Consider the following 57,671-nt stretch of genomic DNA (forward strand, 5'->3'; position numbering starts at 1 on the left):
ATAACCATAGTAGAAATCATAAACGGCTGTGAAGGTCACCTTGAAGGTCTTCTCACCAGTCTGAACGACTTCTGTTACGTCAATGTCTGAGAAGGTAATACTATCGGCAGCTCGGTTTTTAGCACCTGTAGTATTTTTATCAATATCAGCCGTTACATCCTTATACATGGTATCATCAGTACCATTAAGGAAAATGTCGGATACACCATCTGGTGTCGTGTTGTGATTAGATGCGGAGCTACCAAATTTACCGTAGGCAGCGGTCAAAAGACGATCTGCCGTATCACGGTCAAGAACACCATCAGCATCAAGAGTAACCGTTTGGCCTTCAGAGATTTTCTTAATAGACAATGTCTCTGTTTTAATAGAGCTACCATCTTCGAAATTCTTCTTAACATAAACAGCTGATGAACCTGCTACTGCTACCTTGTTAACATCTAGTTTCCCTGAGTTAAGGGTTCCAACTTTGGTACCACCAACGTAGAGGTCTCCGTCCTTAAGATTAGACTTAACGGTAAAGCTAAGATACTCTACAGAAAGGTTGACTTCCGTTTTAGAGGTCACATTTTCCTCAGATGAGACCGTGATTTCTTGGTCATTGACCTTACCAGAAGCCACAAAATTGTAAGTTCCTGGATAGAGATGGTTCAATTTAGCAGTGTAGTTATTGCTATCTGTAGTTGCGTAAGCAATATCATTAATAGTCACATTCAAATCAGCTGTATTAACGGTCAAATCAACCGTTCCAGGATCTACCACAACTCGCCACTTAGGAAAAATAAGGAACTGACGTCCAACCTTTTGCATACGTTCGCCAGACAGGAGTTGGCTCTTGCTATAGGCTTGTGTACTTGGCTTCGGATGTTTTAATTTCCTTTTTAGTATCAGACCATACTTGGTATTCTAGGCTATCCCTAAAGCTCTTCTTAGCTGCTGCTTCATAACGTTCTGCTACTTGACCACGTGAGTAGTAATAAGAAGCAAAGCAATAACCAGAAAGCGCTAAGACTGCTACAACAACACCAGCAATAATCAGGATTTTCTTTCCCTTAGCCATGGCTGGCTTGGCTGGTTTCGCTGCCTTACCATCTGAGATAAACTGATGGATGGTTGACACATCATAACCTGAAGACTTACCAAGTAGGAATTCCTCAGGAAGAGGCTGATGTCCAACATAGGTTTTAAAAGCCTTTATCCAGATTACTTGTGCTTCTTTAGAAATAGTTTCTGAATATTCTTCGGTGTGATTCTGGTCTTCGCGAGACACCAGCCTTAGCTCCTCAATTTCTAAAAGAGTCGTTTCCTCTTCATCACCAAGCGGGACATCTTCAAACACTTCCTCGGCAACGTCATACTCATCAACTTCTTCTGTTGGTTCAGAAGGAGTGGCCTCTTGGTCCAAGCCCATTGCCGCAATGCCTTTAATAGCCTTTAAATCAAGGTCTTCTTTTTAGCCTTCTTCAATTTCCAAGACACGGGGCGGACGACCAACTGCCTTTTCAAATAAATCAATCGACTTTTCTTCTGTTGCCATAAAGACTCCTATACACTTGCTTTTTCAAAAAATGCTAGAGCTTTACTTAGAATAGAAGACCTATTGTAAATGATGACATGATAGTAAATACGATTGCAAATAAGATAGACAAAATGACACCATTCAAAAGTGCTGCCAAGATCATTTGATAGAACTTATCAGCCTTCCACGCTGTTGTTACAGGAACAATTGTAAAGAGGTTTGCAAGTGCAAATAAGAAGTAAACAACATAGAACAAGAAAAGTGGGAAGCCAACAAGTCCAATAGCTCCGAACAAGATTGTTACGAGCAAGATTGGCAAGGTCAATGATGTCAAACGACCAAAACGGTCAAAACTATTCAAGAAAGTAGTCTCTGGGTCACGGAAGATGGCCTTACGTGTCACAAATCCTGCCAAGATGAAGGCAAAGATAAAGAGAAAGGCTGCTAGGATACTTGCGAAGAAAGCCCCAAAACCAATACTAGATGTATGACTTGAAAATGAAGATGAGTAACTATCTGTTCCATAAGAACCAAACATACTAGACAATGCATTTGTTGTTGATACAACTGGGCTAATAAATTTACGTGCCACAGCGCTCAAGATTGCAAAGAAGGCAAGTCCAGTGAAGAGTGACAAGAAGATATAGTTAAGCCAACCATTGTGTTTGCCATAATCTGTCATGTCAGCTGGACGACGCCATGCATTAAGCAACCATGTCCAGTAGTTTTTGAAAGTTGCCGCAAATGCTGATGGTTGTGCTGGAACAACTACAGCTTGGCCATTGATAAATTGGACATTTTGACCTGGTCGAAGAGGTTGACCGTTAGCAAAAGCTGCTTGTTGACCAGCTTGAGCATTCGCAAAAACAGCTTGTGGTTGCGCCGCTTGATTTGGCACTCCTTGTACTGGAGCAGCTTGCACCCCCGCAAAGGTTGGTTGAGCTTGAGCAGCCTGAGCAGTTGCAAAAGGAGCTTGTGGTTGTGCGTCTTGTGCACTCGCAAAAGTCGGTTGTTGTTGCGCTTCTTGTGCACCAGCGAAAGTTGGCTGTGGGTGCGACTCTTGGGCTGGTGTTTCTTGAACATTAGCGAAAGCTGGTTGCGCTGGCGCTTCTTGTACTGGAGCAGTTTCTACTTCTGGGGCGTCATCTTGGAACTCACCAGCTGCAAGTGCTACTGCAATTTCTTCTTCAGTCGCTGAACGACCATTGATGGCTTCAAAAAAATCTAACCAATCTGCTTTAGTCATAATAATCTCCTTAAAAATACATAGAATGACATTATTTTACCACAAATAGATCTATCAATAAATGTCATTTTTATTAGAAAAAGGTTTGGAGCAGACTGTCCAAACCTTTTTCTCTTCTTATTTACTTCTTTGTAGGGATTTTTGAATCTGACGATCTAGCTCACGTTTAATGTGTGGTTCTGGTGCAAATCGCTCTTCCCAGTCACTTGGTTTAAGAATTTTGTGGGTCACAGGATCAAAATGAGCCTTGCCATCTGGGAAAATTTTCCCCATATTAGCCTCATGAACGGTATCAAAGAAAGGCTTAGGATCCACCCCCATAAGGACAAATGAACCATAGGTCAAATAAAGCAAGTCAGTCAAAGCATCCACCTGACCAACCATAGTTGATTCTGAATGCTCTTTAGAACTAACTTTGAGGGCTGCCTTGTCAAGAGCAGCATGCAAATCCAGGACAGCCTGACCAAAGACACGCTTGTCCCCACCTGATGAAGCGTAAAGGAATTCGACAATTTCTTCCAACTTGAAGTCCGAACGGTGACTAGCTTCCTCAATACCGTAAACACGAGGCATATCAGTAGTTGAGCCATCCATCAAATGGTGGAAATCCTTAACCTTGTTGAAGTTGTCATCATCGCTGGTAAATGAATTTTCTGTCTCAAAGTGAATCAAACCATAGTGTGACAAGGCTTTAGCAATCCCATTCTGGTTATTAGTATCAGTGACATGGGTAGCCTGGTCTTTCAGTTCGTCTTCACCATTACCCATGGCAACACCAACGCCGACTCCAGACAGCATTTCTAGGTCATTTTCCGAATCCCCAAAGGCCATAACCTCACTGAGTTCAAAACCAAAAAACTCACCTAAATGAGCGATACCTTTTAACTTAGATTGGTCCGCTGAAATAATATCGGCTGAATAAGGGCTTGAACGGGTAATCTTCACATGAGGAAACTTTTCTTCAATATCTTGTGTTTCCCCTACCGTCGCTACCATAACCACCTGATAAATAGGCTCACGCATGATAGTCTTAAGAGTCTCAATACTTTGTGGCTTGAAACGACGAATCAAAGACTTGAAACTACGTTCCACCATCTTAGCCCAGGACTTAGGGACAATATGGCTAACGATTTGTCCAAACTTACTCGTTCCCATACTAATAATATTGGAACCAACAAGACCTGTGCTAGTCCCTAGAGAAATCTCTCTACGGTGCTTGGTAGCATAGCGAATCAAGTTGTAGACTGTTGATTTAGGGAGCTGATTTTGATACAGGACCTTGTCATGAGTCAAAATATATTGACCATTATAAGTGACTGCAAAATCCAGACCCAGATTGTCCATGAAAGGCTGAACAAATCCTGGACCACGACCTGTTGCCAAACCAACCAAGATACCATCTTCCTTCATTTGAGTGATAGCTTTTTTGGTTGAACTTGACACACGTTTTCGGTCATTTAGAAAAGTCCCATCAATATCAAAAAAGACTGCTTTAATGGCCACAGAGCTCCCCTCCTTCTAACATTTTATGATAAAATAAATTATAACACATAATATAATGGTGAGTAATATAAATGACAAAAAAAATCCTAGTCCTTCATACTGGAGGAACCATTTCCATGTCCGCAGATGACGATGGCAAGGTCAGTCAAAATGCTGATAATCCCATGAACCATGTTGGACTTGATCTAGATAATCTGGACTTAACTGTCCTAGACTTCCTTAACATCCCTAGCCCACACATTACGCCTTACCATATGCTTGATATTTATAAAAAAATCAAGGAAACAGCTGGACAATATGACGGGGTGGTTATCACCCACGGAACAGATACCCTGGAAGAAACAGCCTACTTCCTAGATACCATGAACATCCCTGAAATTCCAATCGTCATAACTGGTGCCATGCGTTCGTCAAACGAGCTAGGAAGCGATGGTGTCTACAACTATCTCTCAGCCCTTCGTGTCGCAAGCAATGACAAGGCTGCCGATAAGGGTGTCCTAGTCGTTATGAACGATGAAATCCATGCGGCCAAGTATGTAACCAAGACTCATACTACAAATGTGGCAACCTTCCACACACCAACCCATGGTCCACTAGGCATCATCATGAAGCATGATATCCTCTGGTTCAAAACTGCTGAGCCTCGTGTTCGCTTTGACTTGGAACAAATTACAGGAACAGTACCAATCATAAAAGCCTATGCTGGAATGGGGATTGGAGATGGTATCATCAGTCTCCTAGACCCTGAAAAGATTGACGGCGTGGTTATCGAGGCCCTAGGTGCTGGAAACCTCCCACCACTAGCTGCAAGAGAAATTAAGTCACTTATGGACAAGGGAGTTCCCGTTGTACTCGTTTCCCGTTGCTTTAACGGTATCGCCGAACCAGTCTACGCCTACGAAGGGGGAGGCGTTAAACTCCAAGAAGATGGCGTTATGTTTGTCAAAGAACTCAATGCACCAAAAGCCCGCCTCAAACTCCTCATCGCACTTAGTGCAGGACTGGAAGATCAAGAATTGAAAGATTATATCGAGGGGTAAAACATGAAACTTAGCATTGAAGCAACTGATAAATTGGAAAACAAAGATTTCCACTATGAACTAATCGTCTCACAGACACATGTCGCCATGGTCTGTGGTACTGTGCTAGCCAGTCTAGCCTTGATCGCATGGTTGAAGAAAAAATAAAAAAGCTTGAAGCATGGTCACTATAGAAGTGACTGAACTGCTTCAGGCTTTTAGTTTTCTTCGTCTGGTCTATATTCAAGAATATCTCCTGGTTGGCAATCTAACTCCTTACAAATAGCGTCCAGTGTTGTAAAACGGATTGCCTTGGCCTTGCCTGTCTTAAGAACCGAGAGATTGGCTGGGGTAATACCAATCCGTTCTGCAAGCTCACCCGAGCGCATCTTCTTCTTAGCAAGTTCAACGTCCAAATTGACAATAATCATAAGCCCTCCTAAATCGTATACTCATTTTCCTCAGCAATGGCATTAGCCTTAGTCAAAATCATAGAAACAGCATATAGAACAAAACTAACTAGCAAATAACTGATGTTAAAGAAACTATAACTCTGGTTGCCTGTTCCAAATGTAAAGATACCATTATTGATAAAGGCCCCAAGAACTAGCAAATGCGCTGACCAGCGAACCAACTTAGCATTTTTAGCGATGAAAATATCAGAACGATACAGATTAATCAGAAAGGCACGTAGACACAACAAGAATCCTAGGTTGACTGACATACGAAGGAAATCAATGATTGCTGCAAAAAGTGTCAGACTAGTGCTACTACTTTTCACGGTAACTCCTGAACCAAGAAGCATACGCAAACCTTGTTGTAAGAGTCCTTCATGACCAGTCAGGATAAAGGCATCATTAAGAATGGTAATAACAAGACTTAAAAAGCCCGCAAAAAGGAGGACATTAACGAACAAGAGAACACTACGCAAACGTTTTTGTTCTTGCGTTTCCTGGTGACTTTTGGCACTTTTGGCAGACCGCCAACCATAATAACTAGAGCCAGCTAAGGCTAGGACGATTAAAACATAAAATAAGATAGTTTTCATGTGTTACCTCGATTTGTAAATACATTGTGATTTTTTGAAGAATAGACTTGAAAAAGCCAAGGTGCATATAGGAGACCTTGACCTCGTTCTAAATCATTAGCTAACTATTAACAGTATTATTATATCGAATATCAATATAAGATACTAGTTTATAGATAAGATTTTACTACTTTTCAAATAAGATTTGTTCAATGATTCAAAAAACAGAAAAACCAGCCAAGAAAATCTCAACTGGTTAGCTTACTTATGTTAATCGCCTAGACTGGTCATTCTTCCGTCTAGACTTTTTATGAGTTTAAGAAGAGGGATTCTACGTTATGAAAAAAGGAAAAAGGGATTTTGGAAAATGAGGAATGAAAGTTGTAGAATATGGGTAAATTTGGCCTCTTCCTAGCATCAATACTAGTTTTGATAAACCTTAAAGTCTTGAGGATGCTTCTGGAAATTTCGGTTGTAGGTTACTTTAATTTTTACTGTCATTGTTATGTCCTCCTTTTTAGGAATGGTTTGGCCTAGCCAAAACGTTTTATTATCAAAACCTATCTCGTTTTGATGGTTTTATTATAGATTGCCTAACTTAAAGAAAGCTTGTAATAAGCTTGAAGGAAACTTAAAACTCTCAGTGAGTTTACTGAGAGTTTTTGTTATCATGGATAAAATAAGGTAAAACCTGCAAAATAAAATATAAGACCTATCATCGTAAGAAAGAAGGCATGGAAGATAGCAAAAAATCGAGATTTAACCGCTTCTTTTCATTGGTTTCCTCCTCAGTCAAACTCACTTTGACTTCTCAAATGAACTTCTATCACCTGCCAACCAGGATTCTCACGCCAGTTAGGGTCAGATACAATTTGACTGGCCACACGCCTTGCTTCTTCTAGGATATTATAGTCTTCCACAATATCAGCCACTTGAAATTCAGGAATTCCTGACTGACGTGTTCCAAAGATTTCTCCTGAACCACGCATTTTAAGGTCCTCTTCTGCTAGAACAAAACCATCCGTAGTCTCACACATGGCCTGCATGCGTTTTTTCCCGGTATCATTTTTAGGATTAGCCACTAAAACACAGTAGGACTGCTTATCGCCACGACCTACACGGCCGCGAAGCTGGTGAAGCTGGCTAAGTCCAAAACGATCCGCATCCATAATGACCATAACCGTAGCATTTGGCACGTTAACTCCCACTTCAATAACTGTGGTTGATACTAAAATTTGAGATTTTTTGTCCTTGAAATCTTGCATAATTTGGTCTTTTTCATCATTTTTCATGCGACCGTGCATCAGAGCCACTGTAGCTGAATCCCCAAAGAAATCTGTGAGTTCCTGATGAAGGGCCACAGCATTTTTCAAATCAAGAGCCTCAGACTCTTCAATCAAAGGTGAAATAAAATAGACCTGAGCATCTTTTTCCAACTCACCCTTAATCCAAGCCAACACGGTATCTAGTTGCTCATGTTTAACCCAACGGGTAATAATAGGCTTACGCCCTGCTGGCATCTGGTCAATGATTGACACATCCATCTCCCCAAAGGCAGTGATCGCCAAGGTCCTAGGAATAGGTGTCGCTGTCATCATAAGGACATCAGGATTATCACCTTTCTCACGGAAAATACGACGTTGATTAACCCCAAAACGGTGCTGCTCATCAGTAATTACTAGCCCAAGCCTGTGATAAGTCACTGTATCCTGAATCAGTGAGTGAGTCCCCACGATCATCTGAGCCTCCCCAGATTCGATTTTGGAAAGAGCTACTTTTTTGTCCGCCGCCTTCATCCCAGAAGTTAGGAGCACTACCTCTAGATCAGGAAAAAAACCTTGCAAACTCTGATAGTGCTGCTCTGCTAAGATTTCCGTAGGCACCATGAGGGCAGACTGCAATCCTGCCGTGTAGGCTCCATACATGGCAAGGCTAGCGATAACTGTTTTTCCTGAGCCCACATCTCCCTGCAAGAGACGGTTCATATGAGCACCAGATTTCATATCAGCTAGGATTTCCGATAAACTGAGCTGTTGGGCTTCTGTCAAAGGGAATGGTAATTCTGCAATTTTGGCTTTGATTTTGGCTTCATCGTAAGCAATTGCTAGACCATTGGTTTCGGACTTATTCTCAGCCTTCAGCACCTGTAAGTTCATCTGGAAATAAAAGAGCTCCTCAAACTTGGTTCTACGTAGAGCCTGCTTATATTCAGCCAAATCTTTCGGAAAATGCATGGCATGCACAGCCTCTTGGCGTCCCATGAGACGATACTTGTCCATAAGCACCTGTGGGAGACTCTCCTCCAATAAATTCAAGGCCCCACTATCAAAAGCTGCCTTTATAGCCTTTATCAGCTGGGCCTGACTAACACCCTGGGTCACATGGTAAACTGGCTGCATGTCGTCCTCAACTTGAGCTAATACTTTCATACCAGTCACTGCAGACTTCTTCTGGTCCCATTTTCCAAAAATAGCCACTTCTGCCCCCATCTCAATCTTGTCCACAAGATAAGGCTGATTGAAGAAACTAATGGCAATCACTGCCTCTCCTTGCTTGATTTTAAAACTCAGACGATTACGTTTAAAGCCATAATACTGCACATTGGCAGGTGTCACCACCGTTCCCGTAATAACAGCCTTTTCGCCATCCATCAGTTCAAAGATAGACTTACTCTTAAAATCTTCATATCGGAAAGGAAAATAAAGCAAGAGGTCCCCAACCGTGTGCAAATCTAATTTGGTAAATTTTTCAGCGGACTTAGGACCAAAGCCTTTCAAATCCGCAATTGGTGAATCTAGTCGAATCATATTCTCTATCATTTCTATCGTGTTCTTCTCCTCGTAAAAGAGGAAACCTTATCAGCTATTATAACACATGAAAATGGACTTCACTAAAATCAAAAAATCCAGTATCAAACTGGATTTCTATTTATTTATATCAATCATAGCTACGAGGTACACGATCACTAAGCAAACAAAGAACTTCGTAGTTGATAGTGCCACGTTTTTCAGCCACCTCTGTCGCAGTGATGCTTGCTCCCCCATTTTCACCCATAAGAGTGACAGGAGTTCCTAGGGGATAAACCTTAGGAAGGCGAACAGTGATTTGGTCCATAGACACGCGACCAACAATAGGACAAAGCTGTCCATCCACAATAACGTGGAAACCTTGTAAATCTCTGGTCCAACCATCCGCATAGCCAATCGGAATAGTTCCAATAACCTCATCAGCTGTCGTCATATAGGTTGCACCATAACCCACATCTTGACCTGCTGGCAGGGTCTTAACATGAACAAGTGCTGTCTCCAAGCTTAAAGCAGGACGAATGTTATATGGAAGGTCTAAAACACTGCCACTAGGATTGAGACCATAGATAACGACACCTAGACGTACCGCATTAAAGACTGTTTCTGCATGCCAGATACTCGTCGCAGAGTTGCTAGCATGTACCAAGCGAGGGCGGTCCACCAAGTTATTAACCAAATCCGTGAAGAAGGCCAATTGACGCTTAAATTTACTATCATCCTTCTCATCAGCTGTTGCAAAATGAGTAAAAATACCTTCGACATCAGCACCAAGATCCTTCAGACCAGCCATCAAACTATCTGCATCACCTTGACTACGCACCCCAATACGTCCCATGCCTGAATCAATCTTAATATGACAGGTCAAACCAGTCAAATCAAGCTCTTGCTTCTTAGCCATTTCCAACCACTCAAGCGAAGCTACTGTCAGAGTGATGTTTTCTTGAATAGCCAAAGGAACCCCATCTGGCAAAACTACTCCCAAAATAAGTATCGGTTGCTCTAAGCCAGCTTGACGAAGTTCGAGCGCCTCGTCTAGGTTGGAAACACAAAAACCATCCACCTGCTTAGATACATGCTTGGCCACTTCAACAGCGCCATGACCATAAGCATTGGCCTTCACAACTGCAAAAGTCTGCACCTGTTTAGGAATATGACTAACCACTTGTTCAATATTTTCTGAAATTGCTGACAGATCAACCTTTGCCAAGGTTGGTCGATGTAAACTCGAAATCATAAGCTATCCTCTTCCAACATCTATCTCTTAGTTTTTTTCTAAAATAACACTTGCCTGAACAAAATCACCACTATGGGAAATGGAGATAAAAACCTTGCCTTCAAAAGGTGATTGGGTCACCACTGGAGCTCCCTTGTCATTGGTCAATATTTCAATATCCTTAAAGCCGACTGCTCCAATACCAGTACCCCAAGCCTTTGAAAATGCTTCCTTACCGGCCCAGCGCCCTGCTAAATAAGACATCTGACGATTTCCAGAAAGGGATTCAAAACGCTCCCACTCTTTTGGTGTCAATACCTTTTTTGCAAAGCGTGGATTGCGGTCATAAGCCTTCTTTACAGCTGAAATTTCCTGCAAGTCTATACCATGTCCAAAAATCATAATTATAACGAAAGTCGATTGTGGATTTCACGAATAAGGCTATCTGTCTTATCCCAACCAAGACATGGATCTGTAATTGATTTACCATAAACTTCAGGTGTGTCTTGACGACCATCCTCAAGGTAAGACTCAATCATAAAGCCACGCACGGTATCCGCGATACGCTCATCCCACTCACGGTTAAGAAGGACTTCACGCACAATACGAACTTGCTCCATAAAGTTTTTACCTGAGTTGTCATGGTTAGTATCAACAAGAATAAATGGATTTTCCAGATTAAATGCACTATACTTGTCCAAAGCCTTAACCAAGTCCTCGTAATGGTAGTTAACAATATTCTGACCATTTTCATTGTGGGCACCACGCAAGATAGCGTGAGCGAGTGAGTTACCATCTGTTTTCACTTCAGCGCCATTGTAAAGGAAATGCTGTTGGTTCTGCGCCGCATAGATACCATTAAACATGACATTCAAATTCCCTGACGTTGGGTTCTTCAAGCCAATTGGTACATCAATACCTGAAGCTACAAAGCGGTGTTCTTGGTCCTCAACCGAACGTGCTCCAACAGCGTGGTAGCTAAGTAGGTCATCAAAGAAGGAAAGATTTGACGGATAAAGCATCTCGTCAGCGATTGGAAGGCCTGTTTCAGTAATAATACGTGACTGAAGGTGGCGAACCGCCTTAACCCCAGCAAGAAGGTCTACATCACCCTCTGCATCTGGTTGGTGGATAAGCCCCTTATAACCATCTCCATTAGTACGTGGTTTAGCCGTATAAACACGCATAACAATAAAGATTTTATCTTTCACTTCTTCCTGAAGTTTGGCCAAACGGTGGGCATAATCAAGAACGGCTTCTTCATTGTCGGATGAACATGGACCAATAACCAAGAGAACACGTTTGTCCTCACCCTTGATAATTTTTGCCAAGGTCTCATCATTAGCCTGTTTAGTTACTAGAGCGTCTCCCGTAAGAGCATGTAATTTCCTTACTTCCGCTACATCAATCAGCGGACTATTTTGGTGAATTCCCATTTATTTCCCTCTCTTTGTGAAAAGAGAGCGAACCGCTTGGTCATCCAAACGGTTCACTCCCCATATATGGTTTCTGTTACCTTATTATTTTGACAAAGTATCATGGATTTCACGAATCAATTCTTCTGTCTTATCCCAACCAAGACATGGGTCAGTGATTGATTTACCATAGACATCTGGCGCATCTTGACGGCCATCTTCAAGGTAAGATTCAATCATGAAACCACGTGCAACTTTGTTGATTTTTTCATTCCAATCACGGTTAATCAAGGTTTGACGAACGATACGGATTTGTTCCAAGTAACGTTTACCTGAGTTATCATGGTTTGTATCAATAACGATGAATGGATTTTCAAGGCCCATTTGTTCATAGTGTTCGATTGTTTCAAGCACATCATCATAGTAGAAGTTAGGCACGTTTTTACCATATTCATTCGTTGAACCACGAAGAATAACGTGTGCCAATGGGTTACCTGATGTTTCAACTTCTTCACCGTTAAAGAGGAAGTTTTGTTTGTTTTGCGCAGCGTAGATACCGTTAAACATCACGTTAAGGTTCCCTGATGTTGGGTTCTTCATACCAGTTGGAACATCAATACCTGATGCAACAAAACGGTGTTGTTGGTCTTCTACAGAACGTGCACCGATGGCAATATATGACACAAGGTCATCTACCAAAGGAAGGTTTTCTGGGTAAAGCATTTCATCAGCAGTTATGATACCAGTTTCAGTGATAACACGGTAGTGAAGATTACGTACAGCCTTGATACCATTGATTAGGTTTGGTTTACCTTCAGCATCAGGTTGGTGCACAAGCCCTTTATAACCATCACCATTTGTACGAGGTTTAGCTGTATAAACACGCATAACCATAAAGACTTTATCTTTCACTTCTTCTTGAAGTTTAGCCAAACGGTGAGCATAATCAAGAACGGCTTCTTCATTATCAGATGAACATGGACCAATAACCAAAAGCGTACGGTCATCTTCACCCTTGATGATTGCTTCAAGCTCTTTATCACGAGCTTGTTTCTTGGCAAGGGCTTCACCTGTCAATGTAGTTGATTCTTTAACTGCATCAAAATCAATTTTTTCACTTACTGCTTTAAAAACCATAATAATTACCTATTTCTTTTTATCTAAAACTGTTTACGACCGTGACAATTTTTGAATTTCTTACCAGAGCCACATGGACAGAAGTCGTTACGACCAACCTTACTAAAGTCAATTTCTTGACCATTAGCATCTGCTTGGTGGGCCTGGATATTGCCTGTTGCTGTTGTTGAAACGCGTTCATTAACATGTTCACGAGATTGTTCGTGGATTTGTGCTTTCATCATCGTACGAGTCACATCATACTCAATAGCACCAATCATATCTTGGAACATCTTGAAACCTTCAGATTGATATTCAACGATTGGGTTGTTTTGCGCATAACCACGCAAACCAACGGCGTTACGTAATTGATCAAGGGCATCAATGTGGTCTGTCCACTTATTATCAACAACCATCAAAATCAAGACTTTTTGGAACTCACGGATAGCTTCCTCTGAACGTAATTTCTTGATTTGACGATTATAAACATCGTCTGCTAACTCAGTCAGATAAACCTTGATAGCATCATAATTAACACTACGTTTCGTTACCTCTCCCACTTCTTGTAAATCTTCAAGTGAGATGGCATTCTCAGGAACCAGGGCCTGACGTGCAAAGTTCAAGATACCTTTAAGAGCTTCTTCTTGATCGTTGCGACTGTGTCCATCAACCGTACGGTTAATAGTACGCTTGATCATAGCCTTGATTTCAGGTTCAAGGTCACGCTCTGCTGTAATAACATCATAACGCTCAGCATAGATGATTTCACGCTGTTCACGCATAACGTCATCGTACTGAAGGACTTGTTTACGAGTATCGTAGTTATTCCCTTCGACACGTTTTTGAGCTGATTCCACTTGACGGGTCAACATACGTGATTTGATAACAATATCTTCGTCATCAGCGTTCAAACGTTCCAAGACATGCTTGATACGGTCAGAACCGAAACGACGCATCAATTCATCTTCAAGAGATAAGTAGAATTGAGACTCCCCTGGATCCCCTTGACGTCCCGCACGACCACGCAACTGGTTGTCGATACGACGGCTTTCGTGACGCTCTGTACCAATGACACAGAGTCCACCAAGGTCAAGAACACCTTCACCAAGTTTGATGTCAGTACCACGGCCGGCCATATTGGTCGCAATCGTAACAGCACCACGTTGACCTGCATTCATAATAATATGTGCTTCTTTTTCGTGGTTCTTGGCATTAAGCACTTCGTGAGGAATACCTGCGTCAACCAACATCTTAGAAATCAAGTCAGATGTTTCAACGGCAACCGTACCAACAAGGACTGGCTGCCCCTTCTCATAACGACGCTTAACATCTTGTACCACAGCACGGAATTTAGCATCCAAGGTTGAGTAAAGAAGGTCGTCATGGTCAATACGTTGAATTGGACGGTTTGTTGGAATTGGGATGATTCGCATGTTATAGATTTCACGGAATTCATCTTCTTCAGTCTTACCAGTACCAGTCATACCTGACAATTTCTTGTACATACGGAACATATTTTGGTAAGTGATTGAGGCAGAAGTCTTAGTTTCCTCTTGGACTGGTACACCTTCTTTAGCCTCGATAGCTTGGTGGAGCCCATCTGAGAAACGACGACCTTCCATGGTACGACCAGTAAATTGGTCAACGATAAGGATTTCTTGCTCAGGACTTACCACGTAGTCAATATCATGCAACATGATATAGTTGGCACGAAGGGCATTGTCAATATAGTGAGTCAAGGCAACATTGTCAATATCGTATAAGTTGTCCAAGTTGAAGAATTCTTCAGCCTTGTCAATACCTGAGTCATTCAAACCAATCGTTTTTGTTGGAATATCAATGGCATAATCATCTTCTGTCAAGGTCTTAACAAAGGCATCTGCACGATGATACAACTGGTTAGTTTCTGAACTTACAGGACCTGATACAATCAATGGTGTACGGGCTTCATCAATAAGAACCGAGTCAACCTCATCGACTAAGGCATAATTCAATGGACGTTGTACCATATTTTCCTTACGAACAACCATGTTATCACGAAGATAGTCGAAACCTACCTCTGAGTTGGTCGAGTAAGTGATATCACAGTTATAAGCTTCACGTTTTTCAGCTGGTGATTTAGCTGAAAGGTTAATCCCTACTGACAAACCAAGCCAACTATAAAGCTCACCCATTTCAGTCGCGTCACGCTCTGAAAGGTATTCGTTAACGGTGATAACGTGTACACCTTCACCTGAAATAGCATTCAAGTAAACAGGCATTGTCGCAGTAAGGGTTTTCCCTTCCCCTGTACGCATCTCCGGTACGTCACCATGGTGGAGCACAATACCACCCATAATTTGCACACGATATGGGAAAAGTCCAAGAACACGTTTCGCTCCCTCACGAACAACCGCAAATGCCTCTGGCAAGAGTTGATCTAGACTTTCTCCGTTTTGATATCGTTGTTTAAATTCTTCTGTTTTTGCCTGAAGTTCTTCATCTGAAAGAGCCGCCATTGCATCAGCATAGCTCTCAACTTTCTTGGCAGTTTTTTCTAGTTTTTTAATTTCGCCTTTATCATTTTCAATGATTTTGCGTAATATATTTGCCATCTTTTTTCCTTTCGACAGTCTTTATCTCCATATTTTACCACAAATGCCCCTTTTAAACAAGAAATCACTCAAGTATTGACAAAGAAAAAAGCCCCATTTTAAAGGCTTTCACAACAGATTAGCAAATAAACAAAAACTTCTTTATTAGATTCACTGAAAATATCGACAATAACACTTCAAGGCTATTTCTCAGTGATTTCTTGATTCTCTAAGAAATCCTCAAAGTCATGTAAGAGATTTTCAAAGGCCTGTTCAAAGAAAGCTCTATCACTACTACTATAAGCCTTCATAATCATAGGACTGGCCTCAAAATCCACGTAAAATTCGTATTCCAGAACACCATTTTCCCAGTAAAATTTGATGCTAGGGGAGGCCGTTTTTTCACCGCACATCCCAGGAATAGCCCGTTGTAAGCCATAAATGTGGTCTCCATAGTCTTTCAGACGATAGTAAGCTCCCTCAAAATAATAGGATTTGCCGATTTCAATACGCTCAAATAGTGCAGCTAAAACTTTTTCATTACTCATACTTAAGCCTCATTAGGGTGACTGACAATCATCTCCAATTGTCCATCAATTTCCCAATCTGTCACATCATTTGGAAGAATGAAGTGATCACCTTTTTTTAGACAATAAATGCGTGAATCGATAGTCATAGTCCCATTGCCAGAAAGTACTGAACAAAGCAAATAAGGAGCTGATTGTTTGAAGTCAACCAAGCCATTGAGTTTCCATTTATATACGGCGAAGAAGGAGTTTGATGTCAAACAAGTCGACTCTAATTGCAAGGTCTTAACAGTTGCTGGGACGCTATTTTCTGGGTCCCCTAGATCCAAGACATCAAGAGACTGTTGAATATGAAGCTCACGTTTATTGCCCTGATCATCCCTACGATCAAAATCATAGACACGGTAAGTGGTGTCGCTAGATTGTTGAGTTTCTAAGATCAGGATACCTGGACCAATAGCATGCATGGTACCACTTGGTACAAAGAAAAAGTCACCTTTCTTAACAGGAGTTTTCGACAAAAGCCCATCCCAATCACCCGCTTCAATCAAAGCTGCCAGCTCTTCCTTGGTCTGAGCATTGTGGCCATAGATAATTTCGGCGCCCTCTTCGGCGTCAATAATATACCAACACTCCGTCTTTCCTAGTTCACCTTCATGCTCCATACCATAGGCATCGTCTGGGTGTACCTGCACTGACAGCCAATCATTAGCATCCAAAATCTTGGTCAATAAAGGAAATACACTCGCCTTTGGATGTCCAAAAAGTTCTGGTTTATCCTTGTAAAGCTCTGCCAGATGAAAACCAGCATACTTTCCGTTTTTGACATAGGATACACCATTAGGATGAGCAGAGATTGCCCAGTATTCGCCAGTGTGTTCACTGGAAATATCATAACCAAATTCTGTCTTAAGGCGATTACCTCCCCAGATTTTTTCATGCATTGGCGAATCTAAAAATAAAGGTTCCATTACATCCTCCTGTATAGAGCAAAACGCCTTAAGATCATGTCTTAAAGCGATTTTACATATTTTGCTTATTTGCGTGAGTGTTTGTCAGCTACATCTTTGGCAAGTGCAAAGTTACCAAGCGTCGCAGAGCCATTACCTGAAACAGCCGGTGTCACAATATATTCAGTCACGTCTGGCACTGGAAGGTAACCATTCAAAAGAGTTGTGAATTTTTCACGGACACGACGAAGCATGTGTTCTTGTCCCATAACACCACCCCCAAAGACGATAACTTCTGGACGGTAGAGCACAGTTGCCTGGACAGCAGCTTGAGCAATGTAGTAAGCTTGAACATCCCAAACCTCAGAATTTTGCTCAATCAATTCGCCACGAATACCTGTTCGAGCTTCGAGTGATGGTCCAGCAGCCAAACCTTCCAAACATCCGCGGTGGAATGGACAAGTTCCGTTAAATTCATTGGAAACATCATTTGGGTGAAGAGGTACATATACGTGACCAGCTTCAGTGTGACCCATACCACCAATGAACTCACCATTTTGAATAGCACCGGCTCCAATACCAGTTCCGATAGTGTAGTAAACAAGACTCTTAACACCTTTACGAACAAGTGTCTCACCATAAGCAGATGAGTTAACATCAGTCGTAAAGTAGAAAGGAATATTAAACTCTTTAGCAATCAAACCAAGAAGGTCGACATTTGACCAATGTGGTTTTGGTGTTGAAGTCACAAAACCATATGTTTCAGAGTTTGGATCAACATCAATTGGTCCAAATGAACCAATTGCAATTCCAGCCAATTGATCTTCATAACGTTTGAAAAATTCAATCGTACGATCAATTGTTTCATAAGGTGTTGTTGTTGGGAATTGCGTTTTTTCAATGACTTGGAATTTCTCATCACCAACAGCACAAACAAACTTTGTACCACCAGCTTCCAAGCTTCCGTATAGTTTAGCCATATGTAAAGCTATCTCCTTTTATGATCAATAAATAACTATCTTATTACTATTATAAAGAAAAGCAAGATAAAAGACAATCTAAATAAAAGCATATTTAAGCTGCTACAAACTTGGCTTCATATCACTCTTCTTTATAAAACATTCAACTAAAAAAGCCGAAACAGCTTCGACTTTTCTAGCGTATTATTTAACTGCGATGAAGTCAGCACCCTCAGCAACTGAACCAGTTGCTACTGATGAAACATCTTCGAAGTCTGCAGTGTTTGTAACGATAACCATAGTTGTATCGTCAAGACCTGCTTCAGTGATAACTGAGCTATCGAAGGTAGCCAAGACATCACCTTTTTTAACACGTTGATTTGCTTGAACCTTAGCATCAAATCCTTTGCCATCAAGTGAGACAGTATCGATACCGATGTGGATAAGCACTTCAGCACCTTTATCAGATTTAAGTCCGTAAGCGTGACCTGTTGGGAAGGCAATTTGCACTTCACCGTCAAATGGTGCAACAACTTGGTTACCTGAAGGTTTGATAGCGGCACCTTTACCCATAGCTCCTGAAGAGAAGACTGGGTCATTTACATTTTCCAAAGCTACAACTTCACCTTTAAGTGGAGCAGCGATTGTTTCAGCTTGTAATGCAACTGGAGCTGATTCTGCAGATGCAATATCTTCAGCAACAACTTCTTTTTGAGCTTCAACTTCTTCCTCTTTATAACCAAAGAGCCAAGTAAGAACGAAACCAAGAGCAAGTGTTACAAGTACCATGATCACATACTTAAGTACTTGACCGTTTAGGTAAAGAAGAGTACCAGGAACGATTGTTACACCAAATCCTGTACCAGCAAGGTTAAGGATTGATGCCAACCAACCACCGGCAGCACCAGCGATAAGCCCCATGATAAATGGTTTACCGAAACGAAGGTTAACCCCGAAGATAGCTGGTTCAGTGATACCAAGTACCGCTGAAAGAGTTGCAGGGAAAGCAAGAGCTTTCAACTTAGAATCTTTAGTTTTAACACCCACTGCAAGTGTCGCACCAGCTTGGGCAGTCATAGCAGCTGTGATGATAGCGTTAAGTGGGTCTTTACCAGTATTAGCAATGAGGTTAGCTTCAAGCAAGTTAAAGACGTGGTGAACCCCTGTAACGACGATAACTTGGTGAACTCCACCAAGAACAAGACCAGCAAGACCAAATGGCAAGTTAAGAATCCATTCTGTAGCAGCAAGAACATAGCTTTCAACAGTATGGAAGACAGGGCCAATGATAAAGAGAGCCAAGGCTGACATTACAGCAAAGACGATAAGTGGACGCAAGAGAAGGTCAAGAACGTCTGGAACCCATTTACGAACCCATTGCTCGAACTTAGCACCAAGCAAACCTACGAAGAAGGCTGGAAGCACTGAATTTTGGTAACCTACTACTGGAATAAAATCAAAGAAGTAGATTGGTTTAGCAGCACCTGATGCAACATCCCAAGCGTTAGGAAGGGCGTTGTTAACCATCATCAAACCAAGAACCAAACCAAGAAGTGGTGAACCACCAAATACGTTAAAGGCTGACCAACAAATCAAGGCTGGGAAGAAGGCGAAGGCTGTATCTGTCAATACAACTGTGTAAGTATAGAAATCAGTAGCAGCAAAAGCTTTTGATGTTGTACCGAATAAACCAAGAACTGTATCGTTATTAATTGCTCCACGGATACCCATAAAAAGACCAGTCGCTACGATTGCTGGAAGCAATGGAACGAAAACATCACCAAACGAACGGATAGCACGTTGGAACCAATTCCCTTGTTTAGCAGCTTCTGCTTTTTGTTCGTCTTTAGATGCTGTTGGAAGACCTTGAGCAACGACTTCGTCGTAAATCTTGTTAACAGTACCTGTACCAAAAATCATTTGGTATTGACCTGAGTTAAAGAAAGCACCTTGAACTTTTTCAATGTTCTCAGCCTTTTCTTTATTGATTTTGTTTTCATCTTTGACCATCACACGTAGACGAGTCGCACAGTGAGCAACACTGTTGACGTTTTCACGTCCACCGAGGGCGTCGATGACTTCTTTTGCAATTTGTTTGTTATCCATTTGCAAAATTCTCCTTAATAAAATTTGATATGAAAGCGTTTAGCTTTTCTTTACGATAACTATTTTAGCATCTTTTTGTCATATGTCAACCGTTTAGCATATTTTTTGTTTTTTTATGATAAATCGTTGATTTTTCTAGGTAAAACGTTTACTATATTACTAACAAATAGATTAGGAGATCCCTTTATATGAATCTACCAACAGAAGTTCGTTACCGTCCATACGCAGATTGGACAAACGAAGAAAAAACAAAAATTAAAGAAAATGTCGCTAAATCACCTTGGCGTGCAAGCTACCATATCGAACCAGAAACAGGGCTTCTTAATGATCCAAACGGTTTTTCTTACTTTAATGGTAAGTTCCAACTTTTCTACCAAAGTTGGCCATTTGGAGCTGCTCATGGTTTGAAACAATGGGTGCATACTGAAACTGAAGATTTGGTTCACTTTACAGAAACTGGTGTCAAACTCTTGCCAGACCATGAAAATGATAGCCACGGTGCCTACTCAGGTTCTGCTTATCAAATTGGTGATAAACTCTTTATCTTCTACACAGGTAACGTTCGTGATGAAAATTGGGTTCGTGACCCACGCCAAATCGGTGCCTGGATGGATAAAGACGGCAAAATCGAAAAATTCGACAAGGTTCTTATCAAGCAACCTGCTGACGCTACTGAGCACTTCCGTGACCCTCAAATCTTCGATTACAAGGGACAATTCTACGCTATCGTAGGTGCTCAAAACCACTATAAACAAGGTTTTATCAAACTTTACAAGGCAGTAGACAATGATGTCGAAAACTGGGTTGAAGTTGGAGACCTAGACTTTGATGGCACTGGCTCAGAATACATGATTGAGTGTCCTAACCTTGTCTTTGTAGATGGTAAACCTGTTCTTCTTTATAGCCCACAAGGTCTTGACAAAGCTGAACTTGACTACGACAACATTTACCCTAACACTTATAAGATTTTTCAAGATTTCGACACTGAGAAACCTGCCCTTGTTGATGGCACACCAATTATCAACTTGGACTATGGATTTGAAGCATACGCGACTCAAGGCTTTAACACTCCAGATGGTCGTGCCCTTATTGTTAGCTGGATTGGTCTTCCAGATGTGGACTATCCAACTGACAAATACGACTACCAAGGTGCTATGAGCTTGGTTAAAGAATTATCTATCAAAGATGGTAAACTCTACCAATACCCAGTAGAAGCTATTACAAGCTTACGTGCTAGTCAAGAAGATTTCTCTGAAAAAACGGCAACAACTAACACTTACGAGCTTGAACTTAACTTTGAAGCTAACAGCCAAACAGAACTTGTCCTCTTTGCAAACCAAGAAGGAAACGGCTTGTCACTTACTGTTGATACTGAGAACGGAAAAGTTATCCTTGACCGTTCTAAAGCTGGTGAACAATATGCTACTGACTTTGGAACAAGTCGTGAATGTACACTTGATGCCGGTCAAGCTGCAACCGCAAACATCTTTGTAGATAACTCAATCGTTGAAATTTTCTTCAACAAAGGTGAGAAAGTCTTCACTAGTCGTGTTTTCCCAAGTGCAGAACAAACTGGTATCAAAGTAACATCAGGAAACGTTTCTGGACACTACTTCGACTTGAAATACTAGGGTGATTTATGGTCGCAAAGCTTACTGACGTTGCCGAACTAGCTGGTGTGAGCCCAACCACAGTTTCTCGCGTCATAAACAAAAAGGGCTACCTCTCACAGAAGACCATTGACAAAGTTCACGCTGCTATGCAAGAACTCAACTATAAACCTAATAATTTAGCTCGAGGTCTTCAAGGAAAGTCGGCCAAACTCGTTGGCTTGATTTTCCCAAATATTTCCAATGTATTTTATGCCGAACTTATTGAACGTCTTGAGGATGAACTCTTTAAGCAAGGCTATAAAACCATTATTTGTAATAGTGAGCACGATCCTAACAAGGAGAGGGACTATTTGGAGATGCTTGCCGCCAACCAATGTGATGGCATCATCTCGTCTTCTCACAATCTTGGTATCGAAGATTATGAAAAGGTTGAAGCTCCTATCATTGCCTTCGACCGTAATCTGGCCCCAAAGATTCCTATTATCTCATCTGATAACTTTGAAGGAGGAAAATTAGCCGCAAAAGCCTTAGTCAAGGCTGGTTGCCAGCGTATTGTCATGATTACAGGTAATGATAATTCAGATTCTCCAACTGGACTCCGTCAACTTGGGTTCAATTACGAATTGAATAAACACGGTATTGTCTGCCCTGTCCCAAACGATTTATCTCTCATGCGACGAGAATTGGAAATCAAATCTATTATTTCTCGTGAAAAACCGGATGGTATCTTTGTCTCAGATGATTTAACAGCTATCTTAGTCATGAAAGTAGCTAGACAACTAGAACTTTCCATCCCCGATGACTTAAAAATCATCGGTTACGACGGTACTGCCTTTATCCGACACTTCTATCCAGAGCTAGCAACCATCCAACAGCCTTTGGATGAAATTGCTAAACTTTGTGTCGAAATTCTTTTGAAGAAAATCAAAGGCGAAATAGTCAGTCGTGATTATGTGCTACCAGTAAATTTGATTTCTGGTGGCAGTATATAAATAAAAGTCGCAAGAAATCTCCGTTTGCGACTTTTTCTTGAGCTTAGTTATCAAAAAAAGAAGTTGAAACAGCAATCAACTTCTTTTTCTTATGCTTCGTCTGTCACAAACTGACTAAGAACACCATTAATGAACTTAGCAGATGTTTCATCAGAATATTTTTTAGCAATTTCAATAATTTCATTGATAGCCACACGTCCTGGTGTCTCTTCAAAAGACGTGATTTCATAAAGTCCCAAACGAAGGAGAGTACGATCTGTCACAATCAAACGTGAAAGACTCCAACCTTCTTTCAATTTTTCTTCAATTTGACTATCAAGTTGAGCCAACTCTTCACGGACGCCTGTTACTAGGCTAAGGAGAAAAGCTGGTACATCAACTTCAGTTTCTTCGTCAATTGGCTTGTCATAAGTGTAAGCGAAATGTGCTTGTTCCAGAGCTTCACCACCAAATTCAAGGGCAAAAAGCGTTTGAAAAGCACGCTCACGAAGGTCACGACGTGAATCTTTAAAGATATTAGTCATTCAAAAAATCCTCGTTAAACAATTCAGCCAAGTCCGGTTTTTGCGACTTTTCAGTAACAATAGATTCAACGTGAACGTTGACTTCTGAAATTGACACTTCGGCCATATCATAGACAGCTGCTTTAACAGCCTTTTGAATCTCAATTGAAACCGCAGGCACATTAACGCCATACTGAAGAGAAACGTAGATATCAGCGTTTACTGTACCATCTTCCTCAGTTTGAAGATAAACACCACGTCCCAAGCTTGTTTTGCTGAGACTATCTGTAACGTTTTTGTTTTGAAGGGCGTAAACACCGTCCACTTTAGTTGCAGCGATACCAGTAATCACTTCAAGAACACGAGGAGCAATTACGATTTCACCGATATTTTCTGTAGTCATCGCATATTTCCTTTCCGTTAGTTTGGAAAATAAAGCTTTCAAACCAGTGGTTCGAAAGACTTAGTTAGGCTTAGGCACGTGATACGTAAGTACCTTCAGCTGTGTTGATAACCAATTTTTGACCAGCTTCGATAAAGTCTGGAACGTTAACCACAAGACCAGTTTCAAGTGTTGCAGGTTTACCTGAACCTGTAACTGTTGCACCTTTGATTGATGGTTGTGTTTCAGTAACTGTCAATTCAACAGTTGTTGGCACTTGCACACCGATAACTTCTGTTCCGTAGAATTGGATTTTTACGTCTGAGTTTTCAAGGATAAATTTCAATTCTTCTTGAACGTTGGCTACTGGGATTTCATATTGGTCATATGTTTCAGTGTTCATGAAGTATGCAGTATCATCCATTTGGTACAAGTATTGTGCTGGTACTGTTTCGATGATTGCTTGTTCAAATTTTTCTTCTGGACGGTAGCTAGTGTCAAAAGTTGAACCTGAGCGAACATCACGCAATTTCATACGCATGATTGTGTTACCTTTACCAGGTTTGTGGTGGCTAGCTTCAAGAACTTTGATCAATTTGCCATCACTTGTTACGAAAGTCATACCCGCACGGAGTTTACTTGCTTCAATCATTATTAAATACCTCTTTGTAAAAATTATTATCAGTTTATTCTACCATAAATGACAGCATGGCTCAAATGTTTTATAGAATCAGACCTAAAACCTAAGATTTTCCAAGGAAAATCTAGTCATCCATCCCCAAGTGTACCTCTGGAACATCATGTTGCACATAAGAGACTCCCTTTTGTTCCATCAACTCAATCGCAAAGGCGTGGGGGCGATAATTAGCCTTATAAGTAATCTTAACAACGCCAGCCTGAAGGAGAGCTTTGGTGCAGTTAATACAGGGAAAATGCGTCACATAAATTTCTGTATTTTTAGTAGAAATCCCCTCTTTGGCACACTGGATAAGAGCGTTCATCTCCGCATGGACCGTACGAATACAGTGACCATCTTCCATGTAGTGACCAACCTCATTACAGTTATCTGTCTCAGAGACTCCACCGTTATAACCTGTAGCAATAATGCGGTTGTCCTTGACCAAAACAGCACCAACAAAGGCACGGTCACAGGTAGAACGTTTAGAAATCAGCTCTGCATTAGCCATAAAATAGTCTTGCCAAGATAGACGGTTTGGCATAAAATATTCCTCCAAATCTTAGAGTACAATCAATTCCTTAGGTGCAAGAGTAATCAATTCGCAACCATTTTTAGTAATAATGATATCATCTTCAATACGAACACCGTATTTGTCAGCCAAATAAATACCTGGTTCATCCGTCAAGACCATACCAGCTTCGATAGTCTCATCAGAATTACCGAAGTAAGGAATCTCGTGAATATCAAGACCGATACCATGTCCAATACCATGTGTAAAGTAGTCGCCGTATCCCGCTTCGACAATAACATCACGCGCAACCTTATCATAGTCACGACGTGTCATACCAGCCTTAGCTGCGTCAATCAAGGCCTGGTTAGAACGTAGAACGATATCATAAATTTCACGCTCCTCATCAGTGGTGTCACCAATATGGATAGTACGAGTCATATCACTAACATAGTGATTGTAGTAACAACCAAAGTCCATAGTCAAAGTTTCTCCTGACTGAATGACCTTGTCTGAAGCAACACCGTGAGGCATAGCTGAACGGTAACCTGAAGCAATGATAGACTCAAAGGAAATACCTGAAGCTCCATATTCACGCATACGGAAATCTAGGAAGTTAGCCACTTGTAGTTCTGTTGTTTGACCTGGTTTGATAAAATCAAGCACATCTGTAAAGGCACGGTCTGAGATAGAACAAGCCTTACGGATAGTTGCCAATTCTTTTTCGTCCTTGATCATACGCAACTCTTCCATGAAGTTACTTTGTGGTGACAAAGTGTAGCCTTCAAAAATCGCTTGAAGACCTTGATAGTAAGCAAATGATACCTGATTGTCAAAACCTATTGTCTCCAGTTTATCAGCCCCGATAATTTTAACAATATCCTTAAGTGGATCCTTACTTTCAATAATATCAAAGCCATGCACGGATTGTTTGGCAATGAGGGTATAACGTGAATCGGTTAAGAAGAGGCGACGATTCTTAGTGATGAAGACAGTCGCATTTGTCCCCCAGAAATCTGTCAAATAATAAATATTGTTTTGTCCTGTCACCAACAAGGCATCAAGGCCTGATTGGGCAAGTTTAGCATCAAATCGTTCAAGTCTACGTTGCATTTGAATGACTCCTTTGGTATTTTAGGTTAATTATACCAAATTCTCAGATTTTAAAGGACGAAATTGATACTTTATCGTGTTTTTTTGATGGCATTAAGAAAAAGCCAGATGAAATTCTGACTTTATAAGCACTACACATAGGCTCGCTTTTCGTAGATAGTTGGCGCAAAGAGGAGCAAAACCAAAGTCCAAGCAAACAAAACAAAGGCTTCGCGAAGACTGAAGAACTGTTGACCGCTAGTAAAGACTGCTCGCATAAAGCTAAATGGCACATAAGTCATCAACTTAGTTATGGTATCCCCTAAACTAGCCAAATAGAGCGTAAAGAAAGTCATTCCTGTTACACCAAAATAGGTCATTACAAAGGCTGTCAAGGTACTTTTTACAAACAATACAAGTAAGGAGGAAACCATATAAATAAAGGCTCCATAGAGTAGAAAATCAATATAGATGCCTCTGATATAATCCCACAAAGGAAAATCGACATGTTGCACAGAATACTTGTAGAAGGCCAACTCCAAAACCAAAATAGTAGCAGCAACTATAGACAACACAAGGAAACTTAAGAGTTTTCGAAGAATAACCTCGCATCCAGATAAGGAAGACACCCGAATCATATTAATTGTTCGATTCTGAAATTCTCGTCCAAGACTAGATACTGCTAAATAAACAAAGACGATATCCACGATAAAAGAATAACTGGCAACAATCGCAGATGGACCAAGGTAATCTCCCCTATAGCCATCACATAAGATTACAATTGCACCAATCAAGGCTACCAATCCGAGACAAATAAAGACACTCCTCGTCACACATTCCTGCTGTAAAAATACGGTTCTCAATTTACTTTTCATTGAATAGCACCTCACTTAATCCTTCTTTTTCATAAGTAAAAGGAATCCCCTCCCTATCCATAACCTGCTTAACAGCTGCTAATCCTTTGACTAAGATATCATGCTTTTGTCGTTCAAAAGGTAGACCATTTAATTTGAGCAGAGACATCAATGACTTCAAACTTAAATCCTCAGTATAAATCTTGTATTTAACATTATCACTATCATCTAAGTAAATCAGCTTATGATTCCTCAACAAATAGTTTTTCGTACAAACCTGCTCAAGATTAGACAAGATATGACTCGAGATAATAAAGGTTAGACCATGATTTTTCGCTAACTTTTTAATTAATGTGAGAAGACTGTTGATTCCATTAGGATCCAGACCATTTGTAGGCTCATCAAGAAGGATAAGTTCATCTGAAGCAATTAAGGCGATAAACAACCCCACACGTTGCTTCATTCCCAAAGACAATTTGGAAGCCTTGCGTTTAAGATAGGCTGCCACCTCCAACTCGTCCTTATAACGGTCAATCAATGCGTAATCTTTACTGTACAATTTACAATAGAATTTAAGATTAGCTTCAACAGTCATGTTAGGATATAGAGCCGGAGCTTCAATCAAGGCTCCTACAGTTCTTGTTTTTAAGTCAATAATATCCTTGGGTCCTGCCAAAATACCTGAAACTAGTTTCATCAGGGTCGTCTTCCCTGCACCATTATTACCAATCAAACCGGCAATATCCCCCTTCTCTAACGTAAACGAGATATTATCCAAAACGGTTTGCTTTCCAAAACTATAGGTTAAGCCTTTCACCGCTAGCACTGTCATCTTTCTACCTTTCTTTGTTTAAATATATTTCTAATATAAATCTTTAACATCCAAGTGATTAGTTCACCTGAACGATGATAACTTATAACGTTTATTCTTTTTGACTCTCATGAAAATAAGAGTTATTTAATAACCTGCTATCTTATTTTTCTCAGTTTTAAAATCTCAACTGCAATATAACTTACTTGTCCAACTCCATAACCAATGTCATATGCTACATTTCCCCCAACAATTTCAGAAAGCTTATCAAAGGTTAAAGAATCAAATTTATCCATCATCATTGTATCCATATACATTTTCCCTTAACCTCTAAATCCATCTACAAATCCACGACCAAAATCATAAACCGTGTGAGTAACTACTCCGACTCCATATCCTACAGATGAATCAATACTTCCACCAACTACAATTACTAAATCTTTAATATCAATTTTTTGAAATGCATTTTTCATGTTCTCTCCTATTCTTTATTTCATTGACTTCGACTACCTACCACGCATGATGAAAACCTTTTACAAATTCGTTAATAACGTACTTACCATATTTAACTGGATTGAAACCACCACTGATTTGCTCTAAATCATCATTGGACAACACCGTAAATAATTGTTTTTCTTCTAACATTACAAAGCTCCTTTCTAAATAAAATTCTAAGGTTAGCTCTCTCAGCAGCTCTTAGCTACTAAGTCCAATCTATGACTTCATTATAAGAGCTTAACAAGATAAAAAAGTGACATAAATGTCACCATTCCATAGCATTAAAGGCAAAAAGAAAAGGCTAAGCAAATAAACTCAACCTGAGACTATAGTAATCAACAGAGAAAATCATTTCTCCTTATCCTTACTCGCCACCCTAAGCGCAAACAAAGAAAAAGCTAGCGAAAGTGTTGACCAGACGAAACAATGGTCAATAAAGGCAACGCCTTCGTTGAAACTTAGCGTAGCATTTATCATCACAATAAATAGCCAGACGATCACGATAACAATGCTTAAACTTCTAATAAGATTATTCTTCTGTTTATCCATATTTCTCTTTCCCATATTTGGTACTCATGGTAACTTCTAATCGCCATAAGGAGGGCTTCTTTTCAACCACCATTTGTTCCAACCCAATCGTTCAGGCAAGGTTTGAGGTCTAGCTACAAAACCACCCCCTGTAACATTTTCTAAGGTTTCAGCATTGAGCTCTTCACCATATGCCTTAGTTCGCATTCTTATTTCTCCTTTCTTTTCAAAAATAAATACAGCAATAACCACCTGGACTATACAAGATTTAGTCGTCTTGGAGACCTAGTTGGTTTGGGTATAAGATCATTATAAGTTCTCTCTTTTCAAAACAATAGTGACATAAATGTCACTATCACTGAACACAAAAATCCAAGCCTCTATAAGACCTGTTCCAAAACTTGTTTATTTCTACGGTGTTTCAGAATAAGATAAAATATCACTTCAAAAAGGAGAAAACTAACATAAACTCCTGAAACGTAAAGTAAGGTTTGCGATTTATCCGTTGTTGATTGAAAACGACCATGATGATCCACTGTACGGATGCTAATCAAAAGACAAATATCTAGAAATAGGGCTAGAAGAATACCATTAAAGCCTATGAAAAAACGCTTTTTAACCATAGTCTGACTCCTGTATGTTTTTTCCTAACCATAGAATAGCAAGCTCAACTTAAACCAACCTAAAGCAAAAAAAGACTCAAAGAGTCTTTTTACTTTATGTCAATTTTTCTTTCAAATATCGTCCTGTGTAGCTTTCTGGAACGGCTGCTACCTCTTCTGGAGTCCCTGTAGCAACGATAGTACCTCCACCGACACCGCCTTCAGGACCCAAATCGATGATATGGTCTGCGGTCTTGATAACATCCAGATTGTGCTCAATCACGAGAACAGTGTTTCCATCGTCCGCAAAACGCTGAAGCACCTTCAAAAGACGTGCAATGTCATCTGTATGGAGACCAGTCGTCGGTTCATCCAGAATATAGAAAGACTTCCCAGTAGAGCGTTTGTGCAACTCACTAGCCAGCTTCATACGTTGAGCTTCACCACCTGAGAGGGTTGTTGCTGGTTGTCCCAAGGTCACATACCCAAGCCCCACATCCTTGATTGTCTGCACTTTACGGGCAATCTTAGGAATAGCCGCAAAGAAGTCAACTGCGTCATCAACTGTCATATCCAGAATCTCCGCTATATTTTTCCCCTTATAACGAACCTCTAGGGTCTCAGAATTATAGCGTGTGCCATGGCAAACCTCACAAGGCACATAAACATCCGGCAAAAAGTGCATCTCAATCTTGATAATACCATCACCAGAGCAGGCTTCACAACGGCCACCCTTGACATTGAAAGAGAAACGCCCCTTCTTATAACCTCGGATCTTGGCCTCATTAGTTTGGGCAAACAGATCACGAATATCGTCAAAGACGCCCGTATAAGTCGCTGGATTAGAACGAGGTGTACGACCAATTGGACTTTGGTCAATATCGATCAAACGCTCGATATGCTCGATTCCTGTCACTGATTTGTGTTTACCAGGTTTCTCACTATTGCGATTGAGCTCTTGGGCAATTTTTTTCTTGAGAATTCCGTTAACCAAAGTCGATTTTCCCGAACCAGAAACACCTGTGACTGCAATCAACTTTCCAAGTGGAAACTTGACAGAGACATTCTTCAAGTTATTCTCACTAGCTCCTATGACCTCGATAAAACGACCATTACCTACACGACGTTCCGTCGGTACAGGAATTGATTTAGCACCTGACAGATATTGACCAGTGATTGATTTCTTATTCTTAGCCACTTCCTCTGGGGTTCCTGAGGCCATGATTTGACCACCAAAAGCACCAGCACCAGGCCCCACATCGATAAGCCAGTCAGCCTCACGCATGGTATCTTCATCATGCTCCACCACAATTAAGGTATTGCCAAGGTCACGCATCTTTTTAAGACTTGATATCAAGCGATCATTGTCACGCTGATGAAGCCCTATAGAAGGCTCATCCAAAACATATAAGACTCCAGAAAGGTTAGAGCCAATCTGTGTTGCCAAACGGATACGCTGACTCTCACCACCTGAAAGGGTTCCAGCCATACGAGAGAGGGTCAAATAATTAAGACCTACATTATTTAGGAAAGTCAAGCGGTCCTTGATTTCCTTAACAATTGGACGAGCGATCACTCTTTCATTTTCACCCAATTCAAGACGATCTATTTCCTGAAGATGGTCTGAAATAGACAGATCAGAGATTTGACCAATATTGAGGCCATTCTCACCACCAACACGAACCGAGAGTGCCGCTTCGTTAAGACGATAGCCATGACAAGTTGGACATGACAGCTCATTCATATAACCCCGCATGACATTGCGAGTGAAATCACTATTGGTCTCGTGGTAGCGACGATTGATATTAGTCACAACCCCTTCAAAAGGAATGTCAATATCACGCACCCCACCAAAATCATTAACATAATGAAAATGGAATTCACGATCTCCTGAACCATAAAGAACCAAATCCTGCTCTTCTTTTTTCAGTTTTTCAAATGGCGTATCCATATCCACGCCAAACTGATCCATGGCTTGCTCAAGCATGGCTGGATAATAGTTGGACGAAATAGGGTTCCAAGGCGCCAGCGCACCTTCACGCAAGGTCTTACTAGCATCAGGAATGACCAAATCCATATCAACTTCCAGTTTATTGCCCAAACCATCACAGGTCGGACAAGAGCCAAATGGGGCATTAAATGAAAAAAGACGAGGCTCCAACTCAGGAACTGTGAAGCCACAAACCGGACAAGAATAATGTTCTGAGTAAAGCAGCTCATTATCATCCATAGTGTCCACAATCAAGTAGCCATCCGCTAAACGTAGCGCCGCCTCGACTGAATCAAAGAGACGACTACGGATACCATCCTTATTGACCAAGCGGTCCACAACAACCTCTATGTTGTGCATCTTAGACTTAGACAACTCTGGCACTTCTGTAACATCGTAAATCTCACCATCTACACGAACACGAACATAACCATCCTTTTGTACACGTTCAAAAACGGCCTTGTGTTGCCCTTTTCTACGACGAACAATCGGAGCTAAAATCTGCATACGCGTACGCTCAGGAAGAGCTAGAACCTCATCCACAATCTGTTCCACAGAGGACGACTGAATGGCTCCATGACCATTAGGACAATAAGGGACACCCACACGCGCATACAGGAGACGAAGATAGTCATTAATTTCTGTTGCCGTTCCGACCGTCGAACGAGGGTTTTTACTTGTTGTTTTCTGGTCAATGGAGATGGCAGGACTCAAACCATCAATCGAGTCCACATCAGGTTTCTCCATATTTCCCAAAAACTGGCGGGCATAAGCCGAGAGACTTTCAACATAACGACGTTGCCCCTCTGCATAGATGGTATCAAAGGCCAAGGAAGACTTCCCAGAACCTGACAAGCCCGTCACCACCACCAGTTTATCACGCGGAATCTCCACATCGATATTTTTTAAATTGTGAGCTCTTGCTCCGTGAATCACTAACTTATCTTGCATATTTTTAAGAGGCCTAGCCCTAAAGCAACTGCCACTCCTTCCTACAGACGGATGGAAAATCCATCCCGACTTTCTCTCATAATTATAACAAAATTTCAATTTATCCAGCCAAAAAATGTTTCAAATGTAGTATAATGGTGAAGTGTCTAAAAAAGGCAAGGAACATCATCCCAAGCCTCTTTTGACAGCACCAAAAAAGCTAAGAGTAGTGCTAATTAGACTTAAAAGCGATTGTAAAAATCCTTTTATAATCAAGATGCTAGCACTTACTTAATGATAAAGGAGGGGTTCCCATTGAAACAAATGTTCTTATCCACCGGAAAAGAATTCAAAGAAATTGAAACATTCGAGCCTGGTGCTTGGATTCATTTGGTGAACCCTTCCCAAGAAGAAGCCATGAAGGTCGCAGAACGGTTTAACATTGATATTCAAGACCTCCGCGCCCCTCTGGACGTGGAAGAAACTTCACGTATCGATGTCGAAGATGACTACACCTTGATTCTGGTCGACGTTCCAACCCAGGAAGAGCGTAATAACAAAAGCTACTACGTCACTATTCCATTGGGTATCATCGTTACCGATGAGGTGGTTGTTACTACCTGTCTTGAGGACATTAGTCTCATGGATAACTTCCTAAACCACCGTGTGCGTAACTTCTACACCTTCATGAAGACACGCTTCGTCTTTCAGATCCTTTACCGCAATGCCCAACTTTACCTAACCGCCCTACGTTCTATCGACCGTCAGAGTGATAAATTGGAAGCTCAGTTGGAAAATGCGACTAAAAACGAGCACTTGATTGACATGATGGAATTGGAAAAATCCATTGTCTATCTAAAAGCCTCACTTAAGATGAATGAACGAATTGTCAAAAAGCTAACAGGTAACGCCTCTAGCTTGAAGAAATATATCGAGGACGAGGATCTATTGGAAGACACCTTGGTCGAAACCCAACAGGCCATCGAAATGGCAGGCATCTATGAAAATGTCTTGAATGCCATGGCCGAAACTTCTGCCTCTATCATCGGTAATAACCAGAACACTATCATGAAAACACTGGCTCTTATGACGATGGCTCTGGACATCCCGACCGTTATCTTCTCCGCTTACGGTATGAACTTTAAAAACAATTCTATGCCACTAAACGATTTAGATAACGCCTTTTGGGTCATCTTCTTCATCGCAGCCTTCGGGTCATCCTGCGTTGTTATCTACTTTATCAGAAAAAAATGGTTCTAACATAGAACCTCTTCTTTTCCCTAAACTGCTAAACTAAAAAATTAATACTATTTATCGAAAGGTCATCTCATGGACATCCAAAAACTCACCAAGAAAAACCAAGAATTCATCCACATCGCAACCAATCAGCTTATCAAAGACGGTAAGTCAGACCAAGAAATCAAAGACATCCTTGGTAATGTCATTCCTGAACTCCTTGAAAATCAGAAAAAAGGAATCACAGGACGCAGTCTTCTTGGTGCTCCAACGGTCTGGGCAGCTAGTTTCTCTCCTGAAAAACATCCACAACCTAACTCAGACAAAACCAGCAAAGAAGTCCCAGAAACAGACAAAACACCTTGGAAGATGTGGCTTGATACCTCACTTTTCCTTCTCGCCATTGTTGCCATCATGAACGCAGTCTTTGGTTTCTCTGGTACGCAAACAAGCTACGGCCTCACAACTCTTCTATCCGTATCATTCATCGGTGGTCTAGCTATGTACACTCCTTATCACTACATCTACCGTCACAATAACAAACCAAAAGAAGAACGTCCAAAATGGTGGTTCAGCATGACCGTCATCACACTCTCTTTTATTGCATGGTTCGCTCTCTTTAGTCTTACAGCCCTTCTTCCAAGCTACCTCAACCCTGGTCTTTCACCAATTGTGATCCTTATTATTGGTGTCATCGCTGGTGTTGCCAAATACTTCTTCAAACGTCACTACAACGTTCAAAGTACTTACGCACCTGCATCTTAATCAACCTCAACCTCAAGCACCCTTATGGGTGCTTTTTTACGTCAGAAATCTTGACACAGTTGGCTATTCTATACTAAAATGTTAAGGTTAATAGACAAAAGAAAGAATTCCAATAGATGCGTATCAAATTTTCTCTACTAATCATTGCTTGCTGCCTATTACTTATGGCTTGTGGCAACAAGAATACTCAGAAAAACTATCAAGCTTACTATAGTTTTAACAATGTGACAACTTCCACTCAGGAAAAGCAGCTAGCAAAAGCCTTAAAAAGCAAGGGTATTCCAACAAAAGACTGGAACAATCTAGCCCCTTATATTAGTCGTTACAATCAGGAAAATACAAACCTTCAACCTGTTGTCAAAAAATGGACCCAAAGTAAAATCGGCAAAGACCAAAACCAATTTGTCACCTTCCTTAATGAAAAAACTTTCGAAGATAACAAATCGCACTTTACTGATGATTTAAACTGCCGACGAACATCCTTCCTGCTCCTTCATAACCTTATTACAAGCTCAGAGGACCTTACTAAATTAGACCTCCCTCTTCAAAATGAATTTCGTGATCTCAAGTCACGCCACAAAGAGCTAAATGCCAAAGATCAAGCCCTCTACAGCCTTCTCTTTGGGGATAATATCAGCTACCAATCTACAGATGAACTCCTGAAAGCTTGGAAAGAAGCCGGACTCAAGTTTCCAGAAAATGTAAAACTCCTCTCCGTCTTTCAAAATAGCCCTGGTGATGTTAGTAACTTCCACACAGCTATAGCTTACGAAAAAGATGGTAGTATCTATATTTTTGAAAAACAAGATCCAACACTTCCTTACCGCTGGAGTCGTTTCAACAATTGGGTCGACATCAAAACACACTGGTTAGGCAATCGTTTCAAGGTTTTCAAAGACAATGTCGATATCCTCGTTAACGACCAAAAATTTGATGATTTCTTAAAAAACACCCTCTATATACCACAAAACAACCAACTAGCCCCTCAAGATAAAAGAGAAGACTAGTTGGTTTCTCTTTTCCCCTAAAACATAAAATTAAACTCAGCACACAAGCCTAAAAATGACAAAGGCCTACAAAATCTAGGCAGAAAAAAATACCCTCAGCCGAGGGTATTATTTTTAGTCTTCGTTTACGTAAGGCATAAGTGCCATAACGCGAGCGCGTTTAATCGCTGTTGTTACTTTACGTTGGTTTTTAGCTGAAGTTCCTGTTACACGACGTGGAAGAATTTTACCACGTTCTGAAACGAAACGGCTAAGAAGCTCAGTATCTTTGTAATCAACATATTCGATTTTGTTAGCTGCGATGTAATCAACTTTTTTACGGCGTTTGAATCCGCCACGACGTTGTTGAGCCATGTTTATTTCTCCTTTATATATTTAATTCGTTTTGTCCATTCTTAGAATGGGAGATCGTCATCTGAAATATCCATTGGATTTGAATTACCAAATGGACTCTCGTCACGACCGAAGTTTGGTGTAGATTGTGCAGGTTGTGATCCACCAAATGAACCACCAGTTGAAGCTCCTCCACCGAATGAATTTGAATTATCAAATCCTCCAGCGTTGTAAGAACCACCACTGTGACCTTCACGTGCCGCACGGCTTTCCAACATTTGGAAATTATCAGCGACAACTTCAGTTACGTAAACACGTTGACCCTGTTGATTTTCATAGTTACGAGTCTGAATACGACCTGTAATTCCAATCAATGCACCTTTCTTAGCCCAGTTAGCCAAATTTTCAGCTTGCTGGCGCCAGATAACACAGTTAATAAAGTCAGTTTCACGTTCACCATTAGCACCCTTGAAGTTACGGTTAACCGCAAGGCTGAATGTTGCAACAGCAACGTTACTTGGTGTATAACGAAGTTCCGCATCACGGGTCATGCGACCAACGAGTACGACATTATTAATCATAATTTACCTTCTTACGCGTCAAGTTTAACGATCATGTGACGAAGAATGTCGCCGTTGATTTTTGAAAGACGGTCGAACTCGTTAAGAGCTGCATCGTCGTTTGCTTCAACGTTAACAACGTGGTAAAGTCCTTCACGGAAATCTTGGATTTCGTATGCAAGACGACGTTTTTCCCAATCTTTTGATTCAACAACAGTTGCACCGTTGTCAGTCAAGATAGAATCGAAACGTGCTACCAAAGCGTTTTTAGCTTCTTCTTCAATGTTTGGACGAATGATATAAAGAATTTCGTATTTAGCCATTGATATTTTCCTCCTCTTTTGGTCTAATGACTCATGGACTTTCGCCACGAGTAAGTGAGGTGCACTCACAAGATATAATTCTACCAAAGTTTGAGGGATAATGCAAGGAAAAAGTAAAGAGTTAGAAATTTGAATCCCTCAGAAAAAAGTTAAGCCCTATGCGTTATCTTTTCTCCGGTCAAACTTCATGCTAAAATAAGAGAATGCTTTATCATAAAAAGAAATTAGGAGAAAAACTAGGACTTCCCACCTTTAACCACTACTATAATATTCCTATTATTTCCCTAGAATATAACCTTAAAAAATTAGGTTCTAGTGATACCTATATTATCACTTTCAAACAGGACAATAACCTTTTTGTTGTTGACATAAGACATCAGCTTGGTCATACCAGCCATTTTGATACCGTCTCCCTCTTTGAACAAGACAAGCTCTTATCAGGTATCGCTGCTGTCCCTTTGGCCTCTGTTCATAGCATACAAATCTTGTCTTTTCCAGACAAGTTACACTCTCTGAACCCTAGTCAGCGTCTTAAAAATCTCGTCGCTCTTTACTACAAGAATGAAGAAATCATGCGTTACCTCAAGACGACTAAAAATATCGGTGATCAGGTGACAAGATATCAATTAGAGGCTGGTCGACTAGAAAGACAAGGTAAGGATTATGACTTCTTCAAGTACACCAGTCGTGGCAAAATACGAGAAGAAGACGGTCTATCGGAAGTGTCTAGCAAGGACTACAACTTCATTCCTGATTTTCATCCCTTCTTAACCTCGTCAAGAAGCCAGCAGGTTTTAAGCGTACCAGTAACCTACTTTGATGACAAAACGAAACAGACCGCTAGAATAGACATCATGGGGTGGTATATCAAGGACCAACAACTTAAGATTCGTTGGAAACCCAAGTACATGCGCAAACGCCGATGGCGCTCATCACGTATCTCAATTGATATCGTGACCGACAACTACTTCTTCCAAGGACAAATCTATAGAGACAGTAGCGCCCCCGTATTTCTGAACAACCTAAGCTTTGATAGCAAGATTCCTAAGAGCTTCCTGCCACATCTCCAAAAACAGTACCAAATCTTTATGGCTCTAGTAGAGGAACAAAAAAGACTGGCCCTCCTACGAAAGGTCCAGTTAAACAATAAGGATTAAGTATCTTTTAGCTAAATTCAACATATCAAAAAGCTCATTCTTACACGCTAGAATGAGCTTTTAAGATTTTTCAATTGTCATTAGAACATCCTTTTGGAATTTTGTAAAAAATATTTTCATAAGGAGGAGTCATTGTGTGTCACCATTTTTATACCTAGCAATCATAGATTACCTCCATCAACTTACAAATAACTTTCATGCATTGTAAATTTTCTATTACATCGGTATCACTCCCTAAGCTATTTTATGCAATAACTTGAAGTGTCTCCATTTTTATAGCGTCCTAAATTCATCATCATAGTAATCGCCTCCGATTCGTATGATTTGAGACCTATCTCCCCATTGACCACTCAATGAGGTTTACCTGTCGCCGTTCTTATAACGACTTACATCAAACATCAACATAAGCGTCACCTCGGTACTTTGTTACAAGATTTAAGCATTTAACTTTTGTCGATAGTTCACTTGTTTGGCATTGGTATCACTCCTTAAGCTATTTTACGCAACAGCTCAAGTGTCTCCATTTTTATACCTACTAACATTTCTCATGAGCTTTACCTCACTTTTTCTTAAGTTAACAGATTTGAGTTTGGGTTTCGATTTCTGGTGGTATCACTCCCTTGTAGCTATTTTATGCAACATTTTTAATCGCCGTTCTTATAACGACTTACATCAAACATCAACATAAGCGTCACCTCGGTACTTTGTTACAAGATTTAAGCATTTAACTTTTGTCGATAGTTCACTTGTTTGGCATTGGTATCACTCCTTAAGCTATTTTACGCAACTGCTTAAGTGTCTCCATTTTTATACCTACTAACATTTCTCATGAGCTTTACCTCACTTTTTCTTAGGTTAACAGATTTGAGTTTGGCTTTCGACTTCTGGTGGTATCACTCCCTTGTAGCTATTTTATGCGACTAAATTAATCTCCGTTCTTGTAACGCCCTACTGTCATATGACCACGCTCCTCAGAGATGATTGGTAAAGTTAGTTATTTTGCCTACTGTTTTGTTTAGAAACCTTAGTCTCCGTTTTTGTACCTTGAAATATTGACTCTCACCATGGCTTTTACCTCCTTGATGAATCCTTCTCTTCTTTACACTCTTATTATAATGTAAACGCTTACTTTTGTCAATCTTTTTCTCTTGAAAACGAAAGATTTTTTGAAAAAAGATTTCTTTGCTACAATAGAGATATGTTAGATTTACAAGAATACGGCATTGTCATGTGGGATGCTGAGAAAATCGTATCTTTTCGTCGTACCCTCCTGGACTGGTACGATCGAGAAAAACGAGACCTACCGTGGCGTAGAACTAAAAATCCCTACTATATCTGGGTCAGTGAAATCATGCTACAACAAACCCAGGTTCAGACTGTCATTCCCTATTATGAGCGCTTTTTAGACTGGTTCCCAACAGTTAAGGATTTGGCTGAGGCTCCAGAAGAAAAACTCCTCAAAGCTTGGGAGGGTCTAGGTTACTATTCACGTATCCGAAACATGCAAAAGGCCGCACAACAAATCATGACTGACTTTGGTGGTCAGTTCCCAGATACTTATGACAATATTGCAAAGCTCAAGGGGATCGGCCCCTATACTGCTGGTGCTATTTCTAGCATCGCTTTTGAACTCCCTGAACCTGCTGTTGATGGGAATGTTATGCGAGTCATGGCTCGCCTCTTTGAAGTTAACTATGACATCGGAGACCCTAAAAATCGTAAGATTTTCCAAGCTATTATGGAAATTTTGATTGATCCTGACCGTCCTGGTGACTTTAATCAGGCCCTTATGGACCTTGGGACCGATATCGAATCGGCTAAAAATCCAAGACCCGACGAAAGCCCTATTCGCTTTTTCTGTGCAGCCTATCTCAATGGAACCTATGACAAATACCCCATCAAATTGCCAAAGAAGAAGCCCAAACCTATGCAAATTCAGGCTTTTATTATCAGAAATACAAAGGGTGAATTTCTTCTAGAAAAAAATATAGAGGGGCGTCTGCTAGGTGGTTTCTGGACTTTCCCTATCATAGAGACGGACTTTATTGGCCAACAACTCAGTCTTTTTAAAAATGATAATTGTGTCCTCGAAACCGTTTCACAAAAAGCTATTTTCGAGGAAAATTATGCTCTTAAACCAGTCTGGACAGACAATAGCTTTACACCTGTAAAACATACCTTCAGCCACCAAAAATGGACCATCGAGATGGTGGAAGGAATCGTCAATGACAACAAACTCACTACCGATAAAGAGCTATGCTGGGTAACGGCTGAGGACTTTAACCAGTTCCCAATGGCCACACCACAGAAGAAAATGATTAAAACTTATGAAGATAGCAAAAAAGGGTAGCATAGCGCTACCCTTTTTCTTATGCACCAAGTTTATCATACTTACGGCTACGACCCTTAACATAGCCAATCAAAATAATAGTGCTATCATAAGAGTCAGTAAATATCTTTCCTCTGTTTACTTGCCTTATATTTTTTAAGATAGGATATAATTGACCTATCAAAAAGAGTCAACAAACCCATATCCTACTTGGTCATAAAGTAGGTGATAATCACCAATACTGCCACGATACCTAGGATAACGGCTAGAAATCCCAGCATATAACGCAGGAGAAAATAGGTAAATGGAAAATTTTCTTTCATGCTTTACTTTGCCTCATACCATGTGCAGCCGTCATTTTCATCTGCGATGAGTGGGACAGCGAGTTCGACTGCAGCTTCCATGGTTTCTTTAACCAAGGCTTCCATCGCTACAAGTTCATCGTTTGGCACCTCAAGGACGATTTCATCATGCACTTGAAGGAGCATCTTAGTTTTATAGCCACCTTCTACCAAAGCCTTGTCTAAGTTAATCATAGCAATCTTGAGGATATCAGCGGCACTTCCTTGGATAGGTGAGTTGATGGCTGTACGCTCTGCGAAGTTGCGGACGTTGAAGTTACGAGAGTTGATATCTGGCAACTCACGACGGCGGTGGAAGAGGGTTTCTACATATCCTTTATCCTTGGCCTCACGAACCACATTATCCATATAAGCCTTAATACCAGGATAACGCTCAAAATAGGTGTCAATATACTCCTTGGCCTTCTTACGGCTAATGCCAAGGTTGTTAGAAAGACCAAAGTCAGAAATACCATAAACGATACCGAAGTTAACAGCCTTTGCGTTACGACGGTCGTTAGGTGTGACATCCTCTGGCTTTTCAATACCAAAGACACGCATGGCTGTAGAGGTATGGATATCTGCCCCCTCTTTAAAGGCAGCAATCAAATGCTCATCTCCCGAAATGTGGGCTAACACGCGCAACTCAATCTGTGAGTAATCCGAGCTTAAAAGCACTGCGTCCTCAGTCGATGGGACAAAAGCCTTACGGATGAGACGACCTTGCTCCAAGCGAACAGGGATATTTTGCAAGTTTGGATCCACTGATGAGAGGCGACCTGTCTGAGTTAGATCTTGCACATAACGGGTATGGATCTTGCCATCCTCAAGGATATAATCCTGAAGCCCCAAGACATAGGTAGACTGAAGCTTGGTGATTTGGCGGTACTCCAAAATCTTAGCTACGATTGGAGCAATCGGTGCCAAACGTTCAAGGACATCCACAGCCGTTGAGTAACCGGTCTTGGTTTTCTTAGTGTATTCCAAAGGTAGACCCATCTTTTCAAAGAGGATAACACCCAACTGTTTAGGCGAGTTAATATTGAACTCCTCGCCCGCCATCTCGTAGATTTCTTGGGTCAATTTATCGATGACTACTTGGTTTTCCACTGCCATCTCGTTAAGGGTTTGTCCCTTAACCTTAATACCAGCGATCTCCATCTTGGCTAGCACATTTGCCAGTGGTAACTCCATGTCAAAGAGAAGCTCTGATTGGCCGTGTTCAGCTAGCTTTTCTAGCATGACCGGTTTGGCGACCTGAAAGACCTTGACTTTTTTAGCCAGGTGGCTGAGCAAGACCTCTTTTTCAGGAACGGCACGCTTAGCTCCCTTACCATAGACCACTTCATCTGTTTCTAACGGTAGTTCCGTATAGAGACGGGCAATTGTTGACAATTCATTATCTTCAACGGTTGAGAGCAGATACTTGGCCAGACGTGCATCAAAATTAGCCGTCGGCAAGTCAATCCCTAAATGGCTCAAAAGCACCTTACTACGCTTGAAATCGTAGATATTAACAGCTTTAGAAAGAGCTGCCTGGAAGGTGTCTGATGTGAGTAGGTCAGTATCTGTAGACGCATAAATCTGCTTTTCATTTCCCCAAGCAAAACCGATGATGGGTTCTGTATGATAATTGTCACCGAGGATTTCAAAATAGAAGAAATCGTCAGAGCTAAAGTGATCCGCTGTTACTTGGCTAGGCTCTGCATAGGCCACATCAAAATCTTGTGGCACAGCCTCTCCGCCAAGAGCATTTTTGAACTGAACGAAGCCCATTTCATCATAAAAGGCTGCCAATTTTTCAAGGTCAGGTCCCGTAAAGGCCGTATCATCTAGGCCAATTTCAATAGGAGACTGGGTATCAATGGTCGCCAGAGTTTTAGAAAGGAAAGCTTGTTCCTTGTCGTTGATGAGATTTTCCTTCATCTTGGATTTCTTCATCTCGTCAATATGGTCGTAGATACCTTCAAGGGAACCGTGTTCCAAAAGGAGCTTAAGACCAGTCTTTTCACCAATCTTAGTAACTCCTGGAATATTATCGGACTTATCACCCATGAGGGCTTTGAGGTCGATGAATTGCGCAGGGGTAATACCCATTTTCTCCATGAGGTAGTCAGGTGTGAAGGCCTCAAACTCAGCCACACCCTTTTTCGAAATCTCAACCACGGTATTGACATCAGTCAACTGAATCAAGTCCTTGTCCCCAGAGACAACAGTAATTTGATAGTCCTCACTGGTATTTTCAGCCATCTTAGCCAAGGTACCGATAATGTCGTCTGCCTCGTACTGAGCCAGATCATAATAGGCGATACCACGTGCAGCCAACATCTCACGGATATAAGGGAACTGCTCACGGAATTCCTCTGGAGTCTTGGCACGACCAGCCTTATAGTCCGCAAACATCTCTGTACGGAAAGTTGTTTTTCCAGCATCAAAGGCTACCAAGACATGAGTCGGTTGAATACGCTCAAGTAGGTTGTCCAACATGAGATGGAAACCGTAGATAGCATTAGTATGAAGGCCATTATTGTTACGAAAACGGTCAATTTGATTATAAAGTGCGAAAAAGGCACGAAAGGCAACGGATGAACCGTCAATTAGGAGTAATTTTTTCTGATTAGTCATAGGTTTATTATAGCATAGATGGGAGCATTGGTTTTAATTGAAATCCTCTTATTTTAGGGAGACTCTTTTGTAAAAATAGCTAGTCAACATCTGATGACAAAAGTCCGCTCATAAAACGACCTCAGGCATTTCCCAGCTCCACGTCCTATGGTCAAATATGCTATAATAGGAGTTATGAACACAAAGATTTTAGATCAATTAGAATTTAACAAGGTCAAGGACCAGTTCACAGAATACCTACAGACTGAGCAGGCTCAGGCAGAGTTACGTGACTTGGTACCTATGACCAATCCAGAAAGAATTCAAAATCAATTTACAGAAATCCAAGAAATGTCTGAGATTTTCGTAGAGCATCATAGCTTTGCCATTGGGAGCTTAAGAGATATTTCTGAGCCCTTGCGTCGCTTGGAACTGGATGCTGACCTCAACATCCAGGAGCTCATTGCCATCAAGAAGGTCTTGCAAGCTTCAGCTGACCTTGGCCGCTTCTACGCTGACCTTGAAAATGTTGAGCTCGTGGCTCTTAAACGTCTTTTTGAAAAGATTGAGGCCTTCCCAAGTCTACAAGGTAGCCTTCAAAGTATCAATGATAGTGGTTTTATTGAACATTTTGCTAGCCCTGAGTTGCAAAATATCCGTCGTCAACTTAAGGCTTGTGATGATGCCATTCGCCAGACCTTGCAAGACATTCTTAAGAAATCTGGCCACATGTTGGCTGAGAGCTTAATTGCTAGTCGTAATGGCCGTTCAGTGCTTCCTGTCAAAAATACCTACCGTAACCGTATTTCTGGTGTTGTGCACGACATCTCAAGCTCTGGGAACACAGTGTATATCGAGCCACGCGCTGTTATCCAGCTTAACGAAGAAATTACACAATTACGTGCAGACGAACGCCACGAGATGGCCCGTATCCTACACGAACTGTCTGATCAACTCCGTCCACAGGCTGCTGCAATTTCTAATAACGCTTGGATTTTGGGCCATATGGACTTCATTAGAGGAAAATACCTCTATCTCCATAATAAAAAGGCGGTTATTCCAAAGATTAGTGACAACCAAACACTCCAACTGCTTAACGTTCGTCACCCGCTTCTAATCAATCCAGTAGCCAACGATTTGAGATTCGATGAGGATCTTACAGCCATTGTCATCACAGGTCCTAATACTGGTGGTAAAACGGTCATGCTTAAAACGCTAGGACTAGCTCAACTGATGGCTCAATCTGGCCTTCCAATTTTGGCTGATAAGGGTAGTCGTGTAGCCATTTTCCAAGAGATTTTTGCGGACATCGGAGATGAACAATCTATCGAACAAAGTTTGTCAACTTTCTCTAGTCACATGACCCACATTGTTGAGATTCTGAATGCTGCCGACAGTAACAGCCTGGTCTTGGTCGATGAGCTTGGGGCTGGTACCGACCCTCAGGAAGGGGCTAGTCTAGCCATGGCAATCTTAGAGCACCTTCGTTTGAGCCAGATTAAGACCATGGCTACCACTCACTATCCTGAGCTTAAGGCCTATGGCATTGAGACCCAACATGTAGAAAATGCCAGCATGGAGTTTGACACAGCGACTTTAAGCCCTACCTATCGTTTTATGCAGGGGGTTCCTGGTCGTTCTAATGCCTTTGAGATTGCTCGCCGCCTCGGTTTGAATGAGATTATTGTCAAGGAAGCAGAAAACCTCACGGATACTGATAGTGATGTCAACCGTATCATCGAGCAACTTGAAGCCCAAACTGTGGAAACACAAAAACGTCTGGAACACATCAAGGACGTTGAGCAAGAGAACCTTAAATTCAACCGTGCGGTCAAGAAACTCTATAACGAATTCTCCCATGAGTACGACAAGGAACTCGAAAAAGCTCAAAAAGACATTCAAGATATGGTGGATACAGCTTTGGCTGAGAGCGATAGTATTCTCAAAACTCTCCATGATAAGAGTCAACTCAAGCCTCATGAAGTTATCGATGCCAAAGGAAAACTCAAGAAACTTGCCCCACAAGTGGACCTCTCTAAGAATAAGGTCCTTCGTAAAGCCAAGAAAGAAAAGGCTGCGCGTGCCCCTCGTGTCGGAGACGATATCATCGTTACCGCCTATGGTCAACGAGGCACTCTTACTAGTCAGGCCAAAAATGGTAACTGGGAAGCCCAAGTAGGTCTCATCAAGATGACCCTCAAGGCGGATGAATTCACTCTCGTTCGTGCTCAAGCTGAGGTGCAACAGCCTAAGAAAAAACAGATTAACGTAGTTAAAAAAGCCAAGAAGGCATCTGGTGGTCCTCGTGCCCGTCTAGACCTTCGTGGGAAACGTTACGAAGAAGCCATGCAAGAGCTTGATGCCTTTATTGACCAAGCCCTACTTAACAACATGAGTCAGGTGGACATCATCCACGGTATTGGTACCGGTGTCATCCGTGACGCGGTGACTAAATATCTCCGCCGTCATCGTCATGTTAAAAGTTTTGAATATGCCCCACAAAGTGCCGGTGGTTCCGGATGCACCATTGCAACCTTGGGATAAAACTAATTAAGAGAGACTGAGACTATGTGTCCAGTCTTTTTTGCAAGACAACGGAAAAATAATAAAAATGGAAGTTGTTACAAAAATTACTACTGCCATGGGTGCATTGGTCTCTATTGGTGGCCTAGGATGGGCCTTTTTAGGTGCAATTGAGTTTTTCCAAGGAAAGAAAAACCAGAATGCACAACAAACCGACAACGGAATGGTAGGTATGATTTATGTTGGCGGACTAGCTTCTGTATCAGAAAGTATTGCAGCTACAATTGTTGTTGCAATCAACTCAATTCAATTTTAAAAGGTATTTAGACATGCCAAAGTAAGCCCACCCTTATCTTCCATTTTGCACTTTCCTTTTTCTCTGGTATAACGCAAGAAAAGTCCCCAGAAGTATAACTTCTGAGGACTTTGTCTTCAATCTGACATGCCCTTAATCAAAGGTCATGTTTTTCTATGTAAAGTTGTTGGGCGATTAGGTGATTGATTTGAACTTCTTGCCCCTTAATCTGGAGTTGAAAGAGACCAGTGTAATCATCGTACCCCTTTAGAAGTATATCATCCCCGATCTTCAGTTGGATTTGTTCTAAAAAATTGAGTAATTCAAAAGTATCCTGGACTCTCCGCAAACGATAGGTTCCTGGTTCGCTGACATCGCTCAAACGATCCTGGTAAGCCTCGATGAGAAGTTTTCCTTTCGGTGGAATGGTCCCTCCATGAGGACAGATCTTAGGAGTGTCTAACATCTGGTCTAATTTATCGATAAAGCGATCGGAGACAGTATGCTCGAGCACTTCAGCCTCTTCATGAACTTCTTCAGTAGTATAGTCCAGATTTTTTAGTAAAAACAATTCAATCAAGCGGTGCTTGCGAAAAAGATCGGAAACCGTTTGGAAGCCGAGCTCGGTGAGCAGATAGCCGTGGAGCTTATCCTTAATGAGGAGATTCTCCGAGATCATGCGCTTGACCATCTCAGTCACGGCTGGAGGTGAAACCTGCATCCGGGCCGCAATCTCTTTGTTACTAATTTTTTCATGTTGCGCACCGATTTCATAGATGCACTTGAGGTAATCTTCTTTATTTGGTGTCATAGGTTCCTCTTTTCTTCTCTCCTTCTAGTATATCAAAAAAAGAGCAAAATGGCTTGGCCAGTGGATAGGAATTGCCTGGGGGTAAAAGATTCTAATATAGAAAAAATGAGAACAAAATAAAAAGGAGGATGTAGATGCAGCGACAGGAATTAGAAATGCTGAGCTGTACGACCAGATGTCTCAGCCACTTAGAAAACTGATTGCAGTCTTGTACGTATGAAGCAATACGTCAAGCTTGCTACTGCTCTGTCTTAGTCTTTGCCATCCCTCTTTTCCAAGATATGTGTCAGAGAGAACTGCAAGGGTTGATGGGAGGCCGTTCCCAAGCTATCTTAGAAGGGGCCATACACCCCTGTCTTATACCACAGACTTTATTGGAGCCGAAAGGGAACCTTTGCACAAAGAGGTAGAATCTACAAGCAATAGGTAGCAAAGCGCATGCAAAGATTTCTACAACGCATCCCTCACTCTCGTTGACGAGGCCTTCTCCAAGATGGTCTCCATCGTATTCTATAGCGACGAAAAAGAGGTCTACAACCTCTTTTTTCTTTATCTAAGTGCTTTAATGGCTTCGATTGCAGCGTCGCAATTTGGTTCACTATTGATGTTGTCTAGGTACTCAACGTAAGAGGCCTTGTTATCCGCATCTAAAACCAAGACGGTACGTGCAAGTAAATGCTATTCATTTATTAAGAGTCCGTAGGCTTTTCCGAAGGAATGGTCAAAGTAGTCTGAGAGCATGATGGCATTTTCAATTCCTTCTGCAACACACTATTTGACTTAAGCTAAAGTAAAATTTACAGAAACTGTTAAGACCACAGCGCCCTCTATGTCAGAGAAAGCCTCTGGTTGAAGTGACGTGTTTGAGGGGAAAAGATACCTGTGTCAATGGATGGGATTACGATAAATATTTTTTTCTTGCCAGCAAAATCAGCCAAAGATTTTTTTCTCGAAGTTAAGGGTAGTCAGCGAAGAGTCGTAAGCAGTGTCTCTAACTTGAGGTCCGGTAAAGGTAACAGGATTTCCTAAAAATGTTGTCATAACAAAGACTCCTTTTTCCCCTTCAGTGTACATCAATGAAGGGGAAAGAGCTACTGATTTATTTGAGAAGCTAATGAGTTTGGAGCCTTATTGGTTCAGACCTTCTGCAATTTTCTCTAAATTCCATTTCATCATACTATAGTAGCTGTCACCTTCTTCCCCTTCTTTAGCAATCGAGTCAGTGAAGATCTTTGCAAAGATAGGAATATTGGTATCTTTAGCCACAGTTTTCATAGGGCGTTCATCGACACTGGATTCGACAAAGAGGGCCGGAACCTTGGTTTGACGCAATTTCTCTACCAGAGTTTTGATTTGTTCTGGTGTCCCTTCTTCTTCAGTATTGATTTCCCAGATATAGGCAGATGGGACTCCATAGGCTTTCGAGAAGTACTTGAAGCACCCTTCACTGGTAACGATCATCTTCTTCTCTTCTGGAATATTCTTGAATGCTTGCTTGGCTTCTTGGTCTAGCTTATTGAGCTTTTCAGTATAAGCTGCTAGATTTTTTTCGTAAAAGCCCTTGTTTTTTGGATCTTTAGCGATCAATTGTTTGGCAATGTTTTTAGCATAGATAATCCCGTTTTCGAGATTGAGCCAAGCATGAGGGTCTTCTTTTCCAGCTTGGTTTTGACCTTCTAGGTAGATGACGTCGACTCCATCGCTAACTGCGAAATAATCCTTGTTTTCTACTTTATTGGCATTTTTGACTAGTTTGGTAAACCAAGCATTGCCACCGGTTTCTAGGTTAATCCCGTTGTAGAAAATCAGGTCTGCTTGTGAAGTTTTTTTGACATCTTCTGGTAGCGGTTCGTACTCGTGGGGATCCTGACCGACAGGGACAATACTGTGTAGGTCGATCTTATCTCCAGCGATATTTTTGGTAATATCTGCAAGGATTGAGTTGGTGGTAACAACTTTCAAGTTATCAGATGAGGATTTGGAAAAAGAGCTCTTGTTACAAGCCATAAGACCAACTAAGAGCACCACAAAGAGGGTGAGGACAGAAGCGATTTTTTTCATGTGTTTCTCCTTTAATGAGGTTAGAGAGCAGTCTTGTTCTTTCTCTGCTTAGGAGCGATAAAGAAGCTGATGAGAAAGAAGACTGCAGAAGTGAGGACAATACAAGACCCGACGGCGATGTTGAAGCTATAGCCAATAAAGAGTCCTAGAATGGATGCAAGAGCACCTAATCCGGATGAAAGGAGCATCATGGACCAGAGGCTTTTGGTATAGAGATAGGCTGTCGCAGCAGGTGTGATGAGCATGGCGACAATGAGAATGGTCCCGACACTCTGCATGGCAGTGACAGAAACCAAGGTTAAGAGCACCATGAGGAGGTAGTGATAGACCTTGACCCGTACGCCCATAGATTGAGCGAGGACAGGATCAAAAGAAGTGAGCAGTAACGGACGAAAGAGCAGGCAAATCACCAGTAAAACAGCCACTCCAACACCGATGGTCATCCACATATCCTGGTCTTGCACAGCCAAGATATTCCCAAAGAGGATGTGGAAAAGGTCGGTGGAACTTTTAGCAATTCCAATCAGAATGACCCCTAAGGCGAGGAAAGAAGAAAAGGTAATCCCAATTGCAGTGTCGCTCTTGATAATGGAGTTGCTCTTGATATAGGTAATCAAGATGGAAGCTAAAAGCCCGAAGGCAATGGCACCAATAAAGAAATTGATTCCCAAGATAAAAGACATAGCTACCCCGGGAAGGACCGCGTGTGAAATGGCATCTCCCATAAGAGACATGCCTCGCAAAATGATGAAACATCCCACAACTCCAGCGACAATTCCTATAGCAATAGCTGTGATTAGGGCATTCTGTAAGAAGTGGAATTGCTGTAATCCATTGATAAATTCTGTAATCATCCGATTCCACCTCCTATAAAGAGTTCATGCCCGTAGGCTGCGTGAAGATTTTCTTTGGTAAATGTATCCTCTGTTTTCCCAAAAGCAATCAGCTTGCGATGGAGGAAGATGACCTGATCAAAATAAGCTGGAACCTTGCTGAGGTCGTGATGAACAATCAAGATGGTCTTGCCTTCCTTTTTCAAGGTGTGCAGTGTCTTCATGATGATGTCTTCGCTAACGGAGTCAATACCAGCGAAGGGCTCATCCAAAAAGATGACATCTGCTTCTTGGACCAAACAGCGGGCGATTAGGACACGTTGGAATTGCCCTCCCGAAAGCTGGCCAATCTGGCGATCCGCTAAATCAAGGAGATTGACAAGCTCTAAGGCATCTTCCACCTTTTGGAGGTTCTCTTTGCTTTTTTTCTTAAAGATAGAAAGATGGGGATAGAGTCCCAGTGAGACACACTCCCGTACCGTGATAGGGAAGTGAAAATCGATAGCTGTCTTTTGTTCGACATAGGCCACTCTTTGAAGAACTTGGCCGATATCTTTTTGATCGAGCTGGACCCTTCCCGAATGAGGCAAAAGTCCTAGCATGGCCTTGATCAGGGTTGATTTCCCTGCTCCGTTAGGTCCAAGAATTCCTAGAATGGTTGGACCCTGGATGGTGATGGAAAGGTCCTCTAAGGCCAGTGTTCTCTGGTAAGAAACACTTAGATGTTCAATTTGAATCATAATTTCACTCCTTTGGTATTAATATACATGAATAAAAAAATTAAGTCAAGTTAATTTTCGAAAGAGAACTCGATAGAGTTTCCCTTCAGAATGAAGACAAACATCAAAAACGATGTTTGCCTTTTTTATATTCACACTTAATTCTCGCACAATCCAATAATATTGAGGTATTTGGATTAAATAATAGGTCTTCCCTACCATCATTTTTACTAATTTTTTGATATTTAGATATGCCAAAGTAAGCCCAACCATATCTTCCATCTTGGACTTTCCTTTTTCTCTGTATAACACAAGAAAAATCCCCAGAAGATAACTTCTGAGGACTTTGTCTTCAATCAAAACACTCCCTTAATCAAGGAAGACGTCTATTTTCTATATCACACTTGTCCACAAGTGTTGGATAATCTGGCTAACTGGAAAATTCCAATTAATCAAAAAACGCAAAAACCAGCTAGATGACAAGACCGTTTGAATATTGTTTATGGGAACGGTCGCAAGTATATTCCCCAACATAGTCAAAGGTACTAAACTTACCAAGGAAGCCAAAACACCACTTGCCACTTGGAACCGTGTCTGGTCAAGACGCTCAATTCTCACAAAATGGAAGAAAATCCCAAGAAAGCGCAAACCATAATAGGTCACACAATAGATGGCGAAGTAGCTAACGCCCGCATAATAGACACGGTCAAGTGAGAAAACATTCTGGTCTGTAAAAAAAGCTACACTGGCATCTTTGGTTGGATTAGCATAAGGTACCCAAAGATTAATAGCCTCACCTAGTGACTTGTAAAAATAGGCCGCGACGCACATGGCAATAATGACTGAAACCACGTAATAGGCTTGCATAAAGAGACCTCTTCGGTAGCCAATATAGAAATTCCAAGCCATGATGGCTAAGACAAGGAGTCCAATCATGCGTCATCCTCATCGTCATCACTTTGAGCTGTCGCCTTGACCTTAAGTTGTTCGAGTTGCTTAGCTCTCAAAATTTCCAACTCTTTTTCCATATCTTCAACTTGGATTTCACGTTCCAACTGAGTTGATAGAGAGTTGATGGCCATTAGAATAGCAATCGTTTCATTATCAGCATTTTTCATCTGCTTTTTGATAATCTTATATTTCTCATAAGCAACACGTTCCACCTCTTCCATGAATAAGTTATCCTTATCAGTTGTTAGCGTGAGATTCTTTTCTCCAAAATGAAATTTGTAACGGTTTTTATTTGCCATTTGCTTATTAACTGCCTAATCAATGGTGGGCAGGGAGTCTCCACCGCAGCTTCTCCTTATTTTTGTTTTTAGCACCCTTATTAGTCAGATTTTAACACCTTCTCCAGGGTGTGTTCGACATATAAATACCAACTGGCTCCTCCAATCATAAAAAAAGAGCAGAATTTGGCATTCTTTTTTCTAATCATTATATCCTAAATTTTAAATTTCGTAAATTTTATACTTTGCCCTTCTCCAGAAAAATAATTTTCAAGGATTCCTAACCTGTAAAATATCTACCAATTCTCCTTTTTTGTGCTAAAATAGATTCCATGGGCACAATCGTATTAAAAATGACAGCAGAGCAGATTTCAGTACTCCAAAAAGATCTAGCAAACTACGCAACTGCGACTAAAAATCCATACGCTAGTTTTTCAGCCAAGGTCGATGGAACAAGCGTCATAGCCTACACTTCAGGTAAGGTGACCTTCCAGGGTGCTAAACCAGAAATCCTAGCTAGCCGTTTTGGTTACCAAGCCACGCCTAAGCAGTCAACTGATGGGCAAAATCTGGCCCTAATTGGATCAGACGAAGTCGGAAACGGCTCCTATTTTGGTGGTTTAGCTGTTGTAGCTAGCCTAGTTACTCCCGCTGACCATGCTTTTTTGAAAGCTCTAGGAGTCGATGATTCTAAAAATCTAAACGATACTAAGATTCGTCAGATTGCACCTCTCTTGGAGGAGAAAATTCCCCACAAAGCACTCCTGCTTTCTCCTAGAAAGTACAATGAGGTAGTTGGAGATGGTAAAGCACATAATGCTGTATCCGTCAAAGTAGCCCTCCATAATCAGGCTATCTTCCTACTATTACAATCAGGTGCTAAACCAGATAAGATTGTCATCGATGCCTTCACCAGTGAGAAAAATTATCAAAAATATCTCAAGAACGAACGTAATCGCTTTGACTTTCCTATTACTTTAGAAGAAAAAGCTGAAGGTAAATACCTAGCTGTCGCGGTGAGCTCTATCATCGCCCGCAATCTCTTCCTGGAAAATCTAGATAAACTCAGCCAAGAAGTAGGTTATACTCTTCCTTCAGGTGCTGGTGCTAAGTCTGACCAGGTCGCAACCAAGCTTCTTCAAGCCTACGGAGATCAGGCTCTCCAAGCTACTGCTAAATATCATTTCGCCAATACTAAAAAAGCCTACCAACGCTTACAATAACCCTGAAAGGCCTTAACTATGAAAAACAAATGGACCCAATACTTCCTCATTTTACTCCGTGAATGGGGACTCTTTATCCTCTTTATCACATTCTTCCTCTTGACTCGCCTCTTCCTTTGGCTCCCTGTCCAAGTTGATGGTCACTCAATGGATCCCACTCTAGCCAATAATCAACGTGTTATTGTTTTGAAACATACATCCATTGAACGCTTCGATATTGTCGTTGCCAAGGAAGTCGAAGATGGTAAGACGAAACAAATCGTCAAACGTGTCATCGGGATGCCGGGTGATACCATTACCTATCAAAACGATAAACTTACTGTCAACGGTAAAGAAGTTAAGGAAGAATACCTCAAAGAATTCCAAGCTGCCTTTGCCAAGGATAAGCTACAAAAAGAATATGCTTACAACGATGATAAGAGCAAGAGTAGCTACTTCCAACAACTAGCTAAGGATGCCAAGGCCTTTACAACCAATGCTGACGGCAACACGACCTTCTCTGTCACTGTTCCTGAAGGCAAATATTTCCTACTTGGAGACAATCGTATTGTTTCCAAAGATAGTCGAGCAGTTGGTTACTTTGACAAGAGTGCTCTTGTAGGAGAAGTCAAATTCCGCTTCTGGCCAATTAATAAAATTGGTACCGTTGAGGACAACTAAAAACACTAAATAATATAAGGTTGGGGAAACCCAGCCTTATTATGTATCTAGGAAAAACACATGCAAGAATTTTATTTTTCAGGAACTATCGAACGCGTCATTTTTGAAAACGCTAGTAATTTTTTTCGTATCCTACTCTTAGAAATTGACGAAACAGACAGTGATTTTGAAGACTATGAAATCATTGTTACTGGAACTATGGGGGATGTCATGGAGGGTGAAGACTATACCTTTTGGGGTCAGCTAACCAATCATCCCAAGTATGGCGAACAACTCCAAATGACACGCTACGAACGGTCAAAACCTTCTGCCAGCGGTCTTATCAAATATTTTGCCAGCGACAATTTTAAGGGGATTGGTAAGAAAACAGCTGAGCGTATTGTCGAGATTTATGGCGAAGATCCTATTGACAAGATTCTCGAGGATCCTAGCAAGTTAGAGCAGATTTCTAACCTTTCAAAGGTCAATCGAGAAGCCTTCGTTGCAAAGTTAAAAATCAACTATGGAACCGAACAAATCTTGTCCAAACTTTCTAGCTATGGACTCACACCAAAGGCTGCCTCACAAATTTTCAACCAATATAAGGAAGAGTCGCTTAATCTTATTGAGGAACACCCTTATCTCTTGGTAGAGGAAGTTCAAGGAATCGGATTTAAAATGGCGGATCAACTGGCTGAACGTCTCGGCATTGCTAGTGATGCTCCTGAGCGTTTACGAGCCGCCCTGATTCATTGTCTACTAGAAGCTAGTATGGAAGAGGGCGACACCTACATCGAAGCCAAAGCCTTGCTTGAACGAACTATCATCCTTTTGGAAAGTGCTCGCCAAATTGAACTTGACCCCTCCTTGGTCGCTAACCAATTAACCAACCTCATCCAAGAGGATAAAGTGCAAAATATAGAGACTAAAATCTTTGATAATACCCTATATTTTGCGGAACAGGGCATCTATACCCACCTAACTCGTATCATGAAAGACCAACCTTACATTAGTGCAGAGGACAAAATCCAATCAAGTCTTGAAGAGGTGGAAGAGGAGCTTGGTATTACTTATGACAAGGTTCAAAAAGATGCCATTATCAAAGCCCTACAAAGTAAGGTCTTCATCCTGACAGGTGGTCCCGGAACAGGGAAAACCACTGTTATTAACGGCATTATTAAAACCTATGCCGACCTTCATGGTCTAGATCTTAAAAAGTCTGATTTGCCTATTATTTTAGCAGCACCAACAGGACGGGCTGCTCGTCGGATGAACGAACTCACCAAACTTCCTAGTGCCACTATTCATAGGCATTTGGGCCTCAATAGCGAGGACGATTTCAAGACCTTAGATGACTATCTCGATTGCGATTTGATTATCATCGATGAGTTCTCTATGGTTGATACTTGGTTGGCCAATCAACTCTTCGAAAGCATTTCTGATACTACTCAATTAATCATTGTAGGTGACCAAGATCAGCTGCCTTCCGTAGGTCCTGGCCAAGTCTTGGCTGACCTTTTGCAGATTGATGACTTGCCTAAGGTTTCTCTAACCAAAATTTTCAGACAATCTGAGGATTCCACTATTGTTACCTTAGCTAGCCAGATGCGCAAAGGCCAACTACCCGCTGATTTCACAGAGAAAAAGGCTGACCGATCATACTTTGAGGCTAATGCTAGCCATATTCCACAGATGGTCCCTAAAATTGTCTCTGCGGCTATTAAAAGTGGGATTGCTGCTCAGGATGTACAGATTCTGGCCCCCATGTACCGAGGACAGGCTGGTATCAACAATCTCAATACCATTATGCAGGATCTACTCAATCCCAAAGAAAAGGCCAATCAATTTGCCTTTAATGATATTTTCTTCCGTAAGAATGACAAGATTCTCCATCTGGTCAACGATACAGAACTCAATGTCTTCAATGGCGATATCGGAATCATCACTGACCTCATACCTGGTAAATATACTGAAAGTAAGCAGGACGAAATTTACATGTCCTTCGATGGCAATGAGGTTATCTATCCTCGTAACGAATGGAATAAGATTACTCTGGCCTATGCCATGTCAATCCACAAATCCCAAGGGAGTGAGTTCCCAGTCGTTATCCTTCCTATCACACGCCAAAGTGGACGTATGCTTCAACGTAACCTCATCTACACCGCTATCACTCGCGCCAAGAGTAAGCTAGTCATGTTAGGGGAAATTGCAGCTTTCGATTTTGCCGTTCACAACGAGGGTGCTAGACGTAATACCTACCTCATACAACGATTTGAACAAACTTATACACAAGTTGTTGATAAGTCTGTCGAAAAGATTGTTAAAAACGAGGTAACAGATGCCTCTAATCAAACAATAACAGAAAACGATATACCCTCAGAAACCCTTAAAAACAAAGACTTCTTGGAAAATATCAAACAATCTCAAACTCTTATTAACACTTATTCACACCCTGTGGATAAGTCTGTTAACAAAGCTGTGCAAACAGAAGAAAACAGTCGTTTAACTGAGGAAAATTGGGCAACTATCGACCCAATGATAGGTCTCAGCGAAGATGATATTGCAGCCTTTTTTAACAACAACTAAGAAAAAAGACTTGGACAGTGGCTCATTCAGAGCAACTCCAAGTCTTTTCATTTGCTAAAATACTAAACGAATCAGGGCCATGGACACAATACCAACGATCACAGCATAGAGGAGATTCTTACTCTTAAATGCTACAATTACCGTTGGCACCATGGCCAGTATTTCCATCCACTTAAACTGTGGCAAATGACCGATTTTCTCAGTCGTGAGACTAGAGAGAATCAGGGCAAAGAGAATAGAAACTGGTAGATAGTGCAAGAATCGAACAACTATATCTGGTAGACCCTTGTATTTAACCAATACAAAGGGGAGAATACGAGGAACCCAACTGACTATAAATCCAAGTAAGATAGCTGTGAGAATAAACTTATTGACGGCCATCACACATTACCCCCACACTACATCCAATCAAAGTAGACACTAGAACGACCAAAGACTCTGACAAGATGATACTAATGCTCAGATAAGCCACCGCAATAGATAGTAGAATCAAGAGTAGCTTACGCACGCCTTCCCCTAGCAAGGCATCAATCTGGCTACTTAATAAGCCGATAAACATAGCAATTAAGGCAAAATCCAAACCAAAAAGCTCAGGATTAGGAATCATTGAACCAATCAAGCAACCAATTACTGATGATACAATCCAAACCAGATAACTGAAAATATTATTACCATGCATCCAGTTAGCGGGAATATCTTTATGATGTACATGTTCTCCTAATAAGACACCATAACTTTCATCCGTAATCAGACTACCAATTCCCAGCTGATTCCAGAGACTTGTTTTTGTAAAAATCGTCGTTGCATGTAAACTCATCAACATGTTACGCAAATTAACCAAGAAAACAGTCAAGGTTAACTCACCTAGGCCAGCTCCCGCAACTACTAAAGCACACATGGCAAACTGGGCCGAGCCACCATAGACCAAGGCACACATGAGGGCAACCTCAAGGGCTGATAAACCCGAAGCGGCCGCTACAACACCGAAGGATAGGCCAATAGCTACATAGCCTAAAGCTGTCGGTACCGCGGCTTTTACACCTAAGCGAAAGTCAGACACTCTCGATTCCTTTCTAAAGGAACCTCTTACCAGACGAGTAAGAGGTTCTTCTTATTCTTCAAATCCTGCAAAGGCTAGACTTGGTTTAGCATTTAAATCTAACTCAGCAAAATGGTTTTTATCATATTCAATAGCTGCTGCTAAAGCAATCATACCAGCATTGTCACCACAAAGACGCAAAGGAGGAATAATCACATCTACATCTGTGATTTCCTCAGCCAAGCGTTCACGTAAGCCCTGATTAGCTGCCACGCCCCCAGCAACAACAAGTGTCTTGACAGGGTAACGCTCTAAAGCTTTCTTCGTCTTAGCTAGGAGAATATCCAACACAGCAGCTTGGAAGGAAGCACAAAGATCTTCTGTTACTAAAACTTCCCCTTTCTGCTCAGCATTATGGTGCAAATTAATGAAGGCTGACTTCAAGCCTGAAAATGAAAACTCCAAGTGGTCTTCCTTTATCATAGCGCGTGGAAAATCATAAACATCTTTCCCTTTATGAGCCAATTCATCAATTTCACGCCCAGCTGGGTAGGTCAATCCCATCACACGACCGACCTTGTCATAGGCCTCACCAACTGCATCATCACGTGTCTCACCAACAATCTTGTAATTTCCCGGTTCTGACACATAAACCAACTCTGTGTGTCCCCCAGACACCAAAAGTGCTAGGAGGGGATACTCTAATTCTTGAACCTCACGCGCCGCCATCAGATGCCCTGCCATATGATTGACCGGAATCAAAGGCAAACCGTGCGCCCAGGCAAAGGCCTTAGCTGCTGCCATCCCAACCAAGAGGGCTCCAACCAAGCCTGGGCCATAGGTTACAGCTACAGCATCCAATTGTTCAGCAGCAATTCCCGCCTCAGATAAAGCATCCTTAATACAAAGAGTCACTACTTCCACATGGTGACGGCTAGCCACCTCAGGAACAACACCACCAAATCGTTTATGACTTTCTACCTGACTGGCAATAATATTACTTAAAAGTTCTTTCTCATTTTTTAAAACGGCAACTGAAGTCTCGTCACACGAGCTCTCCACTGCCAAAATATATCTATCTGCCATTAGACTTCCTTTC

The 57,671-nt window shown here is 41.3% G+C and carries 58 protein-coding genes and 2 pseudogenes (2 of these 60 only partly in view); 14 read left to right on the plus strand and 46 right to left on the minus strand.

The window, feature by feature from the left end:
- From EL076_RS08405 to EL076_RS08420, 4 genes are all read right to left on the minus strand, one after another.
- Positions 1–807 carry the 5' portion of a TcaA 3rd/4th domain-containing protein gene (locus EL076_RS08405; protein WP_126430026.1) on the minus strand. 180 nt of this gene lie to the left of the window's left edge, so 807 of the gene's 987 nt are visible here — the first part of the coding sequence; it begins with the start codon at positions 805–807; its stop codon lies beyond the left edge, outside the window.
- Between the two features lie 28 nt (positions 808–835).
- Positions 836–1,408: a hypothetical protein gene (locus EL076_RS08410; RefSeq protein WP_126430028.1), complete on the minus strand. Its 573-nt coding sequence runs from the start codon at positions 1,406–1,408 to the stop codon at positions 836–838.
- 172 nt (positions 1,409–1,580) lie between these two features.
- Positions 1,581–2,762, minus strand: a complete 1,182-nt coding sequence (locus EL076_RS08415) for a DUF6574 domain-containing protein (protein ID WP_126430030.1) — start codon at positions 2,760–2,762, stop codon at positions 1,581–1,583.
- Positions 2,763–2,879: 117 nt separating this feature from the next.
- Entirely contained in the window at positions 2,880–4,265 is a 1,386-nt protein-coding gene (locus EL076_RS08420) for a Cof-type HAD-IIB family hydrolase (RefSeq protein ID WP_064519191.1), read from the minus strand.
- A 71-nt stretch (positions 4,266–4,336) separates the two neighbouring features.
- Between EL076_RS08420 and EL076_RS08425 the strand changes: the two genes are divergently transcribed.
- Positions 4,337–5,305 (plus strand): asparaginase, encoded by a 969-nt coding sequence (locus EL076_RS08425; RefSeq protein WP_048787881.1) that lies wholly within the window; start codon positions 4,337–4,339, stop codon positions 5,303–5,305.
- Positions 5,306–5,308: 3 nt separating this feature from the next.
- Entirely contained in the window at positions 5,309–5,452 is a 144-nt protein-coding gene (locus EL076_RS10015) for a hypothetical protein (protein ID WP_003093521.1), read from the plus strand.
- A 50-nt stretch (positions 5,453–5,502) separates the two neighbouring features.
- Here EL076_RS10015 and EL076_RS08430 read toward each other — a convergent pair whose 3' ends face one another.
- From EL076_RS08430 to EL076_RS08485, 12 genes are all read right to left on the minus strand, one after another.
- Positions 5,503–5,715: a helix-turn-helix domain-containing protein gene (locus EL076_RS08430; protein ID WP_002884695.1), complete on the minus strand. Its 213-nt coding sequence runs from the start codon at positions 5,713–5,715 to the stop codon at positions 5,503–5,505.
- Positions 5,716–5,723: 8 nt separating this feature from the next.
- Positions 5,724–6,332 carry a DUF2975 domain-containing protein gene (locus EL076_RS08435; RefSeq protein WP_003094114.1) on the minus strand — a complete coding sequence of 203 codons (609 nt, stop codon included), beginning with the start codon at positions 6,330–6,332 and terminating at the stop codon, positions 5,724–5,726.
- A 767-nt stretch (positions 6,333–7,099) separates the two neighbouring features.
- Positions 7,100–9,130 (minus strand): ATP-dependent DNA helicase RecG, encoded by a 2,031-nt coding sequence (recG, locus tag EL076_RS08440; protein WP_003093706.1) that lies wholly within the window; start codon positions 9,128–9,130, stop codon positions 7,100–7,102.
- A 118-nt stretch (positions 9,131–9,248) separates the two neighbouring features.
- On the minus strand, positions 9,249–10,352 hold the full coding sequence (gene alr / locus EL076_RS08445; RefSeq protein WP_126430032.1) for an alanine racemase: 1,104 nt from the start codon (positions 10,350–10,352) through the stop codon (positions 9,249–9,251).
- A 27-nt stretch (positions 10,353–10,379) separates the two neighbouring features.
- Positions 10,380–10,733 (minus strand): holo-ACP synthase, encoded by a 354-nt coding sequence (gene acpS / locus EL076_RS08450; protein WP_002891813.1) that lies wholly within the window; start codon positions 10,731–10,733, stop codon positions 10,380–10,382.
- A gap of 2 nt (positions 10,734–10,735) precedes the next feature.
- Entirely contained in the window at positions 10,736–11,767 is a 1,032-nt protein-coding gene (locus EL076_RS08455) for a 3-deoxy-7-phosphoheptulonate synthase (protein WP_126430034.1), read from the minus strand.
- A gap of 84 nt (positions 11,768–11,851) precedes the next feature.
- Entirely contained in the window at positions 11,852–12,883 is a 1,032-nt protein-coding gene (locus EL076_RS08460) for a 3-deoxy-7-phosphoheptulonate synthase (RefSeq protein ID WP_126430036.1), read from the minus strand.
- A 23-nt stretch (positions 12,884–12,906) separates the two neighbouring features.
- Positions 12,907–15,456 carry a preprotein translocase subunit SecA gene (secA, locus tag EL076_RS08465; RefSeq protein ID WP_003094665.1) on the minus strand — a complete coding sequence of 850 codons (2,550 nt, stop codon included), beginning with the start codon at positions 15,454–15,456 and terminating at the stop codon, positions 12,907–12,909.
- Positions 15,457–15,638: 182 nt separating this feature from the next.
- Positions 15,639–15,983, minus strand: a complete 345-nt coding sequence (locus EL076_RS08470) for a hypothetical protein (protein ID WP_003094447.1) — start codon at positions 15,981–15,983, stop codon at positions 15,639–15,641.
- A gap of 2 nt (positions 15,984–15,985) precedes the next feature.
- Positions 15,986–16,933: a mannose-6-phosphate isomerase, class I gene (manA, locus tag EL076_RS08475; protein ID WP_064519205.1), complete on the minus strand. Its 948-nt coding sequence runs from the start codon at positions 16,931–16,933 to the stop codon at positions 15,986–15,988.
- Positions 16,934–16,998: 65 nt separating this feature from the next.
- Positions 16,999–17,892, minus strand: a complete 894-nt coding sequence (scrK, locus tag EL076_RS08480; RefSeq protein ID WP_003093597.1) for a fructokinase ScrK — start codon at positions 17,890–17,892, stop codon at positions 16,999–17,001.
- A gap of 183 nt (positions 17,893–18,075) precedes the next feature.
- Positions 18,076–19,977: a sucrose-specific PTS transporter subunit IIBC gene (locus EL076_RS08485; RefSeq protein ID WP_003094312.1), complete on the minus strand. Its 1,902-nt coding sequence runs from the start codon at positions 19,975–19,977 to the stop codon at positions 18,076–18,078.
- Positions 19,978–20,165: 188 nt separating this feature from the next.
- Between EL076_RS08485 and EL076_RS08490 the strand changes: the two genes are divergently transcribed.
- Complete coding sequence (locus EL076_RS08490) at positions 20,166–21,608, plus strand: sucrose-6-phosphate hydrolase (RefSeq protein ID WP_126430038.1); 1,443 nt, start codon at positions 20,166–20,168, stop codon at positions 21,606–21,608.
- 8 nt (positions 21,609–21,616) lie between these two features.
- Positions 21,617–22,582, plus strand: a complete 966-nt coding sequence (locus EL076_RS08495; RefSeq protein WP_126430040.1) for a LacI family DNA-binding transcriptional regulator — start codon at positions 21,617–21,619, stop codon at positions 22,580–22,582.
- 89 nt (positions 22,583–22,671) lie between these two features.
- On the opposite strand, the gene nusB is transcribed toward EL076_RS08495, so the two are convergent.
- The 14 genes from nusB to uvrA all read right to left on the minus strand — a co-directional run bounded on the left by nusB (position 22,672) and on the right by uvrA (position 31,980).
- Positions 22,672–23,106: a transcription antitermination factor NusB gene (gene nusB / locus EL076_RS08500; protein WP_002884506.1), complete on the minus strand. Its 435-nt coding sequence runs from the start codon at positions 23,104–23,106 to the stop codon at positions 22,672–22,674.
- On the minus strand, positions 23,099–23,488 hold the full coding sequence (locus EL076_RS08505) for an Asp23/Gls24 family envelope stress response protein (protein WP_003096049.1): 390 nt from the start codon (positions 23,486–23,488) through the stop codon (positions 23,099–23,101). The genes nusB and EL076_RS08505 overlap by 8 nt, the downstream gene beginning before the upstream one ends.
- A 70-nt stretch (positions 23,489–23,558) precedes the next feature.
- Positions 23,559–24,119 carry an elongation factor P gene (gene efp / locus EL076_RS08510; RefSeq protein ID WP_003096048.1) on the minus strand — a complete coding sequence of 187 codons (561 nt, stop codon included), beginning with the start codon at positions 24,117–24,119 and terminating at the stop codon, positions 23,559–23,561.
- 112 nt (positions 24,120–24,231) lie between these two features.
- Positions 24,232–24,687, minus strand: coding sequence for a deoxycytidylate deaminase (locus EL076_RS08515; RefSeq protein ID WP_003093914.1), 456 nt, complete (start codon positions 24,685–24,687; stop codon positions 24,232–24,234).
- 18 nt (positions 24,688–24,705) lie between these two features.
- Positions 24,706–25,767, minus strand: coding sequence for a M24 family metallopeptidase (locus tag EL076_RS08520; RefSeq protein WP_003093704.1), 1,062 nt, complete (start codon positions 25,765–25,767; stop codon positions 24,706–24,708).
- 131 nt (positions 25,768–25,898) lie between these two features.
- On the minus strand, positions 25,899–26,621 hold the full coding sequence (locus EL076_RS08525; RefSeq protein WP_003093593.1) for an ABC transporter permease: 723 nt from the start codon (positions 26,619–26,621) through the stop codon (positions 25,899–25,901).
- Entirely contained in the window at positions 26,611–27,432 is an 822-nt protein-coding gene (locus tag EL076_RS10115) for an ABC transporter ATP-binding protein (protein ID WP_003093340.1), read from the minus strand. Before EL076_RS10115 ends, EL076_RS08525 begins: the two co-directional genes overlap by 11 nt.
- Positions 27,433–27,569: 137 nt before the next feature.
- Entirely contained in the window at positions 27,570–27,722 is a 153-nt protein-coding gene (locus tag EL076_RS10020; RefSeq protein WP_164555397.1) for a hypothetical protein, read from the minus strand.
- A gap of 12 nt (positions 27,723–27,734) precedes the next feature.
- A complete protein-coding gene (locus EL076_RS10025; RefSeq protein ID WP_003093496.1) occupies positions 27,735–27,884 on the minus strand; it encodes a hypothetical protein in 150 nt (49 codons plus the stop codon).
- Positions 27,885–27,921: 37 nt separating this feature from the next.
- A complete protein-coding gene (locus EL076_RS08535; RefSeq protein ID WP_003094349.1) occupies positions 27,922–28,056 on the minus strand; it encodes a bacteriocin in 135 nt (44 codons plus the stop codon).
- Between the two features lie 201 nt (positions 28,057–28,257).
- On the minus strand, positions 28,258–28,458 hold the full coding sequence (locus EL076_RS08540) for a hypothetical protein (RefSeq protein ID WP_037621281.1): 201 nt from the start codon (positions 28,456–28,458) through the stop codon (positions 28,258–28,260).
- Positions 28,459–28,494: 36 nt separating this feature from the next.
- A complete protein-coding gene (locus tag EL076_RS10030) occupies positions 28,495–28,644 on the minus strand; it encodes a hypothetical protein (protein WP_003094533.1) in 150 nt (49 codons plus the stop codon).
- A gap of 173 nt (positions 28,645–28,817) precedes the next feature.
- Positions 28,818–29,060, minus strand: coding sequence for a DUF3923 family protein (locus EL076_RS08545; protein ID WP_003094026.1), 243 nt, complete (start codon positions 29,058–29,060; stop codon positions 28,818–28,820).
- A gap of 94 nt (positions 29,061–29,154) precedes the next feature.
- A complete protein-coding gene (uvrA, locus tag EL076_RS08550; protein WP_003094377.1) occupies positions 29,155–31,980 on the minus strand; it encodes an excinuclease ABC subunit UvrA in 2,826 nt (941 codons plus the stop codon).
- Between the two features lie 294 nt (positions 31,981–32,274).
- Between uvrA and EL076_RS08555 the strand changes: the two genes are divergently transcribed.
- The 3 genes from EL076_RS08555 to EL076_RS08565 all read left to right on the plus strand — a co-directional run bounded on the left by EL076_RS08555 (position 32,275) and on the right by EL076_RS08565 (position 34,967).
- Positions 32,275–33,219: a magnesium transporter CorA family protein gene (locus EL076_RS08555; RefSeq protein ID WP_037611177.1), complete on the plus strand. Its 945-nt coding sequence runs from the start codon at positions 32,275–32,277 to the stop codon at positions 33,217–33,219.
- Between the two features lie 69 nt (positions 33,220–33,288).
- Positions 33,289–33,960, plus strand: coding sequence for a DUF1129 domain-containing protein (locus tag EL076_RS08560; RefSeq protein WP_126430041.1), 672 nt, complete (start codon positions 33,289–33,291; stop codon positions 33,958–33,960).
- Positions 33,961–34,076: 116 nt separating this feature from the next.
- The gene (locus EL076_RS08565; protein WP_126430043.1) at positions 34,077–34,967 is read left to right on the plus strand and encodes a DUF4300 family protein; all 891 of its coding nucleotides are present in this window, start codon (positions 34,077–34,079) and stop codon (positions 34,965–34,967) included.
- 114 nt (positions 34,968–35,081) lie between these two features.
- On the opposite strand, the gene rpsR is transcribed toward EL076_RS08565, so the two are convergent.
- The 3 genes from rpsR to rpsF are packed head-to-tail and all read right to left on the minus strand — an operon-like array spanning position 35,082 to position 36,183.
- On the minus strand, positions 35,082–35,321 hold the full coding sequence (gene rpsR / locus EL076_RS08570) for a 30S ribosomal protein S18 (protein WP_000068665.1): 240 nt from the start codon (positions 35,319–35,321) through the stop codon (positions 35,082–35,084).
- A 41-nt stretch (positions 35,322–35,362) separates the two neighbouring features.
- Entirely contained in the window at positions 35,363–35,881 is a 519-nt protein-coding gene (locus tag EL076_RS08575; protein WP_002891844.1) for a single-stranded DNA-binding protein, read from the minus strand.
- Positions 35,882–35,892: 11 nt separating this feature from the next.
- Complete coding sequence (gene rpsF / locus EL076_RS08580; protein WP_003093185.1) at positions 35,893–36,183, minus strand: 30S ribosomal protein S6; 291 nt, start codon at positions 36,181–36,183, stop codon at positions 35,893–35,895.
- Between the two features lie 203 nt (positions 36,184–36,386).
- Here rpsF and EL076_RS08585 point away from each other — a divergent pair, with 203 nt between their 5' ends.
- Together EL076_RS08585 and mutY are read left to right on the plus strand one after the other, a co-directional pair.
- Positions 36,387–37,340: a hypothetical protein gene (locus EL076_RS08585; protein ID WP_048787884.1), complete on the plus strand. Its 954-nt coding sequence runs from the start codon at positions 36,387–36,389 to the stop codon at positions 37,338–37,340.
- Between the two features lie 1,198 nt (positions 37,341–38,538).
- Positions 38,539–39,690, plus strand: coding sequence for an A/G-specific adenine glycosylase (mutY, locus tag EL076_RS08590; protein WP_048787885.1), 1,152 nt, complete (start codon positions 38,539–38,541; stop codon positions 39,688–39,690).
- A gap of 305 nt (positions 39,691–39,995) precedes the next feature.
- Here mutY and polA read toward each other — a convergent pair whose 3' ends face one another.
- On the minus strand, positions 39,996–42,635 hold the full coding sequence (polA, locus tag EL076_RS08595) for a DNA polymerase I (RefSeq protein WP_117646769.1): 2,640 nt from the start codon (positions 42,633–42,635) through the stop codon (positions 39,996–39,998).
- Positions 42,636–42,809: 174 nt separating this feature from the next.
- Between polA and EL076_RS08600 the strand changes: the two genes are divergently transcribed.
- A complete protein-coding gene (locus EL076_RS08600; RefSeq protein ID WP_126430045.1) occupies positions 42,810–45,158 on the plus strand; it encodes an endonuclease MutS2 in 2,349 nt (782 codons plus the stop codon).
- Positions 45,159–45,225: 67 nt separating this feature from the next.
- Positions 45,226–45,453, plus strand: a complete 228-nt coding sequence (locus EL076_RS08605; RefSeq protein ID WP_048787887.1) for a hypothetical protein — start codon at positions 45,226–45,228, stop codon at positions 45,451–45,453.
- A 136-nt stretch (positions 45,454–45,589) separates the two neighbouring features.
- Here EL076_RS08605 and EL076_RS08610 read toward each other — a convergent pair whose 3' ends face one another.
- The 8 genes and pseudogenes from EL076_RS08610 to EL076_RS08645 form a co-directional block, all read right to left on the minus strand.
- Positions 45,590–46,243 (minus strand): metal-dependent transcriptional regulator, encoded by a 654-nt coding sequence (locus tag EL076_RS08610; RefSeq protein ID WP_048787888.1) that lies wholly within the window; start codon positions 46,241–46,243, stop codon positions 45,590–45,592.
- Between the two features lie 549 nt (positions 46,244–46,792).
- Positions 46,793–47,284: pseudogene (tpx, locus tag EL076_RS08615) on the minus strand (thiol peroxidase).
- 87 nt (positions 47,285–47,371) lie between these two features.
- On the minus strand, positions 47,372–48,304 hold the full coding sequence (locus EL076_RS08620) for a metal ABC transporter substrate-binding protein (RefSeq protein WP_117646771.1): 933 nt from the start codon (positions 48,302–48,304) through the stop codon (positions 47,372–47,374).
- Positions 48,305–48,324: 20 nt separating this feature from the next.
- Entirely contained in the window at positions 48,325–49,158 is an 834-nt protein-coding gene (locus EL076_RS08625; protein ID WP_003093234.1) for a metal ABC transporter permease, read from the minus strand.
- Positions 49,155–49,877, minus strand: coding sequence for a metal ABC transporter ATP-binding protein (locus EL076_RS08630; RefSeq protein WP_117646772.1), 723 nt, complete (start codon positions 49,875–49,877; stop codon positions 49,155–49,157). The genes EL076_RS08625 and EL076_RS08630 overlap by 4 nt, the downstream gene beginning before the upstream one ends.
- Before the next feature lie 45 nt (positions 49,878–49,922).
- Positions 49,923–50,159 (minus strand): annotated as a pseudogene (locus tag EL076_RS08635) (hypothetical protein); the annotation flags it as partial.
- A gap of 90 nt (positions 50,160–50,249) precedes the next feature.
- A complete protein-coding gene (locus EL076_RS08640) occupies positions 50,250–50,792 on the minus strand; it encodes a CvpA family protein (RefSeq protein WP_048787893.1) in 543 nt (180 codons plus the stop codon).
- Positions 50,789–51,106 carry a hypothetical protein gene (locus EL076_RS08645; protein ID WP_003096030.1) on the minus strand — a complete coding sequence of 106 codons (318 nt, stop codon included), beginning with the start codon at positions 51,104–51,106 and terminating at the stop codon, positions 50,789–50,791. Before EL076_RS08645 ends, EL076_RS08640 begins: the two co-directional genes overlap by 4 nt.
- A gap of 311 nt (positions 51,107–51,417) precedes the next feature.
- Between EL076_RS08645 and rnhC the strand changes: the two genes are divergently transcribed.
- From rnhC to recD2, 3 genes are read left to right on the plus strand one after another with little or no spacing between them, the layout of a single operon-like run.
- Positions 51,418–52,308, plus strand: a complete 891-nt coding sequence (rnhC, locus tag EL076_RS08650) for a ribonuclease HIII (protein ID WP_117646773.1) — start codon at positions 51,418–51,420, stop codon at positions 52,306–52,308.
- Positions 52,309–52,326: 18 nt separating this feature from the next.
- Complete coding sequence (gene lepB, locus EL076_RS08655; protein ID WP_003094735.1) at positions 52,327–52,968, plus strand: signal peptidase I; 642 nt, start codon at positions 52,327–52,329, stop codon at positions 52,966–52,968.
- 60 nt (positions 52,969–53,028) lie between these two features.
- The gene (recD2, locus tag EL076_RS08660; RefSeq protein ID WP_126430047.1) at positions 53,029–55,533 is read left to right on the plus strand and encodes an SF1B family DNA helicase RecD2; all 2,505 of its coding nucleotides are present in this window, start codon (positions 53,029–53,031) and stop codon (positions 55,531–55,533) included.
- Between the two features lie 54 nt (positions 55,534–55,587).
- Here recD2 and EL076_RS08665 read toward each other — a convergent pair whose 3' ends face one another.
- The 4 genes in view from EL076_RS08665 to rimI are tightly spaced (at most 51 nt apart) and all read right to left on the minus strand, a layout consistent with a single transcriptional unit that may run on beyond the window.
- Positions 55,588–55,914 (minus strand): AzlD domain-containing protein, encoded by a 327-nt coding sequence (locus EL076_RS08665; protein WP_117646775.1) that lies wholly within the window; start codon positions 55,912–55,914, stop codon positions 55,588–55,590.
- A complete protein-coding gene (locus EL076_RS08670) occupies positions 55,901–56,593 on the minus strand; it encodes an AzlC family ABC transporter permease (RefSeq protein WP_117646776.1) in 693 nt (230 codons plus the stop codon). Before EL076_RS08670 ends, EL076_RS08665 begins: the two co-directional genes overlap by 14 nt.
- Before the next feature lie 51 nt (positions 56,594–56,644).
- Positions 56,645–57,658, minus strand: coding sequence for a tRNA (adenosine(37)-N6)-threonylcarbamoyltransferase complex transferase subunit TsaD (tsaD, locus tag EL076_RS08675; protein WP_117646777.1), 1,014 nt, complete (start codon positions 57,656–57,658; stop codon positions 56,645–56,647).
- Positions 57,658–57,671: the 3' portion of a ribosomal protein S18-alanine N-acetyltransferase gene (rimI, locus tag EL076_RS08680; protein ID WP_117646778.1), read on the minus strand. Its footprint extends 442 nt past the window's final position; only the last 14 of its 456 coding nucleotides appear in the window; its start codon lies beyond the right edge, outside the window; the stop codon is at positions 57,658–57,660. Before rimI ends, tsaD begins: the two co-directional genes overlap by 1 nt.

Origin of the sequence: Streptococcus vestibularis, from assembly GCF_900636445.1 — a bacterium.
Classification (GTDB): domain Bacteria; phylum Bacillota; class Bacilli; order Lactobacillales; family Streptococcaceae; genus Streptococcus; species Streptococcus vestibularis.

Excerpts from the sequence above, each read along its gene's own strand:
- secA (WP_003094665.1), bottom strand. The coding sequence starts at position 15,456 with ATGGCAAATATATTACGCAAAATCATTGAAAATGATAAAGGCGAAATT.
- EL076_RS08630 (WP_117646772.1), bottom strand. The coding sequence starts at position 49,877 with ATGATTCAAATTGAACATCTAAGTGTTTCTTACCAGAGAACACTGGCC.
- EL076_RS08515 (WP_003093914.1), bottom strand. The coding sequence starts at position 24,687 with ATGCCAAACCGTCTATCTTGGCAAGACTATTTTATGGCTAATGCAGAG.
- lepB (WP_003094735.1), top strand. The coding sequence starts at position 52,327 with ATGAAAAACAAATGGACCCAATACTTCCTCATTTTACTCCGTGAATGG.
- EL076_RS08665 (WP_117646775.1), bottom strand. The coding sequence starts at position 55,914 with ATGGCCGTCAATAAGTTTATTCTCACAGCTATCTTACTTGGATTTATA.
- EL076_RS08620 (WP_117646771.1), bottom strand. The coding sequence starts at position 48,304 with ATGAAAAAAATCGCTTCTGTCCTCACCCTCTTTGTGGTGCTCTTAGTT.
- EL076_RS08535 (WP_003094349.1), bottom strand. The coding sequence starts at position 28,056 with ATGTTAGAAGAAAAACAATTATTTACGGTGTTGTCCAATGATGATTTA.
- EL076_RS08425 (WP_048787881.1), top strand. The coding sequence starts at position 4,337 with ATGACAAAAAAAATCCTAGTCCTTCATACTGGAGGAACCATTTCCATG.
- EL076_RS08460 (WP_126430036.1), bottom strand. The coding sequence starts at position 12,883 with ATGGTTTTTAAAGCAGTAAGTGAAAAAATTGATTTTGATGCAGTTAAA.
- EL076_RS08415 (WP_126430030.1), bottom strand. The coding sequence starts at position 2,762 with ATGACTAAAGCAGATTGGTTAGATTTTTTTGAAGCCATCAATGGTCGT.
- EL076_RS10025 (WP_003093496.1), bottom strand. The coding sequence starts at position 27,884 with ATGAAAAATGCATTTCAAAAAATTGATATTAAAGATTTAGTAATTGTA.
- rpsF (WP_003093185.1), bottom strand. The coding sequence starts at position 36,183 with ATGGCTAAATACGAAATTCTTTATATCATTCGTCCAAACATTGAAGAA.
- alr (WP_126430032.1), bottom strand. The coding sequence starts at position 10,352 with ATGATTTCGAGTTTACATCGACCAACCTTGGCAAAGGTTGATCTGTCA.
- EL076_RS08600 (WP_126430045.1), top strand. The coding sequence starts at position 42,810 with ATGAACACAAAGATTTTAGATCAATTAGAATTTAACAAGGTCAAGGAC.
- manA (WP_064519205.1), bottom strand. The coding sequence starts at position 16,933 with ATGGAACCTTTATTTTTAGATTCGCCAATGCATGAAAAAATCTGGGGA.
- EL076_RS10030 (WP_003094533.1), bottom strand. The coding sequence starts at position 28,644 with ATGCGAACTAAGGCATATGGTGAAGAGCTCAATGCTGAAACCTTAGAA.
- EL076_RS08470 (WP_003094447.1), bottom strand. The coding sequence starts at position 15,983 with ATGAGTAATGAAAAAGTTTTAGCTGCACTATTTGAGCGTATTGAAATC.
- EL076_RS08540 (WP_037621281.1), bottom strand. The coding sequence starts at position 28,458 with ATGGATAAACAGAAGAATAATCTTATTAGAAGTTTAAGCATTGTTATC.
- EL076_RS08610 (WP_048787888.1), bottom strand. The coding sequence starts at position 46,243 with ATGACACCAAATAAAGAAGATTACCTCAAGTGCATCTATGAAATCGGT.
- efp (WP_003096048.1), bottom strand. The coding sequence starts at position 24,119 with ATGATTGAAGCAAGTAAACTCCGTGCGGGTATGACTTTCGTAACAAGT.
- EL076_RS08520 (WP_003093704.1), bottom strand. The coding sequence starts at position 25,767 with ATGCAACGTAGACTTGAACGATTTGATGCTAAACTTGCCCAATCAGGC.
- recG (WP_003093706.1), bottom strand. The coding sequence starts at position 9,130 with ATGATAGAGAATATGATTCGACTAGATTCACCAATTGCGGATTTGAAA.
- recD2 (WP_126430047.1), top strand. The coding sequence starts at position 53,029 with ATGCAAGAATTTTATTTTTCAGGAACTATCGAACGCGTCATTTTTGAA.
- EL076_RS08430 (WP_002884695.1), bottom strand. The coding sequence starts at position 5,715 with ATGATTATTGTCAATTTGGACGTTGAACTTGCTAAGAAGAAGATGCGC.
- EL076_RS08505 (WP_003096049.1), bottom strand. The coding sequence starts at position 23,488 with ATGACTACAGAAAATATCGGTGAAATCGTAATTGCTCCTCGTGTTCTT.
- EL076_RS08485 (WP_003094312.1), bottom strand. The coding sequence starts at position 19,977 with ATGGATAACAAACAAATTGCAAAAGAAGTCATCGACGCCCTCGGTGGA.
- acpS (WP_002891813.1), bottom strand. The coding sequence starts at position 10,733 with ATGATTTTTGGACATGGTATAGACTTGCAGGAAATTTCAGCTGTAAAG.
- EL076_RS08490 (WP_126430038.1), top strand. The coding sequence starts at position 20,166 with ATGAATCTACCAACAGAAGTTCGTTACCGTCCATACGCAGATTGGACA.
- EL076_RS10020 (WP_164555397.1), bottom strand. The coding sequence starts at position 27,722 with ATGGATACAATGATGATGGATAAATTTGATTCTTTAACCTTTGATAAG.
- EL076_RS08410 (WP_126430028.1), bottom strand. The coding sequence starts at position 1,408 with ATGGGCTTGGACCAAGAGGCCACTCCTTCTGAACCAACAGAAGAAGTT.
- EL076_RS08640 (WP_048787893.1), bottom strand. The coding sequence starts at position 50,792 with ATGATTGGACTCCTTGTCTTAGCCATCATGGCTTGGAATTTCTATATT.
- EL076_RS08575 (WP_002891844.1), bottom strand. The coding sequence starts at position 35,881 with ATGATTAATAATGTCGTACTCGTTGGTCGCATGACCCGTGATGCGGAA.
- polA (WP_117646769.1), bottom strand. The coding sequence starts at position 42,635 with ATGACTAATCAGAAAAAATTACTCCTAATTGACGGTTCATCCGTTGCC.
- EL076_RS08525 (WP_003093593.1), bottom strand. The coding sequence starts at position 26,621 with ATGAAAAGTAAATTGAGAACCGTATTTTTACAGCAGGAATGTGTGACG.
- EL076_RS10115 (WP_003093340.1), bottom strand. The coding sequence starts at position 27,432 with ATGACAGTGCTAGCGGTGAAAGGCTTAACCTATAGTTTTGGAAAGCAA.
- EL076_RS08455 (WP_126430034.1), bottom strand. The coding sequence starts at position 11,767 with ATGGGAATTCACCAAAATAGTCCGCTGATTGATGTAGCGGAAGTAAGG.
- nusB (WP_002884506.1), bottom strand. The coding sequence starts at position 23,106 with ATGACTAATATCTTTAAAGATTCACGTCGTGACCTTCGTGAGCGTGCT.
- EL076_RS08565 (WP_126430043.1), top strand. The coding sequence starts at position 34,077 with ATGCGTATCAAATTTTCTCTACTAATCATTGCTTGCTGCCTATTACTT.
- rpsR (WP_000068665.1), bottom strand. The coding sequence starts at position 35,321 with ATGGCTCAACAACGTCGTGGCGGATTCAAACGCCGTAAAAAAGTTGAT.
- EL076_RS08645 (WP_003096030.1), bottom strand. The coding sequence starts at position 51,106 with ATGGCAAATAAAAACCGTTACAAATTTCATTTTGGAGAAAAGAATCTC.
- uvrA (WP_003094377.1), bottom strand. The coding sequence starts at position 31,980 with ATGCAAGATAAGTTAGTGATTCACGGAGCAAGAGCTCACAATTTAAAA.
- rnhC (WP_117646773.1), top strand. The coding sequence starts at position 51,418 with ATGGGCACAATCGTATTAAAAATGACAGCAGAGCAGATTTCAGTACTC.
- scrK (WP_003093597.1), bottom strand. The coding sequence starts at position 17,892 with ATGGCTAAACTATACGGAAGCTTGGAAGCTGGTGGTACAAAGTTTGTT.
- mutY (WP_048787885.1), top strand. The coding sequence starts at position 38,539 with ATGTTAGATTTACAAGAATACGGCATTGTCATGTGGGATGCTGAGAAA.
- EL076_RS08495 (WP_126430040.1), top strand. The coding sequence starts at position 21,617 with ATGGTCGCAAAGCTTACTGACGTTGCCGAACTAGCTGGTGTGAGCCCA.
- EL076_RS08435 (WP_003094114.1), bottom strand. The coding sequence starts at position 6,332 with ATGAAAACTATCTTATTTTATGTTTTAATCGTCCTAGCCTTAGCTGGC.
- EL076_RS08585 (WP_048787884.1), top strand. The coding sequence starts at position 36,387 with ATGCTTTATCATAAAAAGAAATTAGGAGAAAAACTAGGACTTCCCACC.
- tsaD (WP_117646777.1), bottom strand. The coding sequence starts at position 57,658 with ATGGCAGATAGATATATTTTGGCAGTGGAGAGCTCGTGTGACGAGACT.
- EL076_RS08545 (WP_003094026.1), bottom strand. The coding sequence starts at position 29,060 with ATGGTTAAAAAGCGTTTTTTCATAGGCTTTAATGGTATTCTTCTAGCC.
- EL076_RS08625 (WP_003093234.1), bottom strand. The coding sequence starts at position 49,158 with ATGATTACAGAATTTATCAATGGATTACAGCAATTCCACTTCTTACAG.
- EL076_RS08560 (WP_126430041.1), top strand. The coding sequence starts at position 33,289 with ATGGACATCCAAAAACTCACCAAGAAAAACCAAGAATTCATCCACATC.
- EL076_RS10015 (WP_003093521.1), top strand. The coding sequence starts at position 5,309 with ATGAAACTTAGCATTGAAGCAACTGATAAATTGGAAAACAAAGATTTC.
- EL076_RS08605 (WP_048787887.1), top strand. The coding sequence starts at position 45,226 with ATGGAAGTTGTTACAAAAATTACTACTGCCATGGGTGCATTGGTCTCT.